Here is a 41815-nt window from a genome sequence, read left to right as displayed (position 1 = left end):
GGCTCGGAGATGTGTATAAGAGACAGCACCAGTAGCCCCAGTAACCCCGGTAGCACCAGTAACACCAGTAGCCCCAGTTTCACCAGTAGCCCCGGTAACACCAGTAGCGCCAGTAACACCAGTAACACCAGTAACACCAGTAACACCCGTCACGCCAGTAGCCCCGGTAACACCAGTAGCGCCAGTAACACCAGTAGAGCCAGTAGCCCCGGTAGCCCCGGTAGCCCCGGTAGCCCCAGTAGCCCCAGTAGCACCAGTAGCACCAGTCACGCCAGTAGCCCCAGTAGCTCCAGTACTTCCAGTAGCGCCAGTTCTTCCAGGTTTAACAGGCCAAACAGGACAGCTTGGAGCACAAGGATTACAACAGCACGGGAATGTATTACATTTGCTGCAAATTCTATCGTTAAATTTTCCAAAATGCATTGTTTCACCTCCTCTCTCTCAAATATCGTATTCATAGAGAGAGAAAGTGAAATAGACAGTTTAACTACTTGGTTATTCCAAAGTATTAATAGCGATAAAAGTATATTTCTTCAATAAATAGTAAAATCTATTACTAGAAATTGAAAATTACTCCATTGTACTAACTAATCCTCCATCAATATAGAAGAAAATTAAGATTCTTCATCAGACTTATTTAAAATACGATCAAAATATTTTTTATTGTGCAGTATTCTTTCATCATTTGGTAAAAAGAATCTGGCTAATTCGTTATGGGCGTTGGCAGTTTCATATTGTTGTAACCGATCAAAGAGGACACAAAGCTGTAAGTGGGGCAACCATGTCGTATAGGTTTTATTTTGAAAAGGGGCATTTGGGTTTTGCTTGATGACAAGTGCTTGTTCATACCAAAATATTGCTTCATAATTTTTGGCTTGCTCCATGAAATGAAAACCAAGTCTACAACACGCTTCTGGGCGTGGAATATCATATTCAAAGCTTCTTAAAATGGAACTTAATTTATTGTCTGTATCATTTAAATGAGAATAACAATCTGCTAGTTGGAAACAGGATCGAATGTTATCTTCTATCCAGCCTAATTTAGAGGTTAAAAACGTTTCGTAGTAGAATATTGCATCTTCAAATTGTCCATGATCGACTAATTCATTGGCGTAATAAAATGTATCACGGGGAGAGAGCGGTTCTCCTGATTCAACTAATTGCTTATAGATGTTAATATTCCGCGTATGATCATGACTTAGTGGTAAATGACTGACAGCGATATCGCTCTCTAAAAGCTTTCCACTGACTTCTAAATATTCATGTACGGCACCGATCCACTGGAATTGTTTATCTTTTCTTACTAAACGATTTCTTCTTAATAGAGAATTTACATTTCCTTCGTTATCAAAGCTTAAATTATAGTTCATTGAAACAGCATCTATATCAAGAGTTAAGGATTCTTTTAGTGCTTTAAATTTTTCCTGATCCTCCTCTAATAATACGTCGTCCGCGTCTAACCATAAAATGTACTCCTTTGTTGCTTGTTGGAATGAAAAATTTCTTGCAGCTGCAAAATGATGAATCCACTCAAAGTCAAAAATACGATCTGTAAACTGTTTTACAATTTGTTTTGTATTGTCGGTAGAGCCTGTATCTACGATATTAATCTCATCGACTAAGTCTTTTACAGATGCAAGACATCTACCAATGACATCTTCTTCATTTTTCACAATCATACATAAGCTAATGGACACCATAAAGTTGATTCCTCCTTACTATAATCAATGTAGTATATGTGCTACTAAAATTTTTGGTTGGATAAATGCTCGAAGATGTAGCATTACATAATAATAACTGTGCAATTTGCTTGTTTTCTTTGTCATAAATTTACCTTCCAAGTTTCACGCGAATTTCACAATTGTGAAGTATAGTTAAGAAACAGAGGTGATGATGTTGAAAAAATGGGCATTCTTCATTTTTTCTTTAGTACAGCTTGTATGGTTAGCGGGATGTACGGAGAAATCGTTTGAGCCTATTGAACGGGATCAGAATTTTATTGCGTCCTTAAATATACAAGAGCCTTCGTTAGATTTTATAGATGGACAAGGTAATGTGATTGCAACATGGTTATTTGAAAAAGCTTACTCCGGGGCAATACTACTCGGAAATGATCGTGTGTTATTGTACGGCCATCAATTGAATGAAATTGACGTCTATACATTATCAACCGGAAAGAAGCTCTATTCCAAAAAGGTAAAGCCTGGTTCAACGAATGCGTATTATGTAGAAAATAGAAAACAGTTTTTTATGACGAATAGCAAAACGAATACCGTGACAAGCTTTGATGAAGAGGGCAACGAACTGGCAACACAGAAGCTTGGTAATTATCCTATGTCAATGGCTGCCTATAAAGATAAGCTATATGTGATAAATTATAAAGATACGAAATTATCGGTGTTAAATATTGAAAATCTAAAAATTGAGCAAGAGTGGCCGATTCAAAAGTCATCACATGGAATAGCAATTCTTGAAGAGAAAAAAGAACTATGGATTGGTGGCCATGGAGAAGGAAGTAAACCGAATAACTCAGTAAAAAAATATGATCTGATAACAGGGGCCAAAAATGGGGAGATCAAAATGCCTTTAATGCCTGTAGGATTAACTAAAACAAAGGATGCTGTCCTCGTTGTTAGTCATGGCCGCAATGAATTATATGTTGCCGATCTTGATGGAAATGTGAGATGGCAGCAAGAGGTAGGCGCAAATCCATTTGTCGTAAATCAGTTTAAGGATTATATTGTTGTCGCTGGTTATGATGACCATACTTTGTATTTCATAAAAGAAGGTCAGGTGAAAAAAACAGTTGATGTGGGGAAAGGTGCATTTCAATTGTTGGTGAGGGAGGAAAAAATGTGACAACTGTATTAATTGTTGATGATGAGCAAGATATGCGTAATTTAATAGAGATGATGCTCCATAATGCAAAATTTGAGACTGTAACAGCAGCGAGTGGTACAGAAGCCTACGATATTATCGTACGCGAAAAAATTGATTTAGTTCTACTTGATGTGATGATGCCCCATGAAGATGGTTTTGCGGTTTGCCAAAGTATACGTGCGATGTCGAATATACCCATTATTTTCCTGACAGCACGTGATGCAAATGAGGATAAGGTTAAAGGCTTAACAATTGGCGGAGATGATTATATTGTCAAACCTTTTACAAATGATGAGCTAGTTGCACGAATCCATGCTGTGCTAAGAAGAAGTGGTACTAATGTTGAAGATTTGCAGCAAAAATATGTGATATATGGACCTATTAAAATAGATGAGATTGCACGAAAGGTATCTGTAGATGGCAAGAGTATTCCACTTACTTTAAAGGAATTTGAACTTTTACATTTATTTATGAATAATCCTGGAAATGCTTATACGAGGGAGCAATTACTAGAACGCATTTGGGATATTGACTATGTAGGGGGAACAAGAACTGTGGACACGCATATAAAAACCTTACGTATTAAGCTTGGAAAGGAAGCGGCGGGGCATATTCAAACCGTCTGGGGAGTGGGCTATCGCTTTGATCCTGGCGAATGAAAAAGATTTCAACACGCATTTGGCTTTTAATCTTTGCATTTTTAATCATTACCGTTGTCTTTATGTATGTCCTGACTAATTATTTATATGAACGACTTTATGTAGAAGATACGGAAGAGACGATGGTAGAAGTAGGGACGAAGCTACAAACAATGTATACCGGTAGTAAGGTGACAGATGAATTTATTGCAGATATTGAACATTACGCCAATTATTCAAATTTAAATATTTTTGCAGTAAGAAATCCGCGAGAACTAAGTGCCTGTGTGCCGTTTGATATTGATTTCGAAACATTAATTGGTCCAGAAGAGCGACAGCAATTACTTTCAGGTAAATATGTACAAAAAATTGGGTACGAGCCCCGATTTGATAGACAGCTAATTTCTGTAGTGCTTCCATTGGTAGATCAAAATAGGCTTGAAGGGATTATTTATATTTACTTCCCTCTAGCAAAGATTAGTGAGTTGGCGAATAATGAAGTCATTTTTTTATTTGTTAGTGCCTTTATATTTTTAATTATCGTCAGCTATTTAATTTATAAAGGAATTCGTCATATTATGAGACCTTTAAGCGATTTACAAAACGCTGTTGAGCAAATGTCATACGGAAACTATGGAACACGCGTGCCAGTTCAATCAAAGGATGAGATTGGGAGACTTTCGAACACTTTTAACCAAATGGCAGAGGCGATCCAACAAGAGGATGAGGCTCAAAAAACGTTTTTAGCGACAGTCTCACATGAATTACGAACACCCATTAGCTATGTAAAAGGGTATAGTGAAGCAATGCAAAATGGCATTATTCCAGAAAATCAAAAAGAGGAAACGATCCAGTTGATTGTACGTGAGGCCAATCGTATGGAACGTTTAACAAATGAATTGCTTCAACTTGCTCGTATGGAAAATGAACAAGCAGAAATTACTTTATATCCAATCCCTCTTGCCGAAACATTACGTGAGGTTCAAAAAATATTAACGCATCAGGCAGAGAAAAAGAGCATTGCACTTCATTTGGATGCCGATGATACATTAATCATCAAAGCTGATGAGGTAAAGCTGAAACAAATTTTTATTAATATTATTGAAAATGCTATTAATTACTCGTATGAACGATCAAAGGTTGAAATTACTGCTTTTGAGGATAATGCTAATGCACAAATTATCATTAAGGATTACGGAATGGGCATTCCTCAAGAGGATTTATCGCATGTAACTGAGCGCTTTTATCGTGTTAATAAAGCACGGAGCCGAGCAGATGGTGGCAGTGGTCTAGGCTTGTCAATTGTTGAACAATTGTTGAAGCAGTTACAGGGCAAGATTGAGATCGAAAGTGAAGTTGAAAAAGGCACAATTGTAAAAATTACATTGCCGTTAATGGAGGAATAAAAACATGAAAAAATGGTTATTGGCATTAGTCGCAGTACCTGCATTATTAGTAGGTTGCGGAGACAAGAAAGAGACAGCGGCTTTACCAGAGCCTGAAGTAGCTCAAATACCAGAAGTTGAAATTTTAACACCAAAAGAAGTAGCGATCAATGAAACAATTGATCTTGCTGCGCAGGTCGTAGAAGGTGGCAAAAAAGTTGATGATGCAGTTGTACAATTTGAGGTATGGGAATCTGGTAAACGTGATGAAGGTCAAATGATGGACGGTAAATTAGAGAAAGATGGTGTTTATAAAGCGACGACTACATTTAAACACGATGGGATATATTATATGTATGCCCATACTACATCAGCCAGTGGTATTCATAATATGCCGAAACAACAAATTACTGCTGGAAGCCCTGATATGTCGAAAGTTTTACCAGAGGATGAAAAAGCAAACAACAACAGCATGGATCATAACATGATGGATCACAGTAATAATAATTCTGAGGATACTGAGCATAGTGATCAAGAAAAAAGTGAAAAAAATCACCATTAAATGCTTGCATTATTTTTAAAATAGGAATATGATAATGACCAGATGACCGAAACGGTTTTCTGGTCATTATCATTTTCGTGTACAAAGGTATGTACATAATAGAACAGGAAAGGATGTTACTAATGGATCGTAGGCAGGAAATTCTTGAAGCAGCTACAAAATCCTTTACATTGTTTGGGTACAAGGCGACAACAATGGAGCAAGTAGCTAAAATTGCGAATGTCGGTAAAGGGACGATTTACACATTCTTTGCAAATAAAGAAATTTTATTTCAAGAGATAGCTATGTCACTTGTACGAGAGATGCAAGCAGAAGCGGATGCAGTGTTGGATGCATCAGCTAGCTTTATGGACAATGCGCACAATGCTTTAATGAAAATGCTACAGTTCCGTGAAAAACATCTTTTATTTGCGAAGTTATTAGAGGAGGAAAAGGAACTACGAACGCCAGCAGTTAAACAAGCTTTAGCTCGCATTGAGACTGAAATTTTATCCTACGTTACTGAATTAATTCAAAGACGTATCGTAAAAGAAGAAATTAGAGACTGTGATGCAGAATTAGTAAGCTTTCTGTTGTTAAAGGCGTATCTAGCATTTGTCGTTGATTGGCATGAGCTACATGGCGAAATTATTCCAGAAGAAAAGATATTAAATCTTTTCAAGGAAACAATCTTCCGTGGGTTAATTTTAACTTGATTTAGCTGAGCAAAAGGTGAATCAATGACGGTCTAGAGGTTTTGCCCTCCCCTGAAAATTTTGCTTTTTTTTTGAATAAAAATGACCGACTTACATTTTCGGTCAAATATAATAGGAGTGAAGAAAACTTATGATTAAAGCTGAGTGGCTGAAAATCTTTAAAACAAGAAAAATGCTTGTTTCAATAATCGCTGTATTATTTATCCCAGTCATGTACGCCGGTATGTTTTTATGGGCATTCTGGGATCCGTATAAAGGTCTTCCGAATTTGCCAGTAGCCGTTGTCAATGAAGATAAGGGCGCTGAAATGGAAGGAGTTAAATTAGATTTAGGGAACGATTTAGTCGATAAGCTTGTCGAGAGTAACGAGTTTAAGTTTATTGACGTTTCCAAAGAAGAAGCTGAAAAAGGTTTACATGGCCGTGATTACTATATGATTCTAGAAATTCCAACAAATTTCTCTGAACACGCAACTACTTTATTAGATGACAAACCTTCTAAACTAGTGATGAATTATATTCCGAATGAAGGATTGAACTTCCTTGGTGCACAAATTGGTGAAACAGCAATGGACCGTGTACGTGCGGAAGTGAATTCTAAAGTTTCTGCTACTTATGCAGAAAAATTATTTGATTCTATTACAACACTTGGAGATGGCTTTACAGAGGCTGCAGATGGCTCAAGTAAGCTAGATGAAGGTGCTAAAACTTTAGCAAATGGTACAAAAGATTTAAAAGGTTATCTTGAGCAACTAGCATCAAGTACAGTTGAATTGTCAAATGGTGCAGATAAAATTACTAAAGGTGCAGGAGACGCTGCAAAAGGTGCGAATGATTTAACTACTGGCTTAGTAAAATTACAAGACGGCACTGTACAGTTACAAACAGGTGCCCAGCAAGCAGCATCTGGAGCAACAACTCTTTCGCAAGGTATATCACAATATACACAGGGTGTAGCGCAAGTTCAAGCAGGCTTAGCTAAGATTAGCAATAATCAACCACAAATTACTGCAGGCGCAGCACAACTTGCTAATGGTGCAGGTCAATTAAGTGGTGCAGCAGGCCAATTAGCAGGAGGTTCTGCTGAAGTAACAGCAGGCATAGATGCCTTATCTGAAAAATTAGACGCCATGATAGCTTCATCGCCTGAAGAGCAAAAAGCAGTTTTAAATCAAATAAATCAATCATTAGCACAGCTACGTGCAGGAAACGAAAAAGTGCGTTCAGGTTTAGGTGTTTTATCAGGTAAAACAAACGAATTACAAGCTGGTGCTAACAAATTAAATTCTGGTGCATCACAAATTGCAGCAGGGCAATCACAAGTGTTAGCAGGGGCTAATGAGTTAACATCAAAAAGTGGTGCATTAATCGAAGGAGCAAAAGGTCTTCAAGCTGGTAATGCAACACTTGCTCAAAAATTAGGTGAATTAAATGCTGGTGTTAAGACAGCTGTAACAGGTTCTAAAACATTGGCTTCAGGTTTAAGTGAGTTAGCAAGTGGTTCAACAACATTGAATCAAGGTACATCAACACTTGCCTCTAAATCAGGTGAGTTAGCAGAAGGTTCTGCGAAAATTGCTGATGGTTCAACTGAACTAGCAGATGGTACATCAACTTTAACTGGCAAACTAGGTGAAGCTAGTGAAAAAGCAAAAGAAGTTCATGCAAGTAAAGACACATATGATATGGTAGGTAGCCCAGTTGAGGTTGATAAAGAATCTGTTAACCATGTACCTAACTACGGAACAGGTTTCTCACCATACTTTATCTCTCTTGGTTTATTCGTTGGTGCGCTATTAATCTCTATCGTGTTCCCACTTGTGGAACCAGCGATTCGTCCAAAAAATGGAGCAGCTTGGTTTACAAGTAAAGTCTCAGTTTTAGCAATAGTCGGCTTAATTCAAACTATATTAACAGTGGTTATTGTAAAATGGGGCTTAGGCCTTGAAGTAAACAATTTTGGATACTTCTTCCTAACAGCATTATTAACAAGCTATGTATTCTTAGCTTTAATCCAAATGTTAGTATCTATTTTCGGTGATCCAGGACGCTTTATGGCGATTGTTGTATTAATCTTACAACTTACAACAAGTGCGGGTACATTCCCACTTGAGTTAATCCCATCACCATTACAAGTATTTAATAAACTATTACCAATGACATATACTGTTTCAGCATTTAAAGCAAGTATCTCAACTGGTGATACATCATTCTTAATGCAAAACTATGGAATTCTAGCAGGCTTCCTAGTAGCATTCTTAGCAATTACTTTCGGTTATTTCATGTTACTACACACAAAACGTTACTCAAAAGTAGCCGAGGAAAACTAAAAAGGAATTTTTTACACCCACCAATATTGGTGGGTGTTTTTTTGTGGTTGAATGATTGCTTTAACTTGGGAAGAGAGCTACCGAAAACGGATCAGGTAGAGAGAAGAACTGCTCAGGTACCCCCGCAACTGATCAGGTAGGGAGAAGAACTGCTCAGGTACCCCCACGAACTGATCAGGTAGGGAGAAGAACTGCTCGGGTAACCTCGAAAACTGATCAAGTAGAGAGAAGAATTGCTCAGGTACCCCGCAACTGATCAGGTAGGGAGAAGAACTGCTCGTGTACCCCCGCAAACTGATCAGGTAGGGAGAAGAACTGCTCGGGTCCCCCCGCAACTGATCAGGTAGGAAGAAGAACTGCTCAGGTCCCCCCGCAAACTGATCAGGTAGAGGGAAGAACTGCTCGGCTCCAACGAAAAATTGCTCAAATGAAAAAAACACACAAAAAACAGCAGCTGATATGAGCGTATCAGCTGCTGTTTTGTAAGTGTAAGAGATTTAATTAAAGGTTCATCAAATTATGATGAAGGGTGTCATTATTAGTACGTGTGGGGCACGTATATGACTATTACAGAATAGGCAAATGCTTATAGGTGGTTACATTTTTCACAAGTGTTGCTGTAGCATTCACTTTGTTCTTCAATTTTTTCACCGCATTCTGTACATTGCTTTGCAGGTAGGTTCTTGAAAAATTCAACTACATTTTCTAACATTGTGGACTCCTCCTTTAAGTTCATCTGTACTATTACTGTTTTGATATTTTATAGTGTATTATAACAGATGCTTTTCGTCAACACAAAATGCCTAATTTACGTTAAAATAATTATGGATATTTTGTGAAGGAGGAAATGGAATTTATGATATTCGTTGATAATAAAAGGATTCATGACCCACGCATTAATCTTGCCATTGAGGAGTATTTATTAAAAACAATGGATGTTGAGAAGGATCCGGTGCTACTTTTTTACATCAATCAGCCTTCAATCATCATTGGTAAAAACCAAAATACAATCGAAGAGATTAATACCGATTATGTAGAGGATAATGGCATTATCGTTGTACGACGTCTTTCAGGTGGTGGAGCGGTATATCATGATTTAGGGAATCTTAACTACAGTTTTATCACGAAAGACGATGGCGATAGCTTTATGAATTATAAAAAATTCACGCAGCCTGTTGTAGATGCACTAGCAAAAATGGGTGTTCATGCTGAGCTTTCAGGCCGTAACGACATTTTAGCGGAGGGACGTAAAGTTTCCGGAAATGCACAGTTTTCTACAAAGGGTCGTATGTTTAGCCACGGTACATTAATGTTTGATACAGAAATTGATGCTGTTGTTTCTGCACTAAAAGTGAAGAAAGATAAAATTGAATCAAAGGGCATTAAATCGATTCGTTCACGAGTAGCTAATATTTCTGAATTCTTAAAAGATAAGATGACAGTCGAAGAATTCCGCCTAGAAATTTTAAAATCCATTTTCGGTGGTGAAGAAAATATTCGCTATTATGAGCTAACGGAGGAAGATTGGGCAAATATCCATAAGCTATCTGCTGAGCGTTATCAAACATGGGAATGGAACTACGGTAAATCACCACGCTTTAATATTCAAAAAACACATCGTTTCCCAACAGGAGGCATTGATATTCGCTTAGAGGTGAATCATGGAATTATTAAAGAAGCGCATATTTTTGGTGATTTCTTCGGTGTAGGCGACATGGCAGATGTTGAGCAACGCTTAGTTGGGACAAACTATGATCGAACTGCAATCGCTGAGGCGTTAACGGATATTGATATCCCAACATACTTTGGTGGAATTACGACAGAAGAGTTTTTACAATTAATATATTAAGAAAAGCCTGTGTAGAAATTGGCAAATATCCTAACAGGAATCAACACTAAAAAATAGGGGGTGACATTTGTTAAAACGTATTCCATGCAAATTAATCCCTCGCTTTGGTATGAGTATCATACAAGTGATTGTCCAATGTATTTTGGCTCATCATTGGAAATTAGGGATGACATTTTGTTAAAAAGTATGCGATGCGAATAGTTGATTGGAGTGGAGGCTAGACGACTCCTTGGGGATCAGCGTCACAGATGAGACCCTGGAGCGAGCATCGCGAGTGAAGCGGCTCATCGGACGCCCCCAGGAAAGCGGCTAGCCGGAACGGAAATCAACCACACGTTATGGGAATGCCCCTTATTAAGGCAGAGGCATTTTTACACAAAAATCTGTAGTTAACAATTCGTGTTAACTTTTGCTACAAAAGGTTCGTTGACAGTTATGTCGGCGGGCCTTTTTTTGATACAATGTAAGATAGAAAGGAGTGTTGGTATGGAGAAGCATCGAATATTTATTGTCGAAGATGATGTAAAGATTGCGTCATTGCTCGCAGAAACGCTTAGAAAATATCAATACGAAGTTGAAACGGTCAAAGAATTTGATCAGCTCATTGAAGAATTTACAGCATTTAATCCACATATGGTGTTGCTTGATATAAATTTACCTTCGTACGATGGCTACTATTGGTGTCGCCAACTACGTCAACATACAACTTGTCCAATTATTTTCATTTCTGCTCGTTCAGGGGAAATGGATCAAATTTTTGCGCTAGAAAATGGGGGCGACGATTTCATTACGAAGCCTTTTAATTATGAAATTGTACTGGCTAAAATCCGTAGTCACTTACGCCGTACATATGGTGAATATGCAGCAAAACAAGAGGAACGGACAATTAAACAAGGACAGCTTGTTCTTCATTTAGAAAGAATGGAGCTCCATAAAAATGATTTAGAGATTCCACTTCAGAAAAAAGAATGTATTATCTTAGAACTGTTAATGGGAAATGCCCCAAAAGTAGTGACACGGGAGCAACTGTTAGAAGAGCTTTGGGACGATCAGGCATTTGTCGATGAGAATACGTTGAATGTCAATATGACACGAGTGCGGAAAAAGCTAGCTGATTATCATATTGCATCATCGATTGAAACAGTACGCGGAGCAGGCTATCGCTTTATGTTAAGCGCAGGTGAGATATAGTGGGCTGGAAATTATTTTTGCGTGATTACGCATCGTTCATTGTATTCCAGTTTTTATTAGTCGGCTTCATCATGGTCTTATATTGGTTGGACGGCTTTCGAAATGTTGATACTGCTATATATTCCTTCTGTATTAGTTTAGTGTTGTTAGCCTCGTTTTTACTGATTCGTTATTTAATGCGTCAACGTTATTTATTAAAAATAACACAGCTTCCTAAAACAATGGAGGATGTGTTGCAAAAAAATGCAAAAACACCTGAGGCAATGCAGGCTGAGAAATATATGCATGAACTATATCGACTTTATAAGCATGAACTTCAATCGTTATATGCGGGCCAAAAACGACATGATCAGTTTATAAATCAATGGGTGCATCAGATGAAAACACCAATCTCTGTTATTGAGCTTTTATTGCAGGATGAACGTCCTCTCGATAAAAAGAATGTGCAGGAGGAAATTGACCGCTTGCGTAGAGGCTTGGATATGGTGTTAGTGAATGCTCGATTGGAAAATTTTGAAGAGGATATGCAAGTTGAACAGATTGCTTTAAAAATGATTGTTACTGCAACTGTAAATGAAAATAAACGTTTATTTATTACAAAGCGTGTTTTCCCAGAAATTCATATTGAGGATGACATTATCGTAGCAAGTGATTCAAAATGGCTGCGTTTTATTATCGGCCAATTCGTAACCAATGCGGTTAAATATACCTTTGAGGTAAATAAAAAAATAGTGATTTCTACCACTAAAAAGGATGATCACGTACAATTAGCTATTTGTGATGAAGGTATTGGTATCCCAGCTTCCGATCTATCTCGTGTCACTAAAGCCTTCTTCACTGGAGAGAATGGGCGTAAAACCGGGGAATCCACAGGGATGGGCTTATATTTAGCGAAAGAAATCTGTGAAAAACTCGGCCACGACTTGAACATTACATCAGAGGTTGGAAAAGGAACGATTGTTACAGTGACATTTACGAATTAGGGGGATCGGAAATGACAGAAGTATGCTTAGGTGAATGGGTTTTACATGTAGAGACAGAAAAAACACAGGCATTATACGAATCGCATAATGATGATGTTTGTGAATGTTTATCCTGCAAAAATTTCCGAAAGGCAAGTCTATTGTTTCATGAAGAAGTCATGCATTTTTCGAATAAGCTTGGGCTACACTTACATAAACCAACTTTACTTAACGCTTTTCCTGTAGAAGGTGAACATGTGATGTACAGTGGGCATTATATGGTTTGTGGAGAAATAATGGAAGGTGAAATAGATGCCTGGGATGTCATCATTGGGTCGCATTGCTTTAGTCTAGTGGAGGAGGATGGTAAATCAGCTGAATCCTTAACAGAGCCATATTTTCAAATTGGCTTTGAAGTAGTAGTACAATGGCTTTTACCAGAATCCATGGAATTAATGAAGAAATAAGGTGAACAAGTTATGCCTATTTTACAAATAAAAGACGTGACGAAGGTCTATGAAGGCAAAGTAACTCATCGCGCACTAAATCAACTAAGCTTTGACGTTGAGGAAGGTGAGTTTTTAGCAGTCATGGGTCCATCAGGTAGTGGAAAAACAACATTATTAAATATGATTTCTACGATTGATGAACCAACGAGTGGCGAAATCATTTTAGATGACATGAACCCTCATATGCTGAATGCAACTGAGCTAGCCTACTTTAGAAGAAGACAGCTTGGTTTTGTTTTTCAGGATTTTAATCTTTTGCATATGCTGACAGTGGAAGAGAATATTGTAATGCCACTGACTTTAGATCAACAGCCATTGGAAGTAATAGAGGAGCGTCTTGCAGGCATTGTAGAGAAACTCGATTTAACTTCGTTTCTGCATAAACGCCCAAATGAAATATCAGGTGGACAAGCGCAAAGAACAGCCATTGGAAGGGCACTTATTCATAATCCAAGTCTCATTTTAGCAGATGAGCCGACAGGGAATTTGGATTCAAATTCTTCGCGTGATGTACTTGAACTTTTAACAAAAATCAATCAGGAAAAACGAACAACGATCGTAATGGTCACACATGATCCTATTGCAGCTAGTTATTGCGATCGCGTGTTATTTATTAAAGATGGCGAATTTTTCAATGAGATTTATAAAGATGACCGTCGTCAAATGTTTTTCCAGCGAATATTAAATGTTTTAAGCTTACTAGGAGGAGGACAAGTAGGTGACCTTTCGACAATTCGCTTACCGTAATGTCGTACGGAACAGCCGTATATACGGTGCCTTTTTCATGGCAAGCTTTTTTTCTGTTGCTGTGTTTTTCATCTATTCAATGCTCATGTTTCATCCAGATATTGAACAAGGGATTTTAGGAGAAGCATCGTTAATTGGGATGATTGGTGCTGAAATCATACTCGTGCTTTTTACCTTATTCTTTTTATATTATTCGATGAGCGCTTTTTTAGAGGCTAGATCACATGAGTTTGCAATTTTATTACATTTAGGAATGGAAAAACGCCAGATGAATAGACTTGTCTTTTTGGAGACAATGATTATTGGATCGGGCTCTATTCTTGTGGGGATTATATTTGGTTTCTCATTCTCGAAATTCTTTTTCATGATTGTTCGAGAAATTTTACATTTAGATGCATTACCCTTATACGTTTCATGGCAGCCATTCCTACTTACGATTGGTGTCTTTACAAGTGCTTTTGTAGTCATTTCCTTTATTAGTGTGTATTTTACACGTGAAAGAAAACTACGTGATCTTCTTAAAGGGGATGCTTATTTAAATAGTACGGCAACCTTTTCTAAAACTCGTGCTGTATTTGGGATTGCTCTTATTTTATCAGCATATTTACTAGCATTTATCGTACCGAAAACATCTTTAATTGGTTTAATAGTATTAATTCCGTTTTTAGCAACTTTTGGAACATATTATTTTTTCAGTGATTCTTTACCGTGTTTTTTAGATAAAGCACGGGGTAAACGGAAATTTCATTGGCAACGCTATCGCCTTCTTTCGCTAGCCGAGCAAACTCATATTATGATGGATAATGTGAAAATGTTTTTTGTCGTAACGATGGTGTCCACATTGGCCTTTTTATCGGTTGGCGTTTTAGCAACAATGTCATCATATACAATACAATATGACCGTTTAAATCCATTAGGGTTAGTTTATAAGGGAGATGCCGACAACCCATATGAGCGAAATCATATCGCCTCTTTACGAATTCAATTAGAGGAGAAGGGTTTGTCCTATCATTTATCTCGCTTCTTTGTCATCAAGCAAACATCTTCATATACTCATAATGAGGTTGAGGTGTTTAGAGAATCAGATATGAATGTATTGCTTTCCTCCTTTAGTTACCCATTACTTGAGTTAGATTCAGGAGAGGCGGTATTTATTCCATACTCGGAAGATGCCATAAAGAAACTAAAAAATAAAGTTGTGCATACCGTACTAGAGGAAAACGATATACCACTTACAATAGATAGTGTATACCCTAAAATAGTATTTCCAGGCTCTATTGTTAGCGTTAATTCTATAGTAATAAGCGATGAGGATTTTAGAAAGCTGATCAATCCAATTGCCGATAAAAACATTGAACAGCCAACCTATCATTTGTTTACCTTCTATATTCCTCAGTGGATAGAAACGAAAGACATTGGTCAGGATATAGAAGCTTCTCAATATTTTTATATGAAGAATAGATTTAGCCCATTTTACTTTGAAAATGCAGGATTAAATTATTCTTATATATTAGCTACTTACTCATTATTCACATTAGTAGGGGTTTTAGTAGCAACGGTATTTTTATTGGCAGCAGGTAGCTTTGTTTACTTTAAATTGCATACTTCTCTTGAAAGAGAAAAGCGTAAATTCGATGTCTTAAAGCGAATGGGCTTAACAGATACAGAGCTCAAAAAGCTTGTGAATCGTCATTTATTCCCACAATTTTTCTTGCCATGGGGTGTAGCAATGATGCATAGTGCCTTTGCTTTTCTAATGGTTCAAGGTATTTTGAAAGATATAGCAAATATTTCCATTGTAAAAGAAGTAGTCTTTGCTTTTGGTTTTTTTGTGTTAATACAAGTAGTCTATTTTTATTTGATTCGTTGGCGATACATCTCACATATTCGTTCGTAACAAAGGTGTGCAAGAGAGAGAAAAATGAATTATTTGACGTAATTTGCGACATGAAATAAAAAGTTTCGTTGTCTTTTAGATATATTTCTTATATAATATTACTGAATAATGATTCATTTTATCTTCGTTCAGTAGAAGACTACTCCCACCTTTAAAGGTGGTGAAATGGATGCGGGTGTGATTCCTTTTCAAGGGATGTCCAAACATCTACTGAATGAAGATAAAGCCTCCGGCGGATGTCACGGATTTTCAAAGGAATGAATTTGTGCGGGCACAATTCAAAATCCAGACGCATTGTTTATCTGCGCGACAGCGGCAATTACGCCGAGGCGAAATTGATACGATAAGGGGATGGTGTAATTGAATTTAGTTTCAAGTGTTCGTCAACAGGCGTTAGAGCAACCGGATAAAATTGCGTATCATTTTATGGGGAAAGATACGACTTACGGTGAGTTTGAACACACAGTTGGTCGCTTTGCAAAGGGGTTACAAGATTTAGGGGTAGAAAAAGGGGACCATGTGGCGTTTTTACTCGGCAATACACCACATTATTTAATTGCGTTATATGCAACAATGAGTTTAGGGGCAACGGCAATTCCGATTAATCCCATTTATACACCAGATGAAATTTCGTATATTTTGCATAATGGTGATGTAAAAGCTGTTATTGCACTTGATGCACTTCTTCCATTAGTAGAAATGGGTGTACATGCTTTTCCAAAAGTAAAAACATTTGTTGTTTGTGAAACAACAGCAGATGTTGCTGAAAAGGTAACGACGTTATCTGATGAGGCAAAGGCAAAAATTCATTTATTTTCTCAAGTAATTGCTAGTGTATCGGACTCTTTCAAACCAGTAGAAGTAGCTGACGATGATAATGCCATTATTTTATATACTTCTGGAACGACAGGGACGCCAAAGGGGGCAATGTTGACTCATAGTAATATCTACTCAAATGCACGAGATGTCGCGCATTATTTAGGTTATAAAGCAGATGATCGTGTGATTGCTACTTTACCAGTTTTCCATGTATTTGCGTTAACTGTCGTTGTCAATGCACCTTTATTAAGTGGAGCAACAGTTTTACTTGTACCACGTTTTAGTCCAACTGAAATCTTTAAAATAACAAAGGAACAAAAAGCAACAGTCTTCGCTGGTGTGCCAACTATGTATAACTTCTTGTATCAATTACCTGAAGGCAACCCTGAAGATTTCTCAACAATACGATTAGCGATTTCAGGCGGCGCGTCTTTACCTGTAGCACTATTACATAATTTCGAGAAGAAATTTAATGTACGTGTTTCAGAAGGATTTGGCTTATCAGAAGCTTCACCAGTAACATGTTTTAACCCATTGGATCGTGAGCGTAAGGCAGGTTCTATTGGAGCATCCATTTCCAATGTTGAAAATAAGGTAGTGGATGTTAACGGTCAAGAAGTGCCCGTTGGTGAAGTAGGGGAGCTCATTGTACGAGGACCAAATGTTATGAAGGGTTATTATAAATTACCTGAAGAAACAGCGATGGCGATACGTGATGGTTGGTTATACACTGGGGACTTAGCTAAAGTTGATGAAGAAGGGTACTTCTACATCGTTGATCGTAAGAAAGATATGATTATTGTAGGCGGATTTAATGTCTATCCAAGAGAGGTTGAGGAAGTACTCTTTGCTCATGATAATATTATTGAAGCGGCAGTTGTAGGTTACCCAGACCCTAACTTAGGTGAAGCAGTTCACGCATATGTTGTCTTAAAAGATGCAGCAGCTACTACAGCAGAAGACCTTCTGGCATACTGTGCAAAGCATATGGTAAAATACAAGGTTCCTAAAGTAATCGAGATTATTGATGAATTACCTAAAAATACGACAGGGAAAATTTTGCGTCGTTCATTAAAAGAAAAAGTATAAGATAAATGCTCGAAATAAAGAAGCTACTTTTTAATTGGTAGCTTTTTTATATTGTGAAAAAATTTTAGGGGGAGCTAATATATTTTAAGATAATTCTTCCAGGCGTGTTGATTAAGAAAAAAGGTTTATTATAGAGTGATAAAAGGATTTTTTGATGCAATTTTGCTAAGATATTCCCATTTTAACTGATTGTAACGAAGGGCTACTCGACTCCCGCGAGAAAGCGAGACAGACGAGACCCTGCACGGAGCGAAGCGGAGGAAGCGGCTCGACGCTCGCCCGCAGGAAGCTTTGCTCTGCGCGAAAGCGAAGCGTCAGCGACAAAGCGAGTAGCCCGTAGTGGAAATCAGGCTCTTCGAATTAATTAGAATGTATAAAAATGGTTAATCAATACACCTGTATTTCTTTATTACTACTTATTACAGCAATGTAAAAAAAGTATGGCCACTTATTTAAATAGTTGAGTGTGTATGTCTGGAAGTGATAAAATCAAACTTGTGAAATCTACATACTTTTTAAAGGCTTGTCATATAGTGAGGGAGAAGTAGACTGTAAATGTAAAGGAACCCTTTTTAGTCTAGCTTCGTCAAAGCCTTTAGAAAATTTAATTGAAAGAGAGCATATGGAAAAATGATAGAACTCATCAAGGAGTTAATTAGTTTTATAATGCATATTGATGTGCATTTAGAGGAGATCATTCATAAGTTTGGTAATTTAAGTTATTTCGTTCTATTTGCCATTGTTTTTGTTGAAACAGGTGTCGTGATTTTTCCATTCCTGCCAGGTGATTCATTGCTTTTTGCAAGTGGTACATTAGCTGCAGCAATGGGCGCGTTTAACATGTGGATATTAATTCCTGTATTTTTAGCAGCTGCAATTTTAGGGGATACGATGAATTATCATATTGGTCATAAAGTGGGGACATCTATTCCACCAAAGAGCTTCCTTGGTAGAGTCGTAAAAAAAGAACGTATGGAGGCAGCAGAAAAGTTCTTTAATAAACACGGTGGTAAAACGATTGTCATCGCACGTTTTATGCCTTTCATCCGTACATTCATACCATTTGTTGCAGGGGCTAGTAAAATGAAGTATGGCTACTTCATTATGTATAATGTTTTAGGTGCAGTATTATGGGTATTCAGCTGTACATTATTAGGTTATTTCTTTGGTAATATTCCAATTATTAAAGATAACTTCTCAACGGTTCTTATATTAATTATCTTCATTTCAGTTGTACCAGCTGTTATCGGTGCTATTAAAGCAAAAGTAAGTGGAAAATAAAAGGACGGTCCAAAAGTGATGAAACATCACTTAGGACGGTCCTTTTTTGTTGAGCATCTTAACGGATGGTTGATTTCCGTTCGCGCTTTGCTGCTGTCGCTTCGCTTTCGCGCAGATAAAACATTTGTAGCTGCCGCTTCGCTTTCGCTACAGAAAACATTTGCCGCTGCCGCTTCGCTTTCGCGTAGGGCAAGCTTCCTGGGGGCTTCCAATGAGCCACTTCACTCGCGGTTTTAGCGAATGTCATCCCTAACTATTAGTGATGATCCATTGTTCACTAGTCTATATATTGCACAAGGCCTTGAGAATCTTCTAACTCTGTACTTCTTGGTATGTCAATAACTAAGACACTAGAATAGGAATCGTACCTTCCATAAGGTTTGTGTTCTATCTCTCGATTAAAATCTAAGATATCTAATGTTGCTTTTATACGATAATAATGTACTTCTTGTTCAGAAAGAAATTCAATGAATAGCTTATTTTGTGCTACGTATACGTTAGGTAATGGTACTTCGTCTGAAAGATCAATCCCTTCTACAATGTCAGGAAATTGATAATAGGTTACAAGAGCTTTCCCTGGTTCAATAGTGTCATTATAACGCTGTCGAATTTTCAAGCTTGAATAATTGTCATCATTTATAACAACAGGTAATGTATTGCCTTCAAAGTTAATTTTCCATGTTTTCTTTTTGTTGCCCTCTTTTAAATAGGAAGAATTGTATTCTTGATCATATTTTTGGATTCGCTCAAACTTTTTCTCAGCTTGTTTAATTTCAGAAGGGGAGAGTACTGGTATTGTTGATTCTGAAAAAAAACTACTATAAAGGAAGGCTGTAAATCCAAGTATGATATAGCAAGTAATGCCAATCATAGTACGCTTAGGTGTCCAAATATTTTTAGTTCTTTCACCTAATTTATTTAATATTAGAAAAACAACAACTAAGAATAGTAATGGAATAAATAAAAAGAATAAGGGCGTAATTGTCATTTGCGAGACACCTCCGATTTATTAGCAATCCAAATAGTGAGGCTGAAGCAAAGTGAAGCCACAAGCAAATTAAGAACACTCATCATAAGATTTGGTAACATTATAAATGGCATAAGGTTAATAGACCCTGGTGACATAAAAATGAATAGGAGGGCTAACAACATAAACATGAGTACAAATATTTTTACGACTACGGGCCCCTTGAAGCTGGTACCAAATAGTAAGCCAATTGCGCCAAATAAACAGATGCTACTGAAACATACTATTAATGTTGATGGTGAAATAAATAGACTTTCTATGACGAAAAATTTCTTCTCCATAAACGAAACTCCTAATACTTGTAAATAGTAAGACGAAACTATAATGATGACTGCCATAAAACTGTAAATAATCATGACAAAGATATTTGCAATGGCGCTTGATGTCCGGCTAGAAATAACGGATAAATCATCCATACGATAGGCTTTTGTTGTAAAGAGAAGTCCTACAATAAATGCCCAAATTACTGAAACAATAAGAAAAATATCAAGTGAATAATCAGAGAATTGGACACTTATATTTCCGCCACCATGACCAGAAGACCCACTCCCAGTGCTAGATGTTAAAACACCAAAGATAATTTGTGAAATAACTAGGGAGCTAAGGGCGGAAATATATAATTGTGCTTTCCATTTCACCTGTTTTTTTACAATTGTATTCAGTGAAATATTAGTCAAAGATTGCATCAATATCACGTCCTTTTTTACTTGTTAAATATTTGCAGACTTCACTTGCTGTAAGGGATGATACCGTAATGCCCTTTGTTCGAAGTATTTCTTCAGAGACGAATAGTTTACGAGCATTTACTATGGCTGAGGTCGTTCCTGTCACCGTTTTTTGAGTGTAAACTTCCATCTCAGAGAGCAGTTCAGCAAGTGCTTCACTTGGCCCGTTTAGTAATACGAGCTGTTCCTTAAATTCATCCAATGGTGCATGGGCTATAACTGTACCTTCATCAATTAATAAAATTTCTTCTAAAATAGTTTCCATCTCTTGCAAATGGTGACTAGAAATTAAAAATGTTCGTGGAAAGGCTAGGTACTCTTTAAGAATCGCTCTGTAAAAATCCGTACGAATCACTTCGTCCATGCCATTCATCGGTTCATCCAAAATCGTTAGTGCACATCGACTTACTAATCCGTAAACAAGGTTAAAGGTTGCCGATTGACCCTTAGATAGTTGTTGGTGCTTTAATGTGAGATCTATACCTGCATAATCGAGCATGCGATAGGCCAAATCATTTTGCCAATTAGGATAAAAATCAGCCCCCAACTTTAGAATATCTTCGAGCGATAAGTAATGAGAGAAGCTTAATTGATCATCGATAAAAATCATGTTACTAGCAGTATGAATATTGTTAAAAGGATTCTCATTAAACACTCTGCATGATCCATTTGTAGGTTTTAAATAGCCGGCAAATATATTAAGTAATGTCGACTTTCCAGCCCCATTACGACCAATAATACCGATAATTTTCTCTGCATCCAGAGCGCAGGTGATACGCTGTAGTGCATGACGACGTCCGAAGCTTTTAGATAATTCCTCACATTGAATAATATTCATGCCAATCCCTCCTGTGTTTTTCGAATAAGCACTAGCAGTTCTTCATCAGATACAAGTAAACGTTTTGCCTCTAATACGATCTCTTGTGCCATTTTCGTCAATATTTCGTTTCGACGTTTCAGTAAAATTCGCTCTTTTGCATCCGAAGCGACAAACATCCCTAACCCCCGTTTTTTATATAAAAGTTGCTCTTCTAGTAAAATTGTCAATCCTTTACCAGCTGTAGCAGGATTAATATTGAATATTTCAGCTAACTGGTATTGTGAATAGACCTTCTCGTCTGTTTGTAATCGGTCGGCAATGATTTCGTGCTGTAGCCATTCAGCAATTTGAATATAAATTGGTGCTGTACCATCTAGATGAACGTGCATCGAAAAACCTCCTTTCATTTCTGCGTAACATAGTGCATTAGTGTTGTAATGTACTATATGTTGTAAATTGGTAAATGTCAATAACAAATGATTATTTTGGAAATATTATATGGGGAGGATAAGTAAAATCGAAAAAAGTCTCTCTGGAAAAGGAAAATGGGTTTGAGTCATTTGGAGTTTTAGGTATTGATTTTCATTAATGGTAGGAGACTTTTGACAGTTATTTGAATGGTAAGCAGAGAGTATTGAAAGGTGCTATAATATTATTTACTAGAATATGGAGAAAGGGGGGGACGAAATGGAAGTATTTATCGGGAGACAGCCTATTTTTAACCTTCATGAACAAGTCGTAGCGTATGAATTATTATATCGTAGCAAAAACGTGAATGCTTTTCCGATGGTCGATTCAGATGCTGCAACAATCGATGTACTAGTAAACTCATTTCTTTCAATTGGCATTGAAGAGGTAACAAAAGGTAAACCTAGTTTTGTTAATTTTACAGAAAACTTGCTGATGAGTCCCTTAAACGAATATTTAAATCCATCGCTAGTTGTTATTGAGATTTTAGAGGATGTTCCTATTACAACTCATTTAGTCGAGAGAGTCATAGAGCTAAAATCATATGGTTTTAAAATTGCCTTAGATGATTTTATTTTGGATGATAAGGTACAAGTTTATGATGAGTTATTTCCTTATGTTGATTATATAAAAGTTGATTTTTTATTGTCACCATTACTAGAGCGCATGGAGATTGAAAATAAAGTGAAAGAAAATTTCCCGCATATAAAATTACTAGCTGAGAAGGTAGAAACACGACAGCAATTTGAAGTGGCAAAGCATTCTGGCTATGAATTATTTCAAGGATATTTTTTTGAACAGCCTCAAATCATAACAGGAACCGAGATACCTGCTAATACTATTCAATATTTATATATTATTACGCTGTTAAAAGAAGAGGAACCTAATATACAGTTATTAGCTGATAATATTGAGCGTGATATTTCTTTAACGTATAAATTATTGCAAATGGTTAATAATTCAGAGCGACGATCTAAATCAAAGGTTCGTTCCATAAAACAAGCGATTATATTACTAGGCGTTTCAAATTTACGTAAGTGGATTTATTTATTGGCAATGCGAGAAATGGATAAAAATGCGGATAATGATCTTTTTAAAGAAGTCATGCGTACTTCTTTATTTAGAGCGAAAGTATGTGAAAAACTGGCTAAGCTATCCTATAAGAAAAACTTCTCTGAATATTTTTTAGTTGGGATGTTTTCATTGATAGATACTTTGTTGCAAAGACCGCTGAACGTTATTTTACGGCAGTTACCTTTTTCAGAAGATATAACATCAACGATTTTAGGGAAGCAAACTGAAATGACACCGTATTTGGAATTCAGTATTGCGTTAGGTAAGTTAGATTGGTCTACTTTAGAAGATTTAGCTCCTCAGCTCAATATTGATTTAACAAAAATTGATCTTTTTTACAATGAAGCAATGGAGTGGGCAGAAAAATCTTTATAAAAATAAGGGATAATCATAGTGTAGGGTTGATTTCCGTTCCGACTGGGCGCTTTCCTGGGGGCGTCCGATGAGCCGCTTCACTCGCGATGCTCGCTGCAGGGTCTCATCTGTGACGCTGATCCCCAAGGAGTCGCCCAGTCTCCACTACAATCAACTAATCCACATGACATATGTTTTAACAAAGTGTCATCTGCAACGTATAAAATAGAAATAAGCTATCTAAAGAATTCTCTTTAAGGTGCTTATTTTTTGTGCTTTTATATTATTTGTCATAAGTGTAATACATAAGGCAAATTATATAAGGACATGTTTCCTTTTCCTTCATCATGGTGAAGTTCTCAATGCGAAAACTATTTGCTATAATCATCTGGTCTTCAAAAAATTCTGATAGTTGGAGTGGGCGTGGGGGAAATGAATCAAATTCATGGTGTAAGGGAAAGCATTGTGGAGTATGTGTACGTCATAATAGGAGCAGCAATTATTGCAATCGGCTTCAATGTATTTTTATTGCCAAATCAAGTAGCTTCAGGTGGAGTAAGCGGAATTAGTACAATTTTACACGGTATTTTTGGTTGGAATCCAGGATTTATACAATATGCATTCAATATTCCACTATTTATAGCAGGTGTATTATTTCTTGGGAAAAAGTTTGGAATTAAATCATTTATTGGAACAGTCACATTACCGCTTATTGTATTACTAACGAATAGTTGGGGGCCTTGGACAGATAATCCTTTACTCGGAGCGCTTTTTGGGGGAATTGTGGTCGGTTTAGGAATAGGACTTGTCTTTAAGGGGAATGCTTCTACTGGTGGCACTGATTTACTAGCGCAAATAATTACAAAGTATACTGGAATATCGCTTGGTACAAGTGTACTTTTAATTGATGGGATTATCGCAATTAGTGCAGCAATTGTTTTTGACTTAGAGAAAGGGTTATATGCCCTAATCGGACTTTATGTCACTACAAAAACGATTGATATTATTCAGCTCGGCTTTAGCCAGTCTAAAATGGTTTATATTATTACGCTGAAACAAGATGAAGTACGTGATGCCATTTATGCTGAGATCAATCGAGGCGTGACAAAGTTGCCTGCTATAGGTGGCTATACAAGGGAAACACGACCAGTATTAATGGTTGTTGTTTATCAAACAGAGTTCACAAAGCTGAAACAACTCATTAAAAGCGTTGACCCATCAGCGTTTGTTATCGTTTCTAATGCTTATGAGGTGTTGGGAGAAGGTTTCAAGCGTGCGTAATTTTGGTATAATGACAGGGAAAGAACTTATTTACTTTTAGGAGGGGCCCTAATGAAAAAGGCAATGTTAACAGTAGCGATTGGTTCAGCAATCTTTTTAGCTGCTTGTGGTGGAGGTAAAACGACAACAGGTACAAAAACTACTGCTTCAGATGGTGAAACAATTGCTATGAAATCTTGTATTACTTGCCATGGTGGTGAGCTACAAGGTCAAAATAATGCACCAAAGATTAGCGATGTAGGCTCTCGTATGACAGAGGCAGAAATTTTAAATGTTATTGAAAATGGTAAAGGTACAATGCCTGCTGGGGTTGTCAAAGGTGCAGATGCAGAAGCGGTTGCCAAATGGTTAGCTACTCAAAAATAAACAATCATGAAACTAGCGGGCTGGAGAACCGCTAGTTTTTTTATATTTTGTAGAATATTTTAGCCAGGCAGACAGAGTGTAAATTCATTTCTTTTATACATAGACATGCTAAAATAAGGTGAAACTGCAATCATTATGCTGATTGCTAGTTAACGCAGGACAAAACATATTCAATTCCATTGAATGGAGGCTACTAAACATTGGTCGTAGTATTAACAAGAGACGTTATGGAGAAATTTAAGTTAGAACTATTAGCTGGTGAGGAAGGCATAGGAAGAACGATTGTCACTAGTGATATTTCAAGACCAGGGCTCGAAATGGCGGGGTATTTTACGCATTATCCTGCAAATCGAGTACAATTGCTAGGAAAAACAGAACTTTCTTTTTTTGAAATGCTGCCTGCCAATGTGAAACTGGAGCGCATGCGTCTTCTTTGCTCACAGGATACACCAGCTATTATTATTTCTCGTGATTTAGAGGTACCTAAGGAACTTATACAGGCGTCCAATGAAAAACATGTACCTGTATTTAAAACGCACATGACAACAACGAAATTTTCGAGTAGGCTTACAAACTATTTAGAAGGTCGTTTAGCACCAATGACTGCTGCTCACGGAGTTTTAGTTGATGTATACGGCATCGGTATACTAATTATCGGCAAGAGTGGTGTAGGGAAAAGTGAAACAGCACTTGAGCTAGTCAAGAAGGGGCATCGCTTAGTGGCTGATGATTGTGTAGAGATCCGTCAGGAATCCGAGAACTTTTTAATTGGGAGTCCACCGCCTCTTTTAGAACATTTACTCGAAATTCGAGGTATTGGTATTATCGATATTATGACACTCTTCGGAGCAAGTGCGGTACGTCCATACAAACGTATTACATTGATTATCGAATTGGAGATATGGGATCCAGATAAAGTATATGATCGTCTAGGCTTAGAGGAAGAAAAAATGAAAATCATTGATACGGAATTAACAAAGCTAACGATTCCTGTAAGACCTGGACGAAATGTGTCTGTTATTATTGAAGTAGCAGCAATGAATTATCGTTTAAAGAAGATGGGTGTTAACGCAGCCGAGGAGTTTTCTAGACGATTAGATGAAGTCATCTCCTCAACAGATGAGTTGGACGACTAATCGTTTTTAACTTCTTGTAACGGGTGTCCAAGCATCCGTACCTGTCGCTTTCGGTAAGCACAAAGTCGATTCCGGACGCAATTATGCTAAGGCATAATTGATTAGGATTCATTAACAAATGTAATACATGAATTTGAGAGGAGCTTAAGATGGATTTATTATTATTAGACATTAATCCGATTGCTTTCCATTTAGGACCTATTCCTGTACGTTGGTACGGGTTACTAATTGTATCGGGTATTATTCTAGCTTATATTGTAGGACAAAGAGAGGCTGTAAAGAGAGGCTTACCAGAGGATTTTCTTGCAGATCTATTACTATGGGCTGTTCCTATATCTATAATATGTGCTCGTATTTACTATGTTTCAATGCGTTGGGATTATTATAGTGAAAATCCAGGGAAGATTATTGAAATTTGGAATGGCGGCATTGCTATACACGGTGCTCTGATTGGTGCATTTTTAACAGCTTACATATTCACTCGTAGAAGAAATATAAGCTTTTTACGAGTAGCGGATATTGCGGCACCGAGTATTTTAATTGGACAAATAATTGGTCGATGGGGCAATTTTATGAACCAGGAGGCTTATGGTGGTCCAGTATCACGTGAGTTTTTGGAACATCTAATGCTTCCAGATTGGATTATTAATCAAATGTATATTGAAGAATTAGGATCATACGTACATCCTACTTTTTTATATGAATCCGTCTGGAACTTCATTGGGCTAATTATTTTATTAGTCTTACGCAAAGTAAATTTAAATCGTGGCGAAATATTCTTCAGCTATTTAATTTGGTATTCAATCGGTCGCTTCTATATAGAAGGCCTGCGTACGGATAGCCTATATTTAGTAGGGGATTTACGCTCAGCTCAGGTTGTTTCAATAATAGGTATTGTAGTAGGTCTTGGTGCAATTATTTACCGACGTATAAAAGAGAAACCTGCAGTAAAGTATTTAGATAATAAATAAGGGGTGCATAGCATGGCTATAAAGGCATTACTATTTGATTTTGATGGCACATTACTCAATACAAATGATTTAATCATTCAAACATTTATGCACGTTTTAAACGAACGATTTCCCGGGCAATATTCGCCAAAAGATTGCCTGAAATTCCTTGGACCATCCTTAAAACAGACATTTAGTGACATTGCTCCTGGTGAAGAGGATGCAATGGTGGCTAAATATCGCGAATATAATGAATTACATCACGATGAGCTTGTCACTCAATATCCCGATGTTGTTTCCACTTTAGAGCAATTAAAGGATATGGGTATTAAATTAGCGATTGTCTCTACAAAGCGTAATGCGATGATTGACCGTGGTCTATCTGTGCTAGGGGCAAGTCATCTATTTGATATCCGTATTGGCACGGATGATGTGAAAAATGTAAAGCCAAATCCAGAGCCAGTTTTGCTTGCTCTTGAACGCCTTGGTGTAAATAAGGAAGACGCCATTATGATTGGTGATAATTCTCACGATATTGAGGCAGGACACAATGCTGGAGTTAGAGCGGCTGGTGTCGCATGGGCATTTAAAGGTGAGGAATACTTACAGCAATTCAAGCCGGAATATATGTTGCATCATATGACGGATTTATTTGACATTGTGAAAGCGGGGTAAGGTAATGGCACGTAAAACAGAACGCTACCGTGTCGAAGGAGCAAACTCGCTTTGGAATATTTATGATACGGTGTCCTTTTGGAAGGTGATGAAGTGTTTCGTTGTCATTCAAATTGGACGCTTCACACCGTTTTTACGTGTGAAAAACTGGTTGTATCGAACTTTGTTAAAAATGGAGATTGGTGAAAAAACCTCTTTAGCTTTAATGGTGATGCCAGATACAATGTTTCCAGAACGTATTTATATCGGTGATAATACCGTTATAGGCTTCAATACGACTATTTTGGCGCATGAATATTTAATAGAGGAGTATCGTCTAGGAGATGTTCATATTGGCAATGAAGTGATGGTTGGTGCCAATTCAACGATCCTTCCAGGTGTTACGATAGGTGACGGTGCGATAGTGTCAGCTGCTACCCTTGTTCATAAGGATGTACCAGCTGGCTGCCTAGCAGGCGGTAATCCTATGCAAATTATTTATACAGCCGAACAAATGGCAGAGCGCAAACGCAATGAAGTAGTAGAATGGTGCACGCCAAAAAAATAAAAATACCTACACTGTGCAGGCTTTGCACAGTGTTTTTTGTGGTCATGGAAGTTAATAGCTTTCCTGTGGTGACACTTGTCGCTTCGCTTTCGCTACAAAAAACCTCTGTCGCTGCGGATTTGCTTTTGTAGAGTCATGTTGAAGTACCATTTTATCACTATAAATGATACATGTTATGTGAAGAGGTTGATTGTAGTGGAGAATGGGCGACTCCTTGGGGATCAGCGTCACAGATGAGACCCTGGAGCGAGCAACGCGAGTGAAGCGGCTCATCGGACGCCCCCAGGAAAGCGCCCAGTCGGAACGGAAATCAACCCTCGTTTTGCCGGAGAGTCATACTTTATTCAATTCTAGTGATATAGTTTTTCAAAAGCACCACATAGTGCAAGGTTTGCCTTGCTGAATAAAGTTCCAATTTATTTATTTTCGAGTATAATTAACAGAATAATCAGTATTGAAATTATTTGATAACTTACTAGAGTTGCATTGACTAGAAAGGGAAAGTGAGTTAAAATTCTTTCATAATCTAATTCTCTAATACTCTAGTGAACTAAAGTACAACGTAAGGAAGTGTCAAAATGTCGTCGATTAAAATGTTTGAGAAACCACTTGGAATGCGCGATACATTTCCGCAAATATTTGAAAAAGTAGAGGCTGTAAGAAATACAGGGCGAGATTTTTTATGTCGAAGAGGCTATGAATTTATTAAAACGCCTGCAGTAGAGTATTTTGATACAGTCGGTAAAGCATCAGCGATAGCCAATGCGCATTTATTTAAATTAGTGGATGGCCAAGGCAACACGTTAGTACTACGACCTGATATGACAACACCGATTGCACGTGTCGCAACATCCAAATTATTAAAAGAGATGATTCCGATACGCCTGGCTTATTTTGCTAGTGTTTTTCGCGCACAGGAAGCAGAAGGTGGGCGCCCAGCAGAATTTGACCAGATGGGGATCGAGTTAATTGGTGACAATTCTGTATTTGCTGATGCTGAGGTTATTGTGACAGCAATGGAGTTATTAAAGCAATTTGGCGTAGAGCAATTTAAAGTGACGATCGGTCATGCAGGTATATTACATTGTATTTTACAAGATTATACCGAAAGCGTTGAACAGCAGAATATACTCCGGGCACTCCTTGTGCAACGCAATTATGTAGGGTTTGAAGAAGCGGTAGCATCATTTGATTTGCCTAAAACGAAATCCGATGCATTATTGCAATTTATTGAAGAAGCGATGAATGTAAAAGAAATTCAAGATATTGAAAAATACGTGCGGAAAAACGACGCATTAGAATATATGCAACAGCTCGCTAAATTGCTTGAAACTGCTAACTTAGCAGATTATGTAGCCTTTGATTTTACACTTTCTAGTCACATGAGCTATTACACAGGCATGTTATTTGAAGTGTTTGCAACCGGCAGTGGTTTTCCATTAGGTAATGGGGGACGCTATGACGGATTGCTAGAGGTGTTTGGTTCAGAAGTTGGTGCAACAGGATTTAGTATTCGCGTTGATCGCCTATTAGAAACGCTTGATGGGCTATCCGATGAACGACAAGAAGCTACAGTCGTGCTATTTGAGGAAGAACAATTTGAAGCGGCTCTTGCAAAGGTACAGAAGCTACGAGCAACTGGTAAACAGGTTACCTTACAGCTAAAGAGTAGCCTAGTAGATGAAGCAACTTTTTTAGCACACTTTACAGAAGTAGTTGTTGTGGGACAGGAGGACGTTGACGGTGAATGAATTAACGATTGCTATGCCGAAGGGGCGTATTTTTGACGAGGCATATCAGATGCTTTTAGAAGCTGGCTTTAATTTACCAGAAGAAGTCGAAATGTCCCGTAAATTAATGCTTGAAATTCCAGAAGAGAAAATTCGCTTTATATTAGCGAAACCAATGGATGTTCCTGTATATGTAGAGCACGGTGTAGCGGATATTGGTATTGCTGGGAAGGATGTTTTATTAGAGCAGCAACGAGAAGTACATGAATTACTAGATTTAAAAATAAGTACCTGTTATATCGCATCTGCAGGCTTACCTAATACGACGATGAATGAAATTGCACCAAGAATAGCGACGAAATATCCGAATATCGCCATGAAATATTATAAGGGTATTGGGGAGCAGGTTGAAATTATTGAGCTAAATGGATCGATTGAATTGGCGCCTATGATTGACTTAGCAGATCGAATTGTCGATATTGTTTCAACAGGTCGGACACTGAAAGAAAATGGCTTAGTGGAGTATGAATTTATTACAGACGTATCGTCCAGATTGATTGCCAACCCCGTAAGCTATCGCATGAAGAGTGACCGTATTATCGACCTCGTGAAACGTTTAAAAAGATGTGTTAAATAAAAATATCTACTATTGGAAGAGGCTTAAAGGAGATTAAACCTATGAAAATAACGAAGCTAGAAAAAGGTATTTCCTTGAAACGAGTACTTGAAGGGGGAAATGAAGAACAGTTAAAGGTTGTGCGTCAAGTATTAGCAGACGTTCGGACACAAGGTGACGCGGCTGTCCGTTTTTATACAGAAAAATGGGATGGCTTTGCCCCAGACCAGTTACGCGTAACGAAGGAAGAAATAGAAGAGGGCGCAAATTCAATCGATCCACAGCTCTATGCTGATCTAACAGAGGCTGCCCAAAATGTCCGCTTTTACCACGAACAGCAAAAGCGTTCAGGTTATCGCTTAGAGCTTAAAGATGGCTCATGGCTTGGGCAACGAATTACTGCACTTGATGCAGTAGGCCTTTATGTTCCTGGTGGTACAGCAGCATACCCATCTTCGGTCTTGATGAACGTTATTCCTGCACAAGTTGCTGGTGTCAAACGCATTGTTATGACATCCCCAGCAGGCCGCGATGGAAAATTACCTCCAGGTGTACTTGCTGCAGCACATATTTTAGGAGTAGAAGAAATATATAAAATCGGTGGAGCTCAGGCCATCGCGTCTCTTGCTTATGGCACAGAGACAATTTCTCCAGTTGATAAAATTACAGGTCCAGGAAATATCTTTGTAGCATTAGCGAAGCGTGAAGTATTTGGTGAGGTAGCGATTGATATGATTGCAGGCCCAAGTGAAATAGCAGTGTTAGCAGACGACACAGCATTTGCTGATGAAATCGCGGCAGACCTTCTATCACAGGCTGAGCACGATAAATTGGCCTGTGCCATGTTAATAACGACTTCAAAGCAATTAGCTATAAAAGTAGCCGATGAAGTAGAGAAGCAATTAACGACTTTACCACGTGAAGAAGTAGCGCGTGCATCAATTGAAAACTTTGGTGCCATTTATGTGGCTGAAACAATGGCTGATGCCATAGATGCCATTAATTCGCTAGCACCAGAGCATTTAGAAATTGTCACAAAAAATGCTGAGGCTATAGCTGAGCAAGTACGACATGCTGGGGGGATTTTCATCGGTCGTTATAGCTCTGAACCAGTTGGTGATTACTTTGCTGGGACAAATCATGTGCTGCCAACGAATAGTACGGCACGCTTTGCAAGTGGCTTAAATGTCGATGATTTTGTGAAAAAATCGAGCGTTGTTTATTATAGTGAAAAAACTTGGGCAGAAAATGCACCGAAAATTGCACGTCTAGCACGTATGGAAGGCTTAGAGGGTCATGCGCGTGCAGTCGAATCGCGTGGATGGGAAAAGGAGTAGTCATAATGACTGAAAAGAAACGATATGCAAAAGTTGAACGTACGACAAATGAAACTCAAATTTCGGTAGCTATCGATTTAGATGGTGAAGGGAAGGCAACTATTAAAACAGGTGTTGGCTTTATGGATCATATGCTTGACCTATTTATTAAACACGGGGTTTTTGATGGGACGATTGAAGCGAATGGTGATACGTATATCGACGACCATCATACAACAGAAGACCTCGGAATTGTATTAGGCCAAGCTATTCGGGAAGCGCTTGGTGACAAAAAAGGAATAAAGCGGTACGGTACAGCATTTGTGCCAATGGATGATGCACTTGCACAGGTCGTTGTGGATTGCTCGAATCGTCCGCACTTAGAATATCGTGTGCCACAGTTGAAGGAAAAGGTCGGTAGCTTTGATACGGAATTAGTGCATGAATTTTTATGGAAGTTTGCACTAGAGGCTCGAATGAATGTCCATGTCATCGTACCTTATGGCCATAATACACATCATATAATTGAAGCTATTTTTAAGGCGTTGGCACGTGCCATTGACGCAGCAGTGGAAATGGATCCGCGTGTGAAAGGTGTACCATCGACTAAGGGGCTGTTAACGTGAAAATAGGTGTTATTGATTATGGAATGGGGAATTTATTTAGTGTTGAACAGGCATTAAAACGACTTGGCTGTGAGGTTGTGGTGACGGCTAACGAGACAGTGCTAGATACAACAGATGCACTATTGCTTCCTGGTGTTGGAGCATTTCCAGATGCTATCAAACGTTTAGCTGAAACGGAGTTAGATCGATATTTGCACAAGGTGAAAGCTGAAAATCGGCCACTTCTCGGAATTTGCTTAGGCATGCAATTATTATTTGAGCAAAGTGAAGAAGTTTCTCCAACGAAGGGTTTGGGCTTTTTTAAAGGAAGCATCAAACGATTTAATGGTGACAATGCTGGGCGCAAGTATCGGGTGCCGCATATGGGATGGAATGAGCTTGTCATGACAAAGTATCCTTCTTGGTTAAATGGTGAAGTAACCGCAAAGCATGTTTATTTCGTACACTCATTTTATGCAACTGATATCGATGAAAGGGAGCTCATCGCTTATGCGGATTATCATGGTATAAAGGTTCCTGGCATTGTGGCAAATGGCTCTATTACGGGCATGCAGTTCCATCCCGAAAAGTCTGGTCAACTTGGTGTGCATTTATTAGAGCAATGGTTGAAGGGGGTGGCATCGTGTTAACAAAGCGCATTATTCCATGTCTTGATGTGAAAGAGGGACGAGTTGTCAAAGGTGTACAGTTTGTGTCATTACGTGATGCAGGTGACCCAGTTGAGCTTGCTAAGTTTTATGATGAGCAGGGGGCAGATGAGCTTGTATTTCTAGATATCTCAGCATCCCATGAAGGCCGTGAAACGATGGTTGATGTCGTACGGCAAACGGCAGCTACATTAGCCATTCCATTTACAGTAGGCGGTGGAATTCGTACATTAGATGATATGAAACGTATTTTACGTGCCGGTGCCGATAAAGTATCAGTGAATACTTCTGCTCTAGAGAGACCAGAGCTCATTAAAGAAGGTTCTGACTTTTTTGGCGCACAATGTATTGTTGTAGCTATTGATGCCCGCTATAGCGAAGAAGATGCTACGTGGATGGTTTATACGCATGGTGGTCGAAAGAAAGCAACATGGCGAGCAACTGAATGGGCGAAAGAAGCGGTTCGCCTAGGTGCTGGTGAAATTTTATTAACAAGTATGAATCAAGACGGAGAGAAATCCGGTTTTGATTTAACCCTAATAAAAGCTGTAAGAGAGGCTGTGACTGTTCCTGTTATTGCGAGTGGTGGTGCAGGAAATGCACAACATTTTTACGAAGTATTAGCTGAAGATATCGATGCAGATGCAGCACTTGCCGCATCCATCTTCCATTACAAAGAAACGAGCGTTGCACAAGTAAAAGAGTACTTACGCGAAAAAGGAGTGGCAGTAAGATGATAGACAGCATTAAATTTGATGAAAAAGGTCTTGTCACTGCGGTGGTACAAGATGCTAATACAAAAGAAGTACTAACAGTTGCATATATGAATAAAGAATCTCTAGAAAAAACACTTGAATCGGGTGAAACATGGTTCTTCTCACGTTCACGTCAAGAGCTCTGGCACAAAGGGGCAACAAGTGGTCATACACAAAAAGTGATATCAATCAAGGCTGATTGTGACAGTGACGCATTAGTGATCGAAGTAATTCCTGCTGGTCCGGCTTGTCATAATGGAACAACTTCTTGTTTCACGGACATCATACAGCAAAATGCCAAGGTAGGATCTGTTGAGATTATTTCTAAACTCGTAAAGGTCATTGAAAAGCGTGAGCAAGAAATGCCAGAAGGGGCGTATACTACATATTTGTTCGATAAAGGAATCGATAAAATTTGTAAAAAAGTTGGAGAAGAAGCAACGGAAGTTGTCATAGGTGCAAAAAATCGTGATGCCGAAGAAGTAAAATGGGAGGCTGCCGATTTAATTTATCATCTACTAGTGTTGCTACAAGAGCAAAAAGTAAGTGTTTATGACGTGTTACATGTGTTGGAAAAACGTCATGAGGAGAAATAACGGCATATTGCTTATTGTATGGTATAATAGAAGTTACTGTGAAAAGGAACGTATGATACGTTCCTTATTTCTTGTTTCGGAGGAAATATTTTGGAAAAGAAACGTCAAAAAGAGAATCAAACGAATATAGTGTCGTTCATTCCAACAGGCGACTATTATTATAAAAAATCAATTCAAGCAATGAATAGTGGACAAATGAATAAAGCCTATAAATATTTACAGCGAGCAGTGGATTTAAGCCCTGATGATCCAATGATTTTATTACAATTAGCGATCATAGAGTTAGAGGGTCAACGTTTCGAGGAAGCGTATGATCTTCTTCGTCATGCCTATCAGATAGATAAAGACAATCCAGAAATTATTTTTTATATGGCAGAGGTTTCAGGATGTGTCGGCATCATACACGATGCTAAACGCTTTGCAGAGCAATATTTACAAATAGAGCCAGAAGGTGTTTATGCAGATGAAGCTACTGAAATATTAGAGTTTGTTGATATTGAGCAAGATGATTTTGAGGAGCTTGAAGGTTCTGCAGAAGATTTATATCGGCAGGAACAGGCGAGACGTAGTATGGAAAAGGGAGATTTCCCTGAAGCTATTAAAATGCTAGAAGACTTAATAGAAGATAGACCTGATTTTTGGTCAGCTCATAACAACTTAGCCCTTGCTTATTTCTATGTGGGAGAAGCAGAACAGGCAAAGGCGCTTCTAAACACGGTATTACGTGAAAATAAAGGTAATTTACATGCACTATGTAATTTAACGGTTATCGCGTACTATGAAAAAAATGAAGAAGATTTACAGGACCTTTTAGAAGTACTTGTGAAAATTCAACCATACTTATGGGAACATCGCTACAAACTGGGTGCAACATTAGCGCTCGTTGGACAATATGATTTAGCATTTAAATGGTTACGTAGCATGCAGAAAAGAGGCTACGTAGGTGATGCCGGCTTTTACTTTTGGTTATCACATGCAGCTTATTTCTCAGGACATGAAGAAATTTCTAAGAGTGCATGGGAACAATTACTTGAGCAAGATCCCGATAAAGAAGGCTTTGAGCCTTGGCGTCAAGAAGAAAACAACAATTATTCACTAGATGCATTAGAACACGACCGTGATTATATTGTGGAAAAGCTAGAGAGCGATTATACAAGTGAACGCATATTTGGTTTATTTTTACTAAGCTGTACAGCACATAAACAGGAAATTATTGCGCATCCAAAATGGATAGACGTTGACCAATTTAATGCGTATGAAAAGCTATTCCTCGCATATGCACTAGGACATCAATTTGATATGAAAAATAAAGTGGAGGCTAGCTTTATACGAGCAGTAAGTGTACCAGAAATTTTACTAGAACAGTATGGGAAGCTTACTACATTAATTGCACCAATGTTCCAAATGTGGTTTGTGCTTTGTGAGCAAGCATTAATGAATAATTATCGTTTTACAAATCCAGCAGCTATTGCAGGAGCAAATGATTATTTATTTCGTTCTTCCCGGATGCTCAAGGTGACAAAAAAGGAAATAGCTCAACAATACGGAGTATCAGTATCAACTTTATCGAAGTATATTGAAGAAATTTTAATGTTTTTACCAAATAATTAGACCGTGAGCAACATAGTTGAATAACTTTTTACTTTCACATACGATGAACATACTAAAGTTATTATAAAAAAGTAAAAAATCGGTTTAGGGGGAAGTATTTATGTCAGAAGAAAAAATTTATGATGTTGTAATAATTGGTGCAGGTCCTGCTGGTATGACTGCGGCTGTTTACACATCGCGTGCCAACCTTTCAACTTTAATGATTGAACGTGGGATTCCTGGCGGACAAATGGCAAATACAGAAGAAGTAGAAAACTATCCAGGATTCGATACAATTTTAGGGCCTGAGCTATCGACAAAAATGTTCGATCACGCTAAAAAATTTGGTGCAGAGTATGCGTATGGCGATGTAACTGAAATTATTGATGGTGAGGAATATAAAACAATTATTTCAGGTACTAAAGAATATAAAACACGAGCTATTATTCTTTCTACAGGTGCAGAATATAAAAAAATGGGCGTGCCTGGCGAAAAAGAACTTGGTGGCCGTGGTGTCAGCTATTGTGCAGTATGTGACGGTGCATTCTTCAAGCAAAAAAATCTTGTTGTCGTAGGTGGCGGGGATTCTGCTGTTGAAGAAGGCGTTTATTTAACTCGCTTTGCTGATAAAGTAACAATTGTGCACCGTCGTGATAAATTACGTGCACAAAAAATTCTCCAAGATCGTGCCTTTGCTAATGAAAAAATTGATTTCATTTGGAATGCAACAGTCAAAGAAATTAATGAGGCGAATGGTAAAGTTGGAAGTGTAACATTACAATCAACGGTAGATGGTACAGAATCTGATTTTGCTACTGATGGCGTATTCGTATACATTGGTATGTTGCCATTAACAAAACCATTTGAATCTCTTGGTATTTTAAACGATGCTGGTTATATTTTGACAAATGATAATATGGAAACAACAGTACCAGGAATCTTCGCTGCTGGAGATGTACGTGAAAAATCACTTCGTCAAATCGTTACAGCGACAGGTGACGGAAGTATTGCAGCACAAGCAGCACAGCACTATGTGGAAGAATTATTAGAAAAAATTAACGCTTAAAGTCAATGTTGATAAGGGTAGTCTCCTCCCAGAGTGTAATGTGTAGTCAAGTAAATATTTTAGTAAAGTACCCAAAACATTGTGGATGACATTTATATAAGTTGATTGGAGTGGAGACTGGGCGACTCCTTGGGGATTAGCGTCACAGATGAGACCCTGCAGCGAAGCGAAGCGGCTCATCGGACGCCCCCAGGAAAGCGCCCAATCGGAACGGAAATCAACCACACGTTATGGAGAAGTACCCATAATCATTATTTTAAGGAAAAAAATACAATTTTAATACGGTCTTAATATAGTTGTAACTTGAATGACATATAAAAGGTGTAATATAAAGAGTGTAATTAGCAATCCCCCTTTTATTTTGTTGAGTAGGTTGTTTCCGCCAAATAAGGTGGAGCAACCTATTTTTGTTGTGTACGGAAATTTTGATTTTTTCTGGCGGAGTTTCATATCTTTGTGTAAAGGTTAAAAAAAACTTGTCTCCTACATGTATCGATGAAGTTAAAATTGCCATGCACCTAAAGTTTAGAAATGAGGACAAACCCTGTTTGGTCTTGCTATAATAAAAGGTAGAATGTAAATGAGATTAGAGGTGTGCCTATGCAAAGAATCGCAAATTTAATAGCCGTAAAAGATGGTCAAGTGCTTTTACTTCAGAAGCCGAGACGTGGCTGGTACGTAGCTCCTGGCGGTAAAATGGAGCGCGGTGAATCGATTTATGAGGCTGCAGTACGTGAGTTTAAAGAAGAAACAAATGTCACGCCAATAAATGCTCATTTAAAGGGTGTTTATACGATGGTTATGAAAGAAAATAATGAGGTAGTGGACGAATGGATGCTTTATACATTTGTTGCAAAGGATATAGAAGGAGTACCGTTTAAAGAAACGAGAGAAGGCAAACTTGCATGGCACCCTGTAGAGGATTTGGAACATTTGCCAATGGCTGAAGGTGATCGTACAAACTTACAATTTGCTATCTCACAATCAGGCATTCAGTACGGTACATTTGAATACACAACTGATTTTGAATTACTTCATGAGAAAATACAAATATCAATTGAACAATAAAGGAGCTGCATGACAGTGGTGGTTGAAGGCCTAAAAGGTAAACATGAATTGGTTATTATTACAGGAATGTCTGGAGCTGGGAAAACAGTAGCTATTCAAAGCTTTGAGGATTTAGGGTATTACTGTATTGATAATTTACCACCAGCGTTACTCACAACATTTTTAACCTTACTAAGGGATTCGGGTAAAAATATTACACGTATAGCAGCTGTCATGGATATGCGTGGTGGCAACTTTTTTGATTCTCTTATCGGTGCCCTCGATCATATTCTTAAAGAAGGCGATATTGTTGCTCGGATATTATTTTTAGATGCAGATGATGCAACTTTAGTTAGACGTTATAAAGAAACAAGACGCGCACATCCATTGGCTGTAAATGGTTTGCCGTTAGATGGCATTAAACAAGAACGTAAGCTTTTATCGGAAGTAAAAGGTCGCGCTAAATCTGTCTATAATACATCTAATATGAAGCCTAAAGAGCTACGTGAAAAAATTGCTAAAGAATTTGCCAGTGATACTGATAATATTTTCACAGTAAATATCATGTCCTTTGGATTTAAGCATGGTATGCCAATAGATGCTGACTTAGTTTTTGATGTCCGTTTTTTAAAAAATCCATATTATGTGGAGGAGTTACGCCATAAAACGGGCCTACAAACGGAGGTATCTTCTTATGTTCTGGCACTTGAGGATACGCAAACACTTATCCAAAAACTAACGGATTTGTTTGAATTTATGATTCCGCTCTATAGACAAGAGGGTAAATCACAACTTGTCATTGCTTTTGGATGTACTGGAGGACAGCACCGTTCGGTAACATTAACAGAGTATTTTGGAGCCTATTTAGCTGGAAAGGAAAACACTGTTATTACGCATCGTGACATCAATCGTAGAAAGGATTGAGTGAATGGGAAAGAAGCGAACAAAGCTTGTTGTAATTGGTGGTGGTACAGGGCTTTCTACGTTACTACGTGGGCTCAAGCACCACCCATTTGATATTACTGCCATTGTGACAGTAGCAGATGATGGTGGTTCTTCAGGACGCTTACGAGATGACTATGATATTCCACCACCTGGTGATGTCCGTAATGTGATCGCGGCGTTATCGGATGTTGAGCCGCTTGTAGAGCAAATGTTTCAATACCGATTTTCAGCATCCGAAGATTTACGTGGACATTCATTAGGTAATTTAATGCTGACTGCATTAACTGATATTACCGGGGATTTTAACCATGCTATTAGTGAGATGGGAAAAGTTTTAAAGGTTCATGGTCGCGTCATACCAGCTGCTAATAAAAAGATAAATTTACACGCTGAGCTTGAGGACGGTTCAATCATTGAAGGGGAATCTAAAATTCCAAAGGCTAAAAAACCAATTAATCGGGTTTTTCTAGTGCCTGAAAACGTGCAACCGCTACCAGAGGCTATTCGAGCAATCAATCGAGCTGACTATATTTTAATTGGTCCAGGAAGTTTATATACAAGCATTATTCCCAACCTTCTTGTAAAAGAAATTGGGGAAGCCGTTGTGAAGGCGAAAGGAAGAAAAATTTATGTTTGTAATTTGATGACCCAAAAAGGTGAAACCATTTCCTATACAGCAGGCGATCATGTTAAAGCTTTATATAAGCATGTTGGAGACTCCTTCATTGATTCTATATTGGTGAATGATGTAAAACTCCCTCATCCTGTAAAAGAGCTTTATAAGGAAGAGTGTGCTGAGCCAGTAACATTTGACGTTGCAAAACTGGAAAGTATGGGCTTAGAGGTTATTAAACGAGATATTGCCACGATTCGCCCAGATGGGACGGTTCGTCATAATGCTACAAACGTTGCTAAATGGCTTGTAGACTACGCAAATATCTACGGACAAAAAGTTAGTGAATTATAAAGCGCTTATTGTATATGATAAGATGAACATATACATAGAACAAAAGGTTGAAAGGAGGGCGTGATATGTCTTTTGCTTCTGAAACGAAAAAAGAATTAACGCAAATAGAAGCGGACAATCATTGTATGAAAGCAGAAGTATCTGCCCTAATTCGTATGAATGGTTCATTATCCTTTGCGAATAAACAGTTAAGCTTAGACGTACAAACTGAAAACGCTGCAATCGCAAGAAGACTCTATACGATTATGAAGAAGCTGTATCCGTATAATGTAGAGTTACTTGTAAGAAAAAAAATGCGTTTGAAAAAAAATAACGTATACATTTGCCGCGTAAGAGAAGGTGCGCGTGAGCTACTAATTGATTTAGAAATCATCTCAGACGACTTTCAATTTAATCATACTATTTCACGGAAGCTCATTAAAAAGGGTGGACAAAAAAGAGCGTATTTACGAGGCGCATTTTTAGCTGGAGGCTCTGTCAACAATCCAGAAACATCAGCCTACCATTTAGAAATTTATTCATTGTATAAAGAGCATGGCGAGGCTTTAATGGATTTAATGAATGAATTTGAGCTAAATGCAAAAACAATTGAACGAAAAAAAGGCTTTGTCACCTATTTAAAAGAAGCGGAGAAAATTTCTGACTTCCTTAATATTGTTGGTGCTCATCAAGCAATGATGAAATTCGAAGATGTTCGCATATTACGAGACATGAGAAATAGTGTCAACCGCATTGTCAACTGTGAAACAGCGAACTTGAATAAAACAATAGGCGCAGCATTACGTCAAGTAGAGAATATCCGATTTATTGAAAATTCAATAGGTCTAGATCAATTACCAGAAAAACTTCGTGAAATTGCACGATTACGAGTAGAATACCAAGATGTAACACTAAAAGAACTTGGTGAAATGGTCTCAAGCGGAACAGTTAGTAAATCGGGTGTCAATCATCGATTACGGAAAATCGATGAAATTGCTGATGCATTAAGAAGCGGAGAAAAAATTGGTGGTTAAATTTTCATACTTTTCAGGTATGAATGTGATACCTAATCGCGTATTGTTCTTTTGCTAGTAAGTAAGGTAAGATAAAAATAACAGATGAACGGTAGTAAAGGGGAGTTTTAAGAATGACCGAGAGAAGAGTCCATGTAAAATTAAAATTAGGACTACAAGCTAGACAAGCAGCACTATTTGTGCAAGAAGCAAATCGTTTTAGCGCAGATATCTTTCTGGAAAAAGACGAGAAAAAAGTAAACGCTAAATCCATTATGGGCGTTATGAGTTTAGCCATTGCCAAAGGAACAGAAGTTGTACTTAGTGGCGATGGTAACGATGCCGAGCAAGCGGTTACAGCATTAGCAGCACTAATCGAAAAAGAAGATTAAAATAGGATGCAAAGACTGTCCAAAACGAAATGTTGGGCAGTTTTTTTGCGTTCTTGCATTGTAAAAAGAGTCGAATGACGTTTAGAATCATCGGAATCGTGGATAGAAGAGCCGAAGTCGTGGATAGAAGAGCTAAAAACGTGGATAGAAGAGCTAAAGTCGCGGACAAAAGCCAGAGTCGTGGATAGAAGAGCTAAAGTCGTGGATAGAAGAGCCAGAGTCGTGGATAGAAGAGCTAAAAACGTGGATAGAAGGCCAGAGTCGTGGATAGAAG

41 protein-coding genes and 1 pseudogene are annotated in these 41815 nt (G+C 38.0%); 35 read left to right on the top strand and 7 right to left on the bottom strand.

The annotated features are described in order from the left end of the window. Window positions 1-423: pseudogene (locus MOK21_RS22810) on the bottom strand (collagen-like protein); the annotation flags it as partial. 191 nt (window positions 424-614) lie between these two features. Next, window positions 615-1700, bottom strand: a complete 1086-nt coding sequence (locus tag MOK21_RS22805; RefSeq protein ID WP_249076235.1) for a glycosyltransferase family 2 protein — start codon at window positions 1698-1700, stop codon at window positions 615-617. 193 nt (window positions 1701-1893) lie between these two features. Here MOK21_RS22805 and MOK21_RS22800 point away from each other — a divergent pair, with 193 nt between their 5' ends. From MOK21_RS22800 to MOK21_RS22775, 6 genes are all read left to right on the top strand, one after another. Beyond that, entirely contained in the window at window positions 1894-2859 is a 966-nt protein-coding gene (locus MOK21_RS22800) for a YncE family protein (RefSeq protein WP_374110276.1), read from the top strand. Continuing rightward, on the top strand, window positions 2856-3539 hold the full coding sequence (locus tag MOK21_RS22795) for a response regulator transcription factor (protein WP_249076233.1): 684 nt from the start codon (window positions 2856-2858) through the stop codon (window positions 3537-3539). Before MOK21_RS22800 ends, MOK21_RS22795 begins: the two co-directional genes overlap by 4 nt. Next, window positions 3536-4924: a sensor histidine kinase gene (locus MOK21_RS22790; protein WP_249076232.1), complete on the top strand. Its 1389-nt coding sequence runs from the start codon at window positions 3536-3538 to the stop codon at window positions 4922-4924. The genes MOK21_RS22795 and MOK21_RS22790 overlap by 4 nt, the downstream gene beginning before the upstream one ends. Window positions 4925-4928: 4 nt before the next feature. Further along, window positions 4929-5465 (top strand): FixH family protein, encoded by a 537-nt coding sequence (locus MOK21_RS22785; protein WP_249076231.1) that lies wholly within the window; start codon window positions 4929-4931, stop codon window positions 5463-5465. 122 nt (window positions 5466-5587) lie between these two features. Continuing rightward, window positions 5588-6160: a TetR/AcrR family transcriptional regulator gene (locus MOK21_RS22780; protein WP_249076230.1), complete on the top strand. Its 573-nt coding sequence runs from the start codon at window positions 5588-5590 to the stop codon at window positions 6158-6160. A gap of 130 nt (window positions 6161-6290) precedes the next feature. Next, window positions 6291-8489: a YhgE/Pip domain-containing protein gene (locus MOK21_RS22775; protein ID WP_249076229.1), complete on the top strand. Its 2199-nt coding sequence runs from the start codon at window positions 6291-6293 to the stop codon at window positions 8487-8489. Window positions 8490-9075: 586 nt separating this feature from the next. Here the strand turns inward: MOK21_RS22775 and yhfH are convergent. Next, entirely contained in the window at window positions 9076-9201 is a 126-nt protein-coding gene (gene yhfH, locus MOK21_RS22770) for a protein YhfH (protein ID WP_012292204.1), read from the bottom strand. Between the two features lie 144 nt (window positions 9202-9345). Between yhfH and lplA the strand changes: the two genes are divergently transcribed. From lplA to MOK21_RS22730, 8 genes are all read left to right on the top strand, one after another. Then, the gene (gene lplA / locus MOK21_RS22765; protein WP_249076228.1) at window positions 9346-10338 is read left to right on the top strand and encodes a lipoate--protein ligase; all 993 of its coding nucleotides are present in this window, start codon (window positions 9346-9348) and stop codon (window positions 10336-10338) included. 486 nt (window positions 10339-10824) lie between these two features. Then, window positions 10825-11529 carry a response regulator transcription factor gene (locus tag MOK21_RS22760; RefSeq protein ID WP_249076227.1) on the top strand — a complete coding sequence of 235 codons (705 nt, stop codon included), beginning with the start codon at window positions 10825-10827 and terminating at the stop codon, window positions 11527-11529. Continuing rightward, window positions 11529-12512 carry a sensor histidine kinase gene (locus tag MOK21_RS22755; protein WP_249076226.1) on the top strand — a complete coding sequence of 328 codons (984 nt, stop codon included), beginning with the start codon at window positions 11529-11531 and terminating at the stop codon, window positions 12510-12512. Before MOK21_RS22760 ends, MOK21_RS22755 begins: the two co-directional genes overlap by 1 nt. A gap of 11 nt (window positions 12513-12523) precedes the next feature. Beyond that, the gene (locus tag MOK21_RS22750) at window positions 12524-12958 is read left to right on the top strand and encodes a hypothetical protein (protein WP_249076225.1); all 435 of its coding nucleotides are present in this window, start codon (window positions 12524-12526) and stop codon (window positions 12956-12958) included. Between the two features lie 12 nt (window positions 12959-12970). After that, window positions 12971-13747, top strand: a complete 777-nt coding sequence (locus MOK21_RS22745) for an ABC transporter ATP-binding protein (RefSeq protein WP_249076224.1) — start codon at window positions 12971-12973, stop codon at window positions 13745-13747. Continuing rightward, window positions 13719-15644, top strand: a complete 1926-nt coding sequence (locus MOK21_RS22740) for an FtsX-like permease family protein (protein WP_249076223.1) — start codon at window positions 13719-13721, stop codon at window positions 15642-15644. Before MOK21_RS22745 ends, MOK21_RS22740 begins: the two co-directional genes overlap by 29 nt. A gap of 360 nt (window positions 15645-16004) precedes the next feature. Further along, a complete protein-coding gene (locus tag MOK21_RS22735) occupies window positions 16005-17552 on the top strand; it encodes a fatty acid--CoA ligase family protein (RefSeq protein ID WP_249076222.1) in 1548 nt (515 codons plus the stop codon). Between the two features lie 633 nt (window positions 17553-18185). Then, window positions 18186-18833: a VTT domain-containing protein gene (locus MOK21_RS22730; protein WP_249076236.1), complete on the top strand. Its 648-nt coding sequence runs from the start codon at window positions 18186-18188 to the stop codon at window positions 18831-18833. Between the two features lie 277 nt (window positions 18834-19110). Here MOK21_RS22730 and MOK21_RS22725 read toward each other — a convergent pair whose 3' ends face one another. The 4 genes from MOK21_RS22725 to MOK21_RS22710 are packed head-to-tail and all read right to left on the bottom strand — an operon-like array spanning window position 19111 to window position 21794. Further along, window positions 19111-19821, bottom strand: a complete 711-nt coding sequence (locus MOK21_RS22725; RefSeq protein ID WP_249076221.1) for a hypothetical protein — start codon at window positions 19819-19821, stop codon at window positions 19111-19113. Continuing rightward, window positions 19818-20546: a hypothetical protein gene (locus MOK21_RS22720; protein ID WP_249076220.1), complete on the bottom strand. Its 729-nt coding sequence runs from the start codon at window positions 20544-20546 to the stop codon at window positions 19818-19820. The genes MOK21_RS22725 and MOK21_RS22720 overlap by 4 nt, the downstream gene beginning before the upstream one ends. After that, complete coding sequence (locus MOK21_RS22715) at window positions 20530-21423, bottom strand: ATP-binding cassette domain-containing protein (RefSeq protein ID WP_249076219.1); 894 nt, start codon at window positions 21421-21423, stop codon at window positions 20530-20532. The genes MOK21_RS22720 and MOK21_RS22715 overlap by 17 nt, the downstream gene beginning before the upstream one ends. Continuing rightward, window positions 21420-21794, bottom strand: coding sequence for a GntR family transcriptional regulator (locus MOK21_RS22710; protein WP_249076218.1), 375 nt, complete (start codon window positions 21792-21794; stop codon window positions 21420-21422). The genes MOK21_RS22715 and MOK21_RS22710 overlap by 4 nt, the downstream gene beginning before the upstream one ends. Window positions 21795-22092: 298 nt before the next feature. Here MOK21_RS22710 and MOK21_RS22705 point away from each other — a divergent pair, with 298 nt between their 5' ends. The 21 genes from MOK21_RS22705 (at window position 22093) to MOK21_RS22605 (ending at window position 41541) form a co-directional block, all read left to right on the top strand. Next, window positions 22093-23322 carry an EAL and HDOD domain-containing protein gene (locus MOK21_RS22705; protein WP_249076217.1) on the top strand — a complete coding sequence of 410 codons (1230 nt, stop codon included), beginning with the start codon at window positions 22093-22095 and terminating at the stop codon, window positions 23320-23322. 411 nt (window positions 23323-23733) lie between these two features. Continuing rightward, the gene (locus MOK21_RS22700) at window positions 23734-24582 is read left to right on the top strand and encodes a YitT family protein (protein WP_249076216.1); all 849 of its coding nucleotides are present in this window, start codon (window positions 23734-23736) and stop codon (window positions 24580-24582) included. Window positions 24583-24633: 51 nt separating this feature from the next. Then, entirely contained in the window at window positions 24634-24948 is a 315-nt protein-coding gene (cccB, locus tag MOK21_RS22695) for a cytochrome c551 (RefSeq protein WP_249076215.1), read from the top strand. Between the two features lie 200 nt (window positions 24949-25148). Next, the gene (hprK, locus tag MOK21_RS22690) at window positions 25149-26084 is read left to right on the top strand and encodes an HPr(Ser) kinase/phosphatase (protein ID WP_249076214.1); all 936 of its coding nucleotides are present in this window, start codon (window positions 25149-25151) and stop codon (window positions 26082-26084) included. Between the two features lie 149 nt (window positions 26085-26233). Beyond that, complete coding sequence (gene lgt, locus MOK21_RS22685; protein ID WP_249076213.1) at window positions 26234-27055, top strand: prolipoprotein diacylglyceryl transferase; 822 nt, start codon at window positions 26234-26236, stop codon at window positions 27053-27055. Window positions 27056-27067: 12 nt separating this feature from the next. Next, complete coding sequence (gene ppaX, locus MOK21_RS22680; protein ID WP_249076212.1) at window positions 27068-27709, top strand: pyrophosphatase PpaX; 642 nt, start codon at window positions 27068-27070, stop codon at window positions 27707-27709. Between the two features lie 4 nt (window positions 27710-27713). Next, window positions 27714-28256 carry an acyltransferase gene (locus MOK21_RS22675; RefSeq protein WP_249076211.1) on the top strand — a complete coding sequence of 181 codons (543 nt, stop codon included), beginning with the start codon at window positions 27714-27716 and terminating at the stop codon, window positions 28254-28256. Window positions 28257-28834: 578 nt separating this feature from the next. Then, the gene (locus MOK21_RS22670; RefSeq protein ID WP_249076210.1) at window positions 28835-30007 is read left to right on the top strand and encodes an ATP phosphoribosyltransferase regulatory subunit; all 1173 of its coding nucleotides are present in this window, start codon (window positions 28835-28837) and stop codon (window positions 30005-30007) included. Then, a complete protein-coding gene (gene hisG, locus MOK21_RS22665; RefSeq protein ID WP_249076209.1) occupies window positions 30000-30623 on the top strand; it encodes an ATP phosphoribosyltransferase in 624 nt (207 codons plus the stop codon). Before MOK21_RS22670 ends, hisG begins: the two co-directional genes overlap by 8 nt. 41 nt (window positions 30624-30664) lie before the next feature. Beyond that, entirely contained in the window at window positions 30665-31939 is a 1275-nt protein-coding gene (gene hisD / locus MOK21_RS22660; protein ID WP_249076208.1) for a histidinol dehydrogenase, read from the top strand. A 5-nt stretch (window positions 31940-31944) separates the two neighbouring features. Then, entirely contained in the window at window positions 31945-32544 is a 600-nt protein-coding gene (hisB, locus tag MOK21_RS22655) for an imidazoleglycerol-phosphate dehydratase HisB (RefSeq protein WP_249076207.1), read from the top strand. Beyond that, complete coding sequence (gene hisH / locus MOK21_RS22650) at window positions 32541-33173, top strand: imidazole glycerol phosphate synthase subunit HisH (protein WP_249076206.1); 633 nt, start codon at window positions 32541-32543, stop codon at window positions 33171-33173. The genes hisB and hisH overlap by 4 nt, the downstream gene beginning before the upstream one ends. Then, window positions 33167-33928 (top strand): imidazole glycerol phosphate synthase subunit HisF, encoded by a 762-nt coding sequence (gene hisF / locus MOK21_RS22645; protein ID WP_249076205.1) that lies wholly within the window; start codon window positions 33167-33169, stop codon window positions 33926-33928. Before hisH ends, hisF begins: the two co-directional genes overlap by 7 nt. After that, window positions 33925-34542, top strand: a complete 618-nt coding sequence (gene hisIE / locus MOK21_RS22640; RefSeq protein WP_249076204.1) for a bifunctional phosphoribosyl-AMP cyclohydrolase/phosphoribosyl-ATP diphosphatase HisIE — start codon at window positions 33925-33927, stop codon at window positions 34540-34542. The genes hisF and hisIE overlap by 4 nt, the downstream gene beginning before the upstream one ends. A 90-nt stretch (window positions 34543-34632) precedes the next feature. After that, complete coding sequence (locus MOK21_RS22635) at window positions 34633-36153, top strand: tetratricopeptide repeat protein (RefSeq protein ID WP_249076203.1); 1521 nt, start codon at window positions 34633-34635, stop codon at window positions 36151-36153. A gap of 100 nt (window positions 36154-36253) precedes the next feature. After that, window positions 36254-37198 carry a thioredoxin-disulfide reductase gene (trxB, locus tag MOK21_RS22630; protein ID WP_249076202.1) on the top strand — a complete coding sequence of 315 codons (945 nt, stop codon included), beginning with the start codon at window positions 36254-36256 and terminating at the stop codon, window positions 37196-37198. 600 nt (window positions 37199-37798) lie between these two features. Continuing rightward, the gene (locus MOK21_RS22625) at window positions 37799-38266 is read left to right on the top strand and encodes an 8-oxo-dGTP diphosphatase (protein WP_249076201.1); all 468 of its coding nucleotides are present in this window, start codon (window positions 37799-37801) and stop codon (window positions 38264-38266) included. A 9-nt stretch (window positions 38267-38275) separates the two neighbouring features. Further along, window positions 38276-39169: an RNase adapter RapZ gene (gene rapZ, locus MOK21_RS22620; protein WP_249076200.1), complete on the top strand. Its 894-nt coding sequence runs from the start codon at window positions 38276-38278 to the stop codon at window positions 39167-39169. Window positions 39170-39173: 4 nt separating this feature from the next. Next, window positions 39174-40157, top strand: coding sequence for a gluconeogenesis factor YvcK family protein (locus MOK21_RS22615; RefSeq protein WP_249076199.1), 984 nt, complete (start codon window positions 39174-39176; stop codon window positions 40155-40157). Window positions 40158-40222: 65 nt separating this feature from the next. Further along, window positions 40223-41170, top strand: a complete 948-nt coding sequence (gene whiA / locus MOK21_RS22610) for a DNA-binding protein WhiA (RefSeq protein ID WP_249076198.1) — start codon at window positions 40223-40225, stop codon at window positions 41168-41170. Window positions 41171-41283: 113 nt separating this feature from the next. Beyond that, window positions 41284-41541: an HPr family phosphocarrier protein gene (locus MOK21_RS22605; protein ID WP_053485816.1), complete on the top strand. Its 258-nt coding sequence runs from the start codon at window positions 41284-41286 to the stop codon at window positions 41539-41541. Window positions 41542-41815 lie beyond the last annotated feature (274 nt).

Source organism: Lysinibacillus sp. BPa_S21, from assembly GCF_023337795.1.
In the GTDB taxonomy this organism is placed as follows: Bacteria; Bacillota; Bacilli; order Bacillales_A; family Planococcaceae; genus Lysinibacillus.
The sequence above is the reverse complement of the archived record's forward strand: the minus strand, read 5'-3'. Positions and strand labels throughout refer to the sequence as shown.

What these genes read in the sequence shown, in the direction of transcription:
- MOK21_RS22805 (WP_249076235.1), bottom strand. Translation starts at nt 1,700, where the DNA reads ATGGTGTCCATTAGCTTATGTATGATTGTGAAAAATGAAGAAGATGTC.
- MOK21_RS22800 (WP_374110276.1), top strand. Translation starts at nt 1,894, where the DNA reads ATGTTGAAAAAATGGGCATTCTTCATTTTTTCTTTAGTACAGCTTGTA.
- MOK21_RS22790 (WP_249076232.1), top strand. Translation starts at nt 3,536, where the DNA reads ATGAAAAAGATTTCAACACGCATTTGGCTTTTAATCTTTGCATTTTTA.
- MOK21_RS22785 (WP_249076231.1), top strand. Translation starts at nt 4,929, where the DNA reads ATGAAAAAATGGTTATTGGCATTAGTCGCAGTACCTGCATTATTAGTA.
- MOK21_RS22780 (WP_249076230.1), top strand. Translation starts at nt 5,588, where the DNA reads ATGGATCGTAGGCAGGAAATTCTTGAAGCAGCTACAAAATCCTTTACA.
- MOK21_RS22775 (WP_249076229.1), top strand. Translation starts at nt 6,291, where the DNA reads ATGATTAAAGCTGAGTGGCTGAAAATCTTTAAAACAAGAAAAATGCTT.
- yhfH (WP_012292204.1), bottom strand. Translation starts at nt 9,201, where the DNA reads ATGTTAGAAAATGTAGTTGAATTTTTCAAGAACCTACCTGCAAAGCAA.
- lplA (WP_249076228.1), top strand. Translation starts at nt 9,346, where the DNA reads ATGATATTCGTTGATAATAAAAGGATTCATGACCCACGCATTAATCTT.
- MOK21_RS22760 (WP_249076227.1), top strand. Translation starts at nt 10,825, where the DNA reads ATGGAGAAGCATCGAATATTTATTGTCGAAGATGATGTAAAGATTGCG.
- MOK21_RS22750 (WP_249076225.1), top strand. Translation starts at nt 12,524, where the DNA reads ATGACAGAAGTATGCTTAGGTGAATGGGTTTTACATGTAGAGACAGAA.
- MOK21_RS22745 (WP_249076224.1), top strand. Translation starts at nt 12,971, where the DNA reads ATGCCTATTTTACAAATAAAAGACGTGACGAAGGTCTATGAAGGCAAA.
- MOK21_RS22725 (WP_249076221.1), bottom strand. Translation starts at nt 19,821, where the DNA reads ATGACAATTACGCCCTTATTCTTTTTATTTATTCCATTACTATTCTTA.
- MOK21_RS22720 (WP_249076220.1), bottom strand. Translation starts at nt 20,546, where the DNA reads ATGCAATCTTTGACTAATATTTCACTGAATACAATTGTAAAAAAACAG.
- MOK21_RS22715 (WP_249076219.1), bottom strand. Translation starts at nt 21,423, where the DNA reads ATGAATATTATTCAATGTGAGGAATTATCTAAAAGCTTCGGACGTCGT.
- MOK21_RS22710 (WP_249076218.1), bottom strand. Translation starts at nt 21,794, where the DNA reads ATGCACGTTCATCTAGATGGTACAGCACCAATTTATATTCAAATTGCT.
- MOK21_RS22705 (WP_249076217.1), top strand. Translation starts at nt 22,093, where the DNA reads ATGGAAGTATTTATCGGGAGACAGCCTATTTTTAACCTTCATGAACAA.
- MOK21_RS22700 (WP_249076216.1), top strand. Translation starts at nt 23,734, where the DNA reads ATGAATCAAATTCATGGTGTAAGGGAAAGCATTGTGGAGTATGTGTAC.
- cccB (WP_249076215.1), top strand. Translation starts at nt 24,634, where the DNA reads ATGAAAAAGGCAATGTTAACAGTAGCGATTGGTTCAGCAATCTTTTTA.
- lgt (WP_249076213.1), top strand. Translation starts at nt 26,234, where the DNA reads ATGGATTTATTATTATTAGACATTAATCCGATTGCTTTCCATTTAGGA.
- ppaX (WP_249076212.1), top strand. Translation starts at nt 27,068, where the DNA reads ATGGCTATAAAGGCATTACTATTTGATTTTGATGGCACATTACTCAAT.
- MOK21_RS22675 (WP_249076211.1), top strand. Translation starts at nt 27,714, where the DNA reads ATGGCACGTAAAACAGAACGCTACCGTGTCGAAGGAGCAAACTCGCTT.
- MOK21_RS22670 (WP_249076210.1), top strand. Translation starts at nt 28,835, where the DNA reads ATGTCGTCGATTAAAATGTTTGAGAAACCACTTGGAATGCGCGATACA.
- hisD (WP_249076208.1), top strand. Translation starts at nt 30,665, where the DNA reads ATGAAAATAACGAAGCTAGAAAAAGGTATTTCCTTGAAACGAGTACTT.
- hisB (WP_249076207.1), top strand. Translation starts at nt 31,945, where the DNA reads ATGACTGAAAAGAAACGATATGCAAAAGTTGAACGTACGACAAATGAA.
- hisIE (WP_249076204.1), top strand. Translation starts at nt 33,925, where the DNA reads ATGATAGACAGCATTAAATTTGATGAAAAAGGTCTTGTCACTGCGGTG.
- trxB (WP_249076202.1), top strand. Translation starts at nt 36,254, where the DNA reads ATGTCAGAAGAAAAAATTTATGATGTTGTAATAATTGGTGCAGGTCCT.
- MOK21_RS22625 (WP_249076201.1), top strand. Translation starts at nt 37,799, where the DNA reads ATGCAAAGAATCGCAAATTTAATAGCCGTAAAAGATGGTCAAGTGCTT.
- rapZ (WP_249076200.1), top strand. Translation starts at nt 38,276, where the DNA reads ATGACAGTGGTGGTTGAAGGCCTAAAAGGTAAACATGAATTGGTTATT.
- MOK21_RS22615 (WP_249076199.1), top strand. Translation starts at nt 39,174, where the DNA reads ATGGGAAAGAAGCGAACAAAGCTTGTTGTAATTGGTGGTGGTACAGGG.
- whiA (WP_249076198.1), top strand. Translation starts at nt 40,223, where the DNA reads ATGTCTTTTGCTTCTGAAACGAAAAAAGAATTAACGCAAATAGAAGCG.
- MOK21_RS22605 (WP_053485816.1), top strand. Translation starts at nt 41,284, where the DNA reads ATGACCGAGAGAAGAGTCCATGTAAAATTAAAATTAGGACTACAAGCT.